This is a genomic window from Hyphomicrobium sp. (genome assembly GCF_035548195.1).
Classification (GTDB): domain Bacteria; phylum Pseudomonadota; class Alphaproteobacteria; order Rhizobiales; family Hyphomicrobiaceae; genus Hyphomicrobium_B.
On the sequence record NZ_DASZTY010000024.1, the window covers coordinates 57672 to 114952 of the forward strand.

59 protein-coding genes (2 of these 59 cut by a window edge) are annotated in these 57281 nt (G+C 57.2%); 31 read left to right on the forward strand and 28 right to left on the reverse strand.

Annotation, left to right across the window (positions count from 1 at the left end; genetic code table 11):
* The 9 genes from VHB22_RS08730 to VHB22_RS08770 form a co-directional block, all read left to right on the forward strand.
* Positions 1-53: the 3' portion of a site-specific tyrosine recombinase XerD gene (locus VHB22_RS08730; RefSeq protein ID WP_325456582.1), read on the forward strand. It extends 880 nt beyond the left edge of the window; the window shows 53 of its 933 coding nt (coding positions 881-933); its start codon lies beyond the left edge, outside the window; it ends in the stop codon at positions 51-53.
* A gap of 55 nt (positions 54-108) precedes the next feature.
* Positions 109-768, forward strand: coding sequence for a pyridoxamine 5'-phosphate oxidase family protein (locus tag VHB22_RS08735; protein WP_325456583.1), 660 nt, complete (start codon positions 109-111; stop codon positions 766-768).
* Between the two features lie 39 nt (positions 769-807).
* Positions 808-2301, forward strand: coding sequence for a peptide MFS transporter (locus VHB22_RS08740; protein WP_325456584.1), 1494 nt, complete (start codon positions 808-810; stop codon positions 2299-2301).
* A gap of 145 nt (positions 2302-2446) precedes the next feature.
* Positions 2447-3412: an acetyl-CoA carboxylase carboxyltransferase subunit alpha gene (locus tag VHB22_RS08745; RefSeq protein ID WP_325456585.1), complete on the forward strand. Its 966-nt coding sequence runs from the start codon at positions 2447-2449 to the stop codon at positions 3410-3412.
* 157 nt (positions 3413-3569) lie between these two features.
* On the forward strand, positions 3570-4526 hold the full coding sequence (locus VHB22_RS08750; protein ID WP_325456586.1) for a murein L,D-transpeptidase family protein: 957 nt from the start codon (positions 3570-3572) through the stop codon (positions 4524-4526).
* A gap of 90 nt (positions 4527-4616) precedes the next feature.
* Positions 4617-5435 carry a murein L,D-transpeptidase family protein gene (locus VHB22_RS08755; RefSeq protein ID WP_325456587.1) on the forward strand — a complete coding sequence of 273 codons (819 nt, stop codon included), beginning with the start codon at positions 4617-4619 and terminating at the stop codon, positions 5433-5435.
* A gap of 239 nt (positions 5436-5674) precedes the next feature.
* Positions 5675-6025, forward strand: a complete 351-nt coding sequence (locus VHB22_RS08760) for a hypothetical protein (RefSeq protein ID WP_325456588.1) — start codon at positions 5675-5677, stop codon at positions 6023-6025.
* A 192-nt stretch (positions 6026-6217) separates the two neighbouring features.
* Entirely contained in the window at positions 6218-7213 is a 996-nt protein-coding gene (locus VHB22_RS08765) for a murein L,D-transpeptidase family protein (RefSeq protein WP_325456589.1), read from the forward strand.
* Between the two features lie 106 nt (positions 7214-7319).
* Positions 7320-7913: a TIGR00645 family protein gene (locus VHB22_RS08770; RefSeq protein WP_325456590.1), complete on the forward strand. Its 594-nt coding sequence runs from the start codon at positions 7320-7322 to the stop codon at positions 7911-7913.
* A gap of 130 nt (positions 7914-8043) precedes the next feature.
* Here the strand turns inward: VHB22_RS08770 and VHB22_RS08775 are convergent, their stop codons facing one another.
* Together VHB22_RS08775 and secA are read right to left on the reverse strand one after the other, a co-directional pair.
* Entirely contained in the window at positions 8044-9177 is a 1134-nt protein-coding gene (locus VHB22_RS08775; RefSeq protein WP_325456591.1) for an acyltransferase, read from the reverse strand.
* Between the two features lie 500 nt (positions 9178-9677).
* Positions 9678-12635, reverse strand: a complete 2958-nt coding sequence (gene secA, locus VHB22_RS08780) for a preprotein translocase subunit SecA (RefSeq protein ID WP_325456592.1) — start codon at positions 12633-12635, stop codon at positions 9678-9680.
* A 394-nt stretch (positions 12636-13029) separates the two neighbouring features.
* Here secA and VHB22_RS08785 point away from each other — a divergent pair, with 394 nt between their 5' ends.
* From VHB22_RS08785 to mutT, 4 genes are all read left to right on the forward strand, one after another.
* Positions 13030-13986 carry a peptidylprolyl isomerase gene (locus VHB22_RS08785; RefSeq protein WP_325456593.1) on the forward strand — a complete coding sequence of 319 codons (957 nt, stop codon included), beginning with the start codon at positions 13030-13032 and terminating at the stop codon, positions 13984-13986.
* Positions 13987-14085: 99 nt separating this feature from the next.
* Positions 14086-15333 carry a bifunctional glutamate N-acetyltransferase/amino-acid acetyltransferase ArgJ gene (gene argJ / locus VHB22_RS08790; RefSeq protein WP_325456594.1) on the forward strand — a complete coding sequence of 416 codons (1248 nt, stop codon included), beginning with the start codon at positions 14086-14088 and terminating at the stop codon, positions 15331-15333.
* A gap of 12 nt (positions 15334-15345) precedes the next feature.
* Positions 15346-16005, forward strand: coding sequence for a thiopurine S-methyltransferase (locus VHB22_RS08795; protein ID WP_325456595.1), 660 nt, complete (start codon positions 15346-15348; stop codon positions 16003-16005).
* Positions 16002-16406, forward strand: a complete 405-nt coding sequence (mutT, locus tag VHB22_RS08800; RefSeq protein WP_325456596.1) for an 8-oxo-dGTP diphosphatase MutT — start codon at positions 16002-16004, stop codon at positions 16404-16406. The genes VHB22_RS08795 and mutT overlap by 4 nt, the downstream gene beginning before the upstream one ends.
* Here the strand turns inward: mutT and VHB22_RS08805 are convergent.
* Positions 16387-17280: a methyltransferase domain-containing protein gene (locus VHB22_RS08805; RefSeq protein WP_325456597.1), complete on the reverse strand. Its 894-nt coding sequence runs from the start codon at positions 17278-17280 to the stop codon at positions 16387-16389. The two genes, mutT and VHB22_RS08805, sit on opposite strands and share 20 nt — an antisense overlap.
* An 83-nt stretch (positions 17281-17363) precedes the next feature.
* Between VHB22_RS08805 and VHB22_RS08810 the strand changes: the two genes are divergently transcribed.
* The 12 genes from VHB22_RS08810 (at position 17364) to hemP (ending at position 26327) form a co-directional block, all read left to right on the forward strand.
* Positions 17364-18152: a ComF family protein gene (locus VHB22_RS08810; RefSeq protein ID WP_414652726.1), complete on the forward strand. Its 789-nt coding sequence runs from the start codon at positions 17364-17366 to the stop codon at positions 18150-18152.
* Positions 18153-18280: 128 nt separating this feature from the next.
* Positions 18281-18550, forward strand: coding sequence for a glutaredoxin 3 (grxC, locus tag VHB22_RS08815; protein ID WP_325456599.1), 270 nt, complete (start codon positions 18281-18283; stop codon positions 18548-18550).
* 2 nt (positions 18551-18552) lie between these two features.
* The gene (locus VHB22_RS08820) at positions 18553-19428 is read left to right on the forward strand and encodes a carbon-nitrogen hydrolase family protein (protein ID WP_325456600.1); all 876 of its coding nucleotides are present in this window, start codon (positions 18553-18555) and stop codon (positions 19426-19428) included.
* The gene (locus VHB22_RS08825) at positions 19425-19859 is read left to right on the forward strand and encodes a DUF1178 family protein (protein ID WP_325456601.1); all 435 of its coding nucleotides are present in this window, start codon (positions 19425-19427) and stop codon (positions 19857-19859) included. Before VHB22_RS08820 ends, VHB22_RS08825 begins: the two co-directional genes overlap by 4 nt.
* A gap of 158 nt (positions 19860-20017) precedes the next feature.
* Positions 20018-21085 carry a biotin synthase BioB gene (gene bioB / locus VHB22_RS08830; RefSeq protein ID WP_325456602.1) on the forward strand — a complete coding sequence of 356 codons (1068 nt, stop codon included), beginning with the start codon at positions 20018-20020 and terminating at the stop codon, positions 21083-21085.
* Complete coding sequence (locus tag VHB22_RS08835) at positions 21069-22202, forward strand: 8-amino-7-oxononanoate synthase (protein ID WP_325456603.1); 1134 nt, start codon at positions 21069-21071, stop codon at positions 22200-22202. Before bioB ends, VHB22_RS08835 begins: the two co-directional genes overlap by 17 nt.
* Entirely contained in the window at positions 22199-22846 is a 648-nt protein-coding gene (gene bioD, locus VHB22_RS08840) for a dethiobiotin synthase (protein WP_325456604.1), read from the forward strand. Before VHB22_RS08835 ends, bioD begins: the two co-directional genes overlap by 4 nt.
* Complete coding sequence (locus VHB22_RS08845; RefSeq protein WP_325456605.1) at positions 22843-24102, forward strand: adenosylmethionine--8-amino-7-oxononanoate transaminase; 1260 nt, start codon at positions 22843-22845, stop codon at positions 24100-24102. Before bioD ends, VHB22_RS08845 begins: the two co-directional genes overlap by 4 nt.
* Positions 24099-25079, forward strand: coding sequence for a beta-ketoacyl-ACP synthase III (locus tag VHB22_RS08850; protein ID WP_325456606.1), 981 nt, complete (start codon positions 24099-24101; stop codon positions 25077-25079). The genes VHB22_RS08845 and VHB22_RS08850 overlap by 4 nt, the downstream gene beginning before the upstream one ends.
* Positions 25080-25239: 160 nt before the next feature.
* Positions 25240-25521, forward strand: coding sequence for a hypothetical protein (locus VHB22_RS08855; protein ID WP_325456607.1), 282 nt, complete (start codon positions 25240-25242; stop codon positions 25519-25521).
* Positions 25514-26083 carry a hypothetical protein gene (locus VHB22_RS08860; protein ID WP_325456608.1) on the forward strand — a complete coding sequence of 190 codons (570 nt, stop codon included), beginning with the start codon at positions 25514-25516 and terminating at the stop codon, positions 26081-26083. The genes VHB22_RS08855 and VHB22_RS08860 overlap by 8 nt, the downstream gene beginning before the upstream one ends.
* Before the next feature lie 151 nt (positions 26084-26234).
* Entirely contained in the window at positions 26235-26327 is a 93-nt protein-coding gene (gene hemP / locus VHB22_RS08865; RefSeq protein ID WP_325456734.1) for a hemin uptake protein HemP, read from the forward strand.
* Between the two features lie 181 nt (positions 26328-26508).
* On the opposite strand, the gene VHB22_RS08870 is transcribed toward hemP, so the two are convergent.
* The 3 genes from VHB22_RS08870 to VHB22_RS08880 all read right to left on the reverse strand — a co-directional run bounded on the left by VHB22_RS08870 (position 26509) and on the right by VHB22_RS08880 (position 29957).
* The gene (locus tag VHB22_RS08870) at positions 26509-27894 is read right to left on the reverse strand and encodes a HAMP domain-containing sensor histidine kinase (protein WP_325456609.1); all 1386 of its coding nucleotides are present in this window, start codon (positions 27892-27894) and stop codon (positions 26509-26511) included.
* 2 nt (positions 27895-27896) lie between these two features.
* Positions 27897-28574: a response regulator transcription factor gene (locus VHB22_RS08875; protein ID WP_325456610.1), complete on the reverse strand. Its 678-nt coding sequence runs from the start codon at positions 28572-28574 to the stop codon at positions 27897-27899.
* Between the two features lie 117 nt (positions 28575-28691).
* Positions 28692-29957 carry a multidrug effflux MFS transporter gene (locus tag VHB22_RS08880; RefSeq protein ID WP_325456611.1) on the reverse strand — a complete coding sequence of 422 codons (1266 nt, stop codon included), beginning with the start codon at positions 29955-29957 and terminating at the stop codon, positions 28692-28694.
* A gap of 323 nt (positions 29958-30280) precedes the next feature.
* On the opposite strand from VHB22_RS08880, the gene VHB22_RS08885 reads away from it, so the two are divergent.
* Positions 30281-32155: a tetratricopeptide repeat protein gene (locus VHB22_RS08885; protein ID WP_325456612.1), complete on the forward strand. Its 1875-nt coding sequence runs from the start codon at positions 30281-30283 to the stop codon at positions 32153-32155.
* On the opposite strand, the gene VHB22_RS08890 is transcribed toward VHB22_RS08885, so the two are convergent.
* Positions 32129-33598, reverse strand: coding sequence for a pyridoxal phosphate-dependent decarboxylase family protein (locus VHB22_RS08890; RefSeq protein ID WP_325456613.1), 1470 nt, complete (start codon positions 33596-33598; stop codon positions 32129-32131). The two genes, VHB22_RS08885 and VHB22_RS08890, sit on opposite strands and share 27 nt — an antisense overlap.
* The gene (locus tag VHB22_RS08895; RefSeq protein WP_325456614.1) at positions 33595-35130 is read right to left on the reverse strand and encodes a hypothetical protein; all 1536 of its coding nucleotides are present in this window, start codon (positions 35128-35130) and stop codon (positions 33595-33597) included. The genes VHB22_RS08890 and VHB22_RS08895 overlap by 4 nt, the downstream gene beginning before the upstream one ends.
* A gap of 249 nt (positions 35131-35379) precedes the next feature.
* Here VHB22_RS08895 and VHB22_RS08900 point away from each other — a divergent pair, with 249 nt between their 5' ends.
* Positions 35380-35631 (forward strand): hypothetical protein, encoded by a 252-nt coding sequence (locus tag VHB22_RS08900; RefSeq protein ID WP_325456615.1) that lies wholly within the window; start codon positions 35380-35382, stop codon positions 35629-35631.
* A 56-nt stretch (positions 35632-35687) separates the two neighbouring features.
* Here VHB22_RS08900 and VHB22_RS08905 read toward each other — a convergent pair whose 3' ends face one another.
* Positions 35688-36935 carry a DUF763 domain-containing protein gene (locus VHB22_RS08905; RefSeq protein ID WP_325456616.1) on the reverse strand — a complete coding sequence of 416 codons (1248 nt, stop codon included), beginning with the start codon at positions 36933-36935 and terminating at the stop codon, positions 35688-35690.
* Between the two features lie 676 nt (positions 36936-37611).
* Between VHB22_RS08905 and VHB22_RS08910 the strand changes: the two genes are divergently transcribed.
* Positions 37612-38457: a ribonuclease HII gene (locus VHB22_RS08910; RefSeq protein WP_325456617.1), complete on the forward strand. Its 846-nt coding sequence runs from the start codon at positions 37612-37614 to the stop codon at positions 38455-38457.
* Here the strand turns inward: VHB22_RS08910 and VHB22_RS08915 are convergent.
* Positions 38454-39041 carry a glutathione binding-like protein gene (locus tag VHB22_RS08915; RefSeq protein WP_325456735.1) on the reverse strand — a complete coding sequence of 196 codons (588 nt, stop codon included), beginning with the start codon at positions 39039-39041 and terminating at the stop codon, positions 38454-38456. The genes VHB22_RS08910 and VHB22_RS08915 overlap by 4 nt on opposite strands.
* Before the next feature lie 220 nt (positions 39042-39261).
* On the opposite strand from VHB22_RS08915, the gene VHB22_RS08920 reads away from it, so the two are divergent.
* Positions 39262-40377 (forward strand): class I SAM-dependent RNA methyltransferase, encoded by a 1116-nt coding sequence (locus tag VHB22_RS08920; RefSeq protein ID WP_325456618.1) that lies wholly within the window; start codon positions 39262-39264, stop codon positions 40375-40377.
* Between the two features lie 285 nt (positions 40378-40662).
* On the forward strand, positions 40663-41256 hold the full coding sequence (locus VHB22_RS08925) for a cytochrome c oxidase assembly protein (protein ID WP_325456619.1): 594 nt from the start codon (positions 40663-40665) through the stop codon (positions 41254-41256).
* On the opposite strand, the gene VHB22_RS08930 is transcribed toward VHB22_RS08925, so the two are convergent.
* The 11 genes from VHB22_RS08930 to VHB22_RS08980 form a co-directional block, all read right to left on the reverse strand.
* The gene (locus tag VHB22_RS08930) at positions 41253-41918 is read right to left on the reverse strand and encodes an SCO family protein (protein ID WP_325456620.1); all 666 of its coding nucleotides are present in this window, start codon (positions 41916-41918) and stop codon (positions 41253-41255) included. The two genes, VHB22_RS08925 and VHB22_RS08930, sit on opposite strands and share 4 nt — an antisense overlap.
* 23 nt (positions 41919-41941) lie before the next feature.
* Positions 41942-42757: a substrate-binding domain-containing protein gene (locus VHB22_RS08935; protein WP_325456621.1), complete on the reverse strand. Its 816-nt coding sequence runs from the start codon at positions 42755-42757 to the stop codon at positions 41942-41944.
* 15 nt (positions 42758-42772) lie between these two features.
* Positions 42773-43150, reverse strand: a complete 378-nt coding sequence (locus VHB22_RS08940; protein WP_325456622.1) for a c-type cytochrome — start codon at positions 43148-43150, stop codon at positions 42773-42775.
* Entirely contained in the window at positions 43138-43560 is a 423-nt protein-coding gene (locus tag VHB22_RS08945) for a hypothetical protein (RefSeq protein ID WP_325456623.1), read from the reverse strand. The genes VHB22_RS08940 and VHB22_RS08945 overlap by 13 nt, the downstream gene beginning before the upstream one ends.
* Positions 43557-44168 (reverse strand): cytochrome c oxidase subunit 3, encoded by a 612-nt coding sequence (locus VHB22_RS08950; protein WP_325456624.1) that lies wholly within the window; start codon positions 44166-44168, stop codon positions 43557-43559. Before VHB22_RS08950 ends, VHB22_RS08945 begins: the two co-directional genes overlap by 4 nt.
* A complete protein-coding gene (ctaD, locus tag VHB22_RS08955) occupies positions 44165-46111 on the reverse strand; it encodes a cytochrome c oxidase subunit I (protein ID WP_325456625.1) in 1947 nt (648 codons plus the stop codon). The genes VHB22_RS08950 and ctaD overlap by 4 nt, the downstream gene beginning before the upstream one ends.
* A gap of 9 nt (positions 46112-46120) precedes the next feature.
* On the reverse strand, positions 46121-47026 hold the full coding sequence (coxB, locus tag VHB22_RS08960; protein WP_325456626.1) for a cytochrome c oxidase subunit II: 906 nt from the start codon (positions 47024-47026) through the stop codon (positions 46121-46123).
* Between the two features lie 179 nt (positions 47027-47205).
* Positions 47206-47838 carry a c-type cytochrome gene (locus VHB22_RS08965; protein ID WP_325456627.1) on the reverse strand — a complete coding sequence of 211 codons (633 nt, stop codon included), beginning with the start codon at positions 47836-47838 and terminating at the stop codon, positions 47206-47208.
* 32 nt (positions 47839-47870) lie between these two features.
* On the reverse strand, positions 47871-49832 hold the full coding sequence (locus tag VHB22_RS08970; protein ID WP_325456628.1) for a PQQ-dependent dehydrogenase, methanol/ethanol family: 1962 nt from the start codon (positions 49830-49832) through the stop codon (positions 47871-47873).
* Positions 49833-49843: 11 nt separating this feature from the next.
* Complete coding sequence (locus tag VHB22_RS08975; RefSeq protein ID WP_325456629.1) at positions 49844-50248, reverse strand: cytochrome c; 405 nt, start codon at positions 50246-50248, stop codon at positions 49844-49846.
* A gap of 410 nt (positions 50249-50658) precedes the next feature.
* Positions 50659-51381, reverse strand: a complete 723-nt coding sequence (locus VHB22_RS08980; protein ID WP_325456630.1) for an EF-hand domain-containing protein — start codon at positions 51379-51381, stop codon at positions 50659-50661.
* A 25-nt stretch (positions 51382-51406) separates the two neighbouring features.
* On the opposite strand from VHB22_RS08980, the gene VHB22_RS16350 reads away from it, so the two are divergent.
* Complete coding sequence (locus tag VHB22_RS16350) at positions 51407-51967, forward strand: vWA domain-containing protein (RefSeq protein ID WP_414652727.1); 561 nt, start codon at positions 51407-51409, stop codon at positions 51965-51967.
* Positions 51968-52043: 76 nt separating this feature from the next.
* On the opposite strand, the gene VHB22_RS08985 is transcribed toward VHB22_RS16350, so the two are convergent.
* From VHB22_RS08985 to VHB22_RS09015, 7 genes are all read right to left on the reverse strand, one after another.
* Entirely contained in the window at positions 52044-52991 is a 948-nt protein-coding gene (locus tag VHB22_RS08985) for a TraB/GumN family protein (RefSeq protein ID WP_325456631.1), read from the reverse strand.
* A 61-nt stretch (positions 52992-53052) separates the two neighbouring features.
* Entirely contained in the window at positions 53053-54024 is a 972-nt protein-coding gene (locus VHB22_RS08990) for a cytochrome D1 domain-containing protein (RefSeq protein ID WP_325456632.1), read from the reverse strand.
* Positions 54021-54563 (reverse strand): SRPBCC family protein, encoded by a 543-nt coding sequence (locus VHB22_RS08995; RefSeq protein WP_325456633.1) that lies wholly within the window; start codon positions 54561-54563, stop codon positions 54021-54023. The genes VHB22_RS08990 and VHB22_RS08995 overlap by 4 nt, the downstream gene beginning before the upstream one ends.
* Positions 54560-55576: a vWA domain-containing protein gene (locus tag VHB22_RS09000; RefSeq protein ID WP_325456634.1), complete on the reverse strand. Its 1017-nt coding sequence runs from the start codon at positions 55574-55576 to the stop codon at positions 54560-54562. Before VHB22_RS09000 ends, VHB22_RS08995 begins: the two co-directional genes overlap by 4 nt.
* On the reverse strand, positions 55573-56148 hold the full coding sequence (locus VHB22_RS09005; RefSeq protein ID WP_325456635.1) for a hypothetical protein: 576 nt from the start codon (positions 56146-56148) through the stop codon (positions 55573-55575). Before VHB22_RS09005 ends, VHB22_RS09000 begins: the two co-directional genes overlap by 4 nt.
* A complete protein-coding gene (locus VHB22_RS09010) occupies positions 56141-57142 on the reverse strand; it encodes a vWA domain-containing protein (RefSeq protein WP_325456636.1) in 1002 nt (333 codons plus the stop codon). The genes VHB22_RS09005 and VHB22_RS09010 overlap by 8 nt, the downstream gene beginning before the upstream one ends.
* Positions 57139-57281 carry the end of a nonribosomal peptide synthetase MxaA gene (locus VHB22_RS09015; protein ID WP_325456637.1) on the reverse strand. It continues 784 nt past the right edge of the window, so 143 of the gene's 927 nt are visible here — the last part of the coding sequence; its start codon lies off the right edge, out of view; its stop codon occupies positions 57139-57141. The genes VHB22_RS09010 and VHB22_RS09015 overlap by 4 nt, the downstream gene beginning before the upstream one ends.

A 57281-nucleotide genomic window follows, 5' to 3' on the forward strand; every position in this document is an offset into this window, starting at 1 on the left:
GTCTGAAGGCACTTGTCAACACGCACCACCCCCTGGCCAAACCGAAGGCCTAGGGAGGAAAGCGGAACATACAAAAAAGTAAGAAATGTGGACCAAGGAGATCCTAGTATGAGCCGTCTATTCGGGGACATTCATCGTGCTATGCAGATGGCGTTCGACACGCGTGCGATGGCCGATCGAATCGAGATGATCGCCGTGAAGCCTGAGATCGACAACGATGCAAAGGCCTTCATAGAAAGCCGCGAAATGTTTTTTCTTTCGACCATCGATCACATGGGGCGGCCGACGGTTTCCTACAAAGGCGGTGTTGCCGGTTTCATCCGGGTGCTCGATGCGAATACGCTTCTCTTTCCGAGCTACGATGGAAACGGCATGTATCTTTCAATGGGCAATATTTCCGGCAACGCGGAAATCGGCATGCTCTTCATCGATTTCGAGAAGCCGTTCCGCCTTCGCGCGCAGGGCCGGGCCGAGGTGATTGTCGGCGGAGAAGAAGTTGCTGGGTTCAAAGATGCCGAGATGGCGGTCAAAGTTTCGATCCATGAAGTCTGGATGAACTGCCCCCGCTATATCCATCGCTACAAGAAAGTCGAGACCTCCCGTTATGCGCCTGGTGTCGAAGAAAATACGCCGTTCTGCGAATGGAAACGTATCGACGCGATGCAGGACGTCGTCCGGCCAGCCGAGCGTGAAAAGGTCGAGCAACTCGGTACAACGACGATCGAGGACTGGATGAACAAGGTCGTGACCGGCGACCGACGTGCATGAAGCTCCTGCCGGCAGACCATCATTATGCGTCTTAGGTTTATGAGCCCAGCAGTTGCCGAACTCCGCGATCACGGATTGGGATTTGGTGCCCATCCCGATGGGCTTTCGACTCTCTATTTCACGGAAATGTGGGAGCGTTTCTCGTACTATGGGATGAGGGCGCTTCTGATCCTATTCATGGTCGCGCCGATCGAAGCGGGCGGCTTGGGGTTCAAGACCCCGAACGCCGGAAGCATCTACGGCCTTTATACCATGGCCGTATACTTGCTAGCCGTGCCGGGGGGATTTATCGCCGACCGGATGCTCGGCGCAAAGCGAAGTGTCCTCTTTGGCGGAATTACAATTGCGGCTGGCCATTATGCCTTAGCTATTTCCTCGGTCACGAGTTTCTACGCCGGGCTCATTCTCATTGCGCTCGGAACGGGGCTTTTCAAGCCAAACATCTCGGCATTGGTCGGCGCGCTTTACCCTCGCGACGATGTCCGTCGCGATTCGGGTTTTTCCCTTTTCTACATGGGCATCAACGTCGGCGCGTTCATTGCCCCGCTCGTTACGGGGTTCCTGGCGCAAAGTTCGACATTCAAAGACTGGTTGTCGGCGCTCGGCTTCGATCCGATGCACAGCTGGCATTGGGGTTTTGCCGCAGCCGGCGTCGGCATGACGCTCTCAATGGTTCTCTTCGCACGGAAAATGCGGGATTTGAAAAATCCGGATCCGCTGCCGAACGCAATCGAACCAGCGTTCGCGCGTGAAGGTCTCTATATCGCCATCGCGACACTCGGGCTTCTGGCGGTGGCGCTTCTCTCCGATGTTTCGGGCTTCAAATGGCTGCGATGGCTTTTTGTCATCGTGCCACTCATGGCCGCTCTCTACGGCGCTGCGCGGCCTAATCCCGATGCGCGGCGTCTGGCGGCTGTCGGGATCTACTTTATCGCCGCAATGATTTTCTGGGCGATTTTCGAGCAGGCGGGCACGACGCTTTCGCTGTTTGCCGACAAGCTGACGCGAAACGAAGTTTTCGGTCTCTCGTTTCCGTCGGCGTGGTATCAGTCCGCCAATCCGATTTTCGTCATCCTTCTGACTCCGCTTGCCGCTGCCCTATGGCTCAAGCTCGGCGCGAGTCAGCCCTCGGCTCCGGCAAAGTTCGGCTTGGCTCTTGTGTTCATCGCCGCCGCATTTCTGCTGATGGTTCCGGCCGCCAGTTACGCTGCGGACAGCCGGGTTTCGCCGCTGTGGCTCCTTGGCGTCTACCTGCTGTTCACGATCGGCGAGCTGCTATTGAGCCCGGTCGGCCTTTCGACGATGACGCGCATCGCGCCGGCGCGAATGACCGGCATCGTGCTTGGCGTGTGGTTCCTGGCCGCGGCATTGGGGAACAAACTTGCAGGAGACATCGGCGGAGCCTTCAAGACCAATGATCCGGATGCGCTCGTCCTTTCATTTTTGGCGCAGGCAGCACTGGTCGCGGTCGCAGCCGCGCTCATGTTCGGCCTTGTGCCGATCGTGAAACGGCTGTCGGAAGGCGATAGTTAAACGCTTAAGGCCGGTTCGAGCGACGGGTTAGCGCAACGCGCCGCTTTACCTTGACACCCAGCGGGCCAGGGGGTGAATGTCGCGCCGCGGATGCGTGATATTCCCCTCGCACGCTTCAGTTGCATAAACCGAGAGACCTCAGCCCGTGAACGCTTCAACCGCCCTTCGGACCTATCTCGATTTCGAAAAGCCCATCTTGGAGCTTGAGAGCAAGGTTGCCGAACTCAAAGCACTGGAGACGGAGGGTAAGGGTCCTCAGATTGCGGATGAGATCGCGAAGCTCGAACAGAAGGCCAAGGCGGCTCTCGTCGATACGTACGCGCGGTTGACGCCATGGCAGAAGACGCTCGTGGCGCGCCATCCGGAGCGTCCGCACGCCCTCGACTTCATCGGTACGCTTATAGAAGACTTCACGCCGCTGGCGGGGGACCGCTATTTCGCAGAGGACGAAGCAATCGTCGGCGGCATCGGAAAATTTCGCAACAAATCCGTCGTCGTTCTCGGCCATGAGAAGGGCGCCGACACCGAAAAACGCATAAAGCACAATTTCGGCATGGCGCGTCCGGAAGGCTACCGCAAAGCCGTGCGGCTGATGGAACTCGCCGATCGCTTCGGCTTGCCTATCATTACATTCGTCGACACGCCGGGCGCTTATCCGGGCATCGGTGCGGAAGAACGCGGCCAGGCGGAAGCCATCGCGCGTTCGACGGAATGCTGCTTGCGGCTCGGCGTGCCGATCGTCGCCGTAATCGTCGGGGAAGGCGGCTCTGGAGGCGCCATTGCTATAGCGACGGCCAACCGCATTCTTATGCTCGAACATGCGATTTATTCGGTCATCTCCCCCGAGGGCGCGGCTTCGATCATCTGGCGCGACAGCAATAAAAAGGAAGAAGCCGCGACCAACATGAAAATTACGGCGCAGGATCTGGATCAGCTCGGGGTTATCGATGCGATCATCAAGGAGCCGACGGGGGGAGCGCATCGGGACCGCGAATCGGTGATTATCTCGACGGGCAACGCGATTGCACGCATGCTATCGGAGTTTGAAGGGAAGTCGGCTGACGATATTCGGGCACAACGCCACGAGCGCTTCTTATCTATCGGTCGATAAGCAGCTGGTGTGTCGCCATGTGTCCAGACGGTGCCGCATTCGGATACGAAACTTGAGTTGACACGGCATCTTGCTACTCCGGTAAACACTTGAGTTCGTCGCGTTCATAGTCCGCCGGCCCGCGGTATGGGGAAACAGTTCGGGGAAAAGCGCATTGGTGCTGACGCGCGTCTCGCTGACGTTGAAGGTCGCTGTCCAATCGGCTGTCCTGGCCATTGTGCTCATGCTAGCGGCGTGCTCAGCCACGCCCACCATTCCGCCGCCGTCGGAGGTTCCGCTTTCCAAAGAAACGCTGGCATTGCTCGCGAAGAAAGGCATGCAGCCAGGATCACCGGTATTCGTGCGTATCTTCAAGGAAGAATCGGAGCTTGAAATCTGGAAGCAGCGCGATGACGGCCGTTTCTATCATTTCAAGACGTACCCAATATGCAATTGGTCGGGCACGATCGGCCCGAAGTTGAGCTATGGCGACCGGCAGGCTCCGGAAGGATTCTATACCGTTACGCCGGCGCTCATGAATCCCAATTCAAAATACTATCTTTCCTTCAATGTCGGATATCCGAACGCCTACGATAAATCGTGGGGACGAACGGGAGACTCGGTCATGGTTCACGGCAGCTGCCGATCCGCCGGGTGTTACGCAATGACTGATGCGCTGATGGAAGAGATTTACGGGTTGACGCGCGAAGCGCTGAAAGCGGGTCAACCGAGCTTTCAACTGCAGGCTTTTCCGTTTCGCATGACGGATGCGCGCATGGCACGCGAGAAGCACAACAAGTGGTATGGCTATTGGAAGACCCTAAAGCAGGGGTACGATTATTTCGAGAAGTATCGTGTGCCGCCGAGTGTCGTCGTCTGCGAGCGAAGATATGTCGTCAACGCCGTTGCGCAAAGCCGGCCTGATCCTTCCGGCCCTTGCCCGCCGCTTTCACGGCCGGTCGTCGCGGCGTTCAAGCCATTGCCCGAACCGGCGGAAATCGACATTGCCAAGGGCAACAAGCTCAAAGGTATCACCAATCCGGATGTCGAGCCGACGATTGCAGACATTAACGCGGCGAAGCGGCGGCAGAGTGCGCAGTCCTATTCCAGCATGCCGATCGCCAACGCCAACTGAGCCTGTGGCGCTTTTTCCATGTCTGATCCCAGCCAGATCTCAAAGGCCCCTCGCTCCCGGCGGCGTTGGCGCGGTGTGGGGTTGTTTCTCTTGACCGCCTTGGGGGCGGGTTTTGCTGCTTACACATTCGCTCCGATTTGGATTCCGCGATTTTTCGGTGACGATGCGCTTATTGATTACGAGCGCAGTCAGCGCTTTTTCAGGGCTGAATCCGGATTGCCACTGCCGGGTCAGCCCGATCTCGCACGCTTCTCGGAGCGTCTCGCCGCGCGCCAACTGAAAAAGGGCGCGCCCATTTTGATCCGGATTTTCAAGCGCGAATTCGAGCTCGAAGTCTGGATGCAGCGCGACGGCGCGTTTCATCTTTTCACGGCGTATCCGATCTGTCTTTGGTCCGGCACACTTGGACCAAAGCTTCGGGAAGGCGATGGCCAGTCGCCTGAGGGCTTCTATACGGTCGATGCCTCGGCGCTCAATCCGAACAGCCGTTTCTATCGCTCGTTCAATCTCGGCTATCCTAATGCATTCGACCGGGCAAAAGGGCGAACCGGATCGCTCATCATGGTGCACGGCAATTGCCGCTCCATCGGATGCTTTGCCATGACGGACGCTCAGATTGCCGAGATTTGGCAGCTGGTCACAGCGGCACTGGCCAGCGGACAGAAGCGCTTCCAGGTACAGGTCTATCCTTTCCGCATGACAGACGCCGCGCTAGCAGAGCACGGGAACGATCCCAACGCCGATTTCTGGCGCAATCTCAAGACAGGCAACGATCTCTTTGAAAAGAACGGGCTTCCGCCAAGAGTCTCGGTGTGCGGCGGCCGCTACCGTTTCGAGACGGATCGGCCCGGCTTCGACGGCAGTCTGCCAATCGATAGCCGCTGCAATGGCCTGACAGGTGAAGGATAGACATCATCAGCGTGCGGATGATATAATTCGCGCGATCGAGCGCAGGTCAGATATTGGTGCTCTTCCTTTTTTATTCGCTCAATTGGAAATTTATTAATTCGCTTTTATTGCACCCCTATTTACCAAATTTGGCGCAATAAGCTGAATGGAAATTTACCTTATACTGCGCTTCAATTTAATCGCCTCCGACTGCGGAATACGCTAAACAAGCTTTATCGAGCGAACATGGGAGATCGGTAATGCGTAAAGCGTGGCTCGCTTCGGTCGTTTCGGCCGCCGGTTTAGCCGCACTCGGAGTCAGTTCGGCACCGGCTGCGGCGGGTGTCGTAGGTTTATCGCCATCGCCTGCGATCGCGACCAATCATTCTAACGAAATTACCAAGGTCAATCATCGCTATTGGTATTACGGGCCGGCCTATTATCCGCGTTATTATTACGCTCCTCCGTATGCATACGTTTATCCGCCTGCCGCGTACTATCCGCCTCCGGTCACGTACTACGCCGTACCGGCACCGCGATATGTGCCCTATGATCCCTACGGCGGGTATTATGTCCGGCGTTACCGGAGCCGCTATTATTACGGCTGGTGAGACGTGATAGCCGAGCGATCGGCGCTTCGCGTGGCCGCTTCGGCTGATCCGCCGGGTCTGACCCTCGGATGTGTTCGACTGAGCGTATGATTCTATCCCCAAGTGTTGGCAAAAAGACACTTCGGATCGTCGATCGTGCGCGATACTATCCTGCCCATGTGATTGGGCGGGTGACTCGGTCGCAAACCATCCATGACACTGCGTCGTTTTATTCAGCTGGCACTATTCGCGGCGGTGGGCATCGCTTTCACCGGCGTCGGGATGGCGTGCGCGTTGACGATAGAGTTGAAAGACGTCGCGGCGGATCGCATAGAACGTCAGCGCGCAGCTGCAGTCGGTGCGTTGCCGCTCCCGGGTACGCCGGATGTTGCCGTCTTGCAGGAGCGGTTGCGAGATAAAGGCGTTACGCTTGCCGATCCGATCTTGATCCGAATCTTCAAGGCGGAGTCGGAGCTTGAGATCTGGAAGGAGAAGGGCGACAGCTACGTCCTTTTTGCAACCTATCCGATTTGCCATTGGTCCGGCTCGCTCGGCCCGAAGCTGCGTGACGGCGACCGCCAAGCACCTGAAGGCTATTATACTCTGGCCAAGTCGCAGACCCACCATGTCGGTCGTTGGCCAAAATCGCTCGATATCGGATATCCGAACATTCTCGATCAGTCGCAAGCGCGGACCGGATCGATGATCCTGATCCACGGGGGATGCTCATCTATCGGCTGCTTCGCGATGACAAATCCCGTTTCGGATGAAATTCATCAGCTGACGGTTGCGGCGATGGATGCCGGCGAGCGGATCGTGCCGGTACACATCTATCCGTTCCGGATGACGGACAAGGCCATGGCCGCCCAGAGTTCGTCTCCGTGGATTGCCTATTGGAACAATCTCAAGGAAGGCTACGATATGTTCGAGCGGACGAAGCGTCCGCCGATCATCAGCGTGTGCAGCGGCCGCTATATTTTCCGGGAGGCACAGGCCAAAGAGTCCGCCGGCCCGCTCGAAGCGTGTGGACCGACATTGACAGCAATCCGCGAGCAGGACCAATGGCTGAGCGATGTACCGTACCCGACGCAAGAGCTTCCCAAATTGACGGCGCACGCCGCAAACGTCACGCGGCCTATTCCGCAAATCCAATCGAGCCTTGAGGCAGATCCGCCCGTTCCCACATTCTCCTGGCCACTTGTGCGCTAATTCCGGGTTTGCTCACATTTCCGGCGCTTGCCTTGCGCAGTCGTGTCCTGCGATACATGCAAAGTCTGGCAGCGAAGTCAGACAGCAATGAAGGAATAGCTAAGACATGGCCGATAAGACCATTGCCAAGCGCGTCGAGATTGCACTTGAAAATCTTCTTTTCAGTTCGCGCTGGATTCTTGCGCCGTTCTATTTCGGGCTGGCAATTTCTCTCATCATTCTGCTGATCAAATTTGCAGCCGAACTCCTGCATCTTGGAACGACCGCATTTTCATCTACGGAATCGGACGTCATTCTTGGATTATTGACGCTTGTCGATCTGACGCTGACGGGATCGCTTCTGATCATTGTGATCTTCTCTGGGTACGAGAACTTCGTCTCGAAAATGGATCATTCGGATCATGGAGACAGGCCCGAGTGGATGGGGACCATCGACTTCGGCGCGCTGAAATTGAAGATGCTGTCGTCGATCGTTGCAATCTCCGCGGTGCAGCTTTTACGGCAGTTCATGTCTCTCGGCCCCGTGACGCCCGAGCGCGAAAAGCAGCTGCTCTGGCTCGTCGTCATTCACGTCGTGTTCGTCGTCTCAAGCGTGCTTCTTGCACTGTCCGACCGGATCGCGGCGGGTGGGCATGGCCACGGCAACAGCGACGACGTGGCCGCTTCCAGCGATTCATCATCCAATACCAGCTCGCATTGAGCTTTCGACGCGGGAAGGCGCGACTGCGATGGAGGCTTTCAGCCGCAGCATACAAATCTGCCTTGATGCAGCTTTCGCGCTCAAACATAGCGATGGCGCGCGATTAGGGACATCTCGTATAGGTTACCGTTTAAGACCGGGCAGGCATCGTGCGACCTCTCTGAGCGACACGTCTTTTGCCGAACTCAATAAATGGGAGTTCAATGAACGTGTGCAGAAAATACGACGCGAATAATGTAATCGGGATAGTGAAAGCGATAACAGCAAGGATATTTGCATAAAAATTCAAGCGTAATTCCGCGAAGACGACCATCAGCAGCTGAATTATGGGCACGTGAACTAGATAGGTTGAGTAAGACCACTTTCCTAAGGTCTGCATAATTCGCGAGGAAAAAATCAAATCCCCTGCGCTTCCCGGAGTTTCGTTGTGCCGTTTTTTTGAGTATTGACTCCGTAAGTAGAAAACAAAGATCGCCCAAAATATGATAGGCACAAATTGATCTGTCAGCGCGATTGCCAAGCAGACCGCGAAAACCGAGATCACGTAGTCGCGACGAACGACTGGGAAAGTTGGCAGCATCAGACGCGTGAGTATACCGAGCAAGAAATATGCGCCGCCGAATGCAAGCGTGCTCGGAAGCTCGAAATGTCCAATAGCCCCATACTTAAAAGCGACCAATCCGACTATCGCCGTAGCGGCCATCATCACTGGCGCAACCGGCGTTAGCATCAGAGGGATAATTAAAGGCGCGAGAAGATAGAACTGCCATTCGAGCGATAGACTCCAGGCAGGGGCCAGGAACATTCTCGCGGAGCCATAGAGTCGATCATCCGAGAATAGGCCGTGCAAGAGCGTGAGATGAGCCAAATAGTGTTTTGCGAAGCCATAGCCATGCAAGGACAATTGCTCATGCTCAACAATATCGACATTGGGGGTCATCGCACCCCACGGCCGAGTGAGGATCAAATGGTCGTATGCGTGCGTGCTGACTACCGCGAGAACGAGACAGAAGGCGTAGACGGGATAAATTCTAAAAAAGCGCTTCGTGATAAAATCTTGATATGGCTCGCGCGTTTCGAGAACCAAATGCGCAATAACGAACCCGCTTATCATTATAAAAATTAAGACAGCGTAGTAACCAAAATCTCCCGCCCTATGCAGCCTGTGAAAAACTTCCGCTGCGCCGGTATACCAAACGATGTGTGCGGCAACCACAGTCCATGCAAGATAAGCTCTCAGTCCATCAATGGCGGGGAAGCGCATACAGGCCAGCCGGAACAACACGTTGAATTGAAATCAGGAATAGCCCACTATCACATCTCCGTTGTAATCGGCGTATCGAATAACGACGTTGATCATAAATAGTTAAGCTTACTTTCCCCGAATAGATCCATCCAATGCGAGGGCTGATCGTGGCGATTGCCTGGCCACGAACTTTCCGCTCAAAATTTCAATCCGCTGTATTTTCTGGCGGCAGCTATAGTTAATCCCAACGGGGTCACGAGTGGATGGACGGCGATTTCAAAATAGATATTGCCCATTTTTCAGACACACTAGCTACGGCTTGATGATCGTTCGATCACAATGCCTGAATTGGTTTGGGGTTGACGTAGCTACGGGCCGACACCGCAAAAGTGACGAACCCTTGGAGAAGGGCCTGTAGGCAATGTCGAAGGGCTGCATCTCGCCCCGGCGTACGAGCCACGCCAAGAGCGAGATGATTAAGTTCTGCACGTACGACGATAGGCGCTTCTACTGCCTAACTAAGCGACGTCCGTCTTGCCGTGGCAGTGCTTGTATTTCTTGCCTGAGCCGCATGGGCAGGGTGCGTTGCGCGAAACGCGGCCCCAGGTTGTGGGATCGTCGGGATTTATGGCGCCTTCGCTGCGGCGGCTTTGAATGGGCGCACGCTTCTCGACCTCGGGCGCTGTATTGCGGCGCGCGCGGGCACCGGCGATCGCTGCATCGGCCATCGCCAGTTCGGGGTCCTGCTCGAACTCATCGAAGCCCGTTGTTGCATCGACGTGGTGCGCCACCATCGGCGGTAAATCGACGGGTTGTAGTGCAGGCTGCTCCTCGGGCGGCGCAAGCTCGACGTGCATCAGCTGGCCGGTGACGTTCTCGCGCAACCTGCCGAGCATGTTCTCGAACAGGATGAAGGCTTCCGACTTATATTCGTTCAAAGGATCTAGCTGACCGTAGGCGCGGAAACCGATGACCTGGCGCAAATGCTCCAGCGTGACGAGGTGTTCGCGCCATAGGTGATCGAGGGTTTGCAAAAGAACCATCTTCTCGATCTGGCGATAGAGTTCGGTGCCAAGTTCATTGGTCTTCGCTTCGACCTTGGCCTCCACCGCCGCTTTGATGCGATCCCGGATTTCCTCGTCGGCGATCCCTTCCTCGGCAGCCCATGCCTCGATGGGGAGATCAAGACCGAAAATTTCGCTCACTTGCTCTTTCAAGCCAGCGATGTCCCACTGCTCGGCGTAGGCCGCCGGTGGGATATAGCGCGGGACGAGTTGCTCAACCAGCTCGTTGCGAAGCTCGGAGATCGTTTCGGAAACGTCGTCCTCGCCCATGATGTCGAGACGCTGATCGAAGATGACCTTGCGCTGGTCATTCATCACGTCGTCATATTTCAGGATCTGCTTACGGATATCGAAGTTGCGCTGCTCGACCTTTTTCTGAGCGGTTTCGAGCGACTTGTTCATCCACGGATGCGTGATCGCTTCGCCTTCCTTCAAGCCCAGCGTCTGGAGCACCTTGTCCATCCGCTCCGAGCCGAAGATGCGCATCAGATCATCGTCGAGCGCGAGGTAGAACTTGGAGCGGCCCGGGTCGCCCTGGCGGCCCGAACGGCCGCGAAGCTGGTTATCGATGCGGCGGCTTTCGTGGCGCTCGGTTGCGAGCACGTAAAGGCCGCCGGCTTCCAATGCCTTTTGTTTCTTTTCGGCGACGTCAGCGATCAGTTCTTCTCGCTTCTTCGCAATGGCGTCGTCACTTGGCGGCGCGCCTTTCTCAGTCTCTTCGGCAATCCAATCGCGCAGACGGAATTCTGCGTTGCCACCAAGCTGAATGTCGGTGCCACGGCCCGCCATATTCGTTGCAATCGTTACGGCACCGGGAACACCGGCCTGGGCCACGATATTCGCTTCCTGCTCGTGATAGCGCGCGTTCAAAACACTGTGCTCTATCGGCGGCCGACCGCCTTTCGCTTCGGAAGCGTACCTGGTCAAGAGAGCCGCCATATCGGTCAGATGTTTGCGGAGCTCTTCCTCTTTGCCAGGCTTTAGCGCTGCAGCTTGCTGTTCGAGGGAGCGCGCGAGATCGCGAAAATACTTGGCGTCCTTCAAAAGCTCAGAAAGCTGCTCCGATTTCTCGATCGACGCCGTACCGACGAGGATGGGCTGGCCGCGATCCTTGGCTTCCGCAATTGACTGGACGATAGCTCCAAGCTTTTCCTTCTGCGTCCGATAGATTTCATCGTCCTCGTCGATGCGACGCACCGGAACGTTGGTCGGAATGTCAATGACCTCCAACCCATAAATGTCCATAAATTCGTCGGCTTCCGTCAAAGCCGTGCCCGTCATGCCGGCGAGCTTTTTGTAAAGGCGGAAATAGTTCTGGAACGTGATCGAGGCGAGCGTCTGGTTCTCGGGCTGGATTTCGACGTGCTCTTTGGCTTCGAGTGCCTGATGCAGCCCTTCCGAATAGCGGCGTCCAGGCATCATGCGGCCGGTAAATTCATCGATGATGACCACCTCGCCGCCTTTGACGATGTAATCTTTGTCCCGCTGGAAGAGCTTGTGCGCCTTCAGCGCCTGATTGAGGTGATGGACGATCGTAACGTTGTCGATATCGTACAGCGTGCCCTTCAGGAGCCCGGCTTCCTGAAGCGCTTGCTCCATCTTTTCATTGCCAGCTTCGGTGAACGAAACTTGGCGCTGTTTTTCGTCCAGCTCGAAATCTTCCGGCGTGACGTGCTTCATCATTTCGTCGATCGATTGATAAAGCTCGGCGCGGTCTTCGAGGGGACCGGAAATGATCAAAGGCGTGCGTGCTTCATCGATCAGGATCGAATCGACCTCGTCGACGATCGCGTAGACGTGGGGACGCTGGACCATCTCGTCCCGGTTCATCTTCATATTGTCGCGAAGATAATCGAAGCCGAGTTCGTTATTCGTGCCGTAAGTTACGTCGCAAGCGTACGCGATCTTGCGCTGCTCATCGGTCATGTCGTGCACGATGCAACCGACGGTGAGGCCGAGGAACCTATAAACGCGACCCATCCATTCGGCGTCGCGACTGGCAAGGTAGTCGTTGACGGTGACGACGTGGACGCCTTTGCCCGTCAAGGCGTTGAGATAGACAGGGAGGGTCGCGACCAGTGTCTTGCCCTCGCCGGTGCGCATTTCGGCTATGTCGCCCTGGTGCAAAACCATGCCGCCAATCAGCTGAACGTCGAAGTGGCGCTGGCCGAGGGTCCGCTTTGCCGCCTCGCGTACTGTCGCGAATGCCGGGACCAGCAGATCGTCGAGCGTCTTTCCCTCTTCAAGCTGCTTGCGAAAAAGTTCGGTGCGCGCACGGAGTTCGTCGTCGGACAGCGCGCTGACCTCACTCTCGAGATCATTGATCGCCGCGACGCGGCTTCTGAAGCCTTTTACTTTTCGCTCGTTCGACGAACCGAAAATTTTCGAAGCAAAGCCACCGAACGAGAGCATCTTAAAACCGTCCTAAAAAACATAGTCGCCCTGGACGCTTGAGGCGCCTGGACTTGCGGTTGCGTTCACCTGGGGTTCCATTCAGCAGAAAATGCGCGGCAAGGGCCTCCCCGCCACGCCTGCATCAGGTTCCCTCGGCACTTCTACGTGGTTCGAGCCGGGCCGGAAAACCCAACCCGGTCTGGGGCAGACATAAGAACTCGCCCCCCTAACTGTCAATGTTCTGAACCTGGGCAAAGAAGATCAAAGTTTTACTGCATCGACCAAATATTAACTTGGTTTTCCGGCCCCGGACCGGTATCGAGGCCAACTTACCCCGGATTTGCGACGTCTGTTGCAGTTCATATTGCTTTCTTCGCAGCTCGTCTGCGAACCCAGCTTGGAGCTTATACCCATGAAGCGCACCGCCCCAACCGCCCTTACGGTCGCATTTGCGGTCGCGCTTTTAGGCGCCGCAATACCAACGGCTTATGCCGATGATGCAAAGGACAATCAAAAGGTCGATAGCGCGAAAGTCGTCGCCACGATCAATGGCCAACCTATCACCGAAGGCGACCTTGCCGTCGCAGAGGGCGAAATCGGCAGCGATATGGGAACGATGCCCGCGGCACAAAAGCGGACGTCACTTCTCGAATTCCTGATCGATAACCAGCTTTTCGCGGAAGCTGCGCAGGCACAAAAACTCGAAGACGGTGCGGATTACAAGACGCGCCTTGCATACCTAAAGCGCCGGGCGCTACGCGAAGTCTATTTCGACAAGGTCATCAAGGCGTCGGTTACCGATGCCGATGCACGCAAGGTTTACGACGATCAGGTCAAGCTTTTGAAGCCGCAAGAGGAAGTTTCGGCGCGGCATATTCTGGTCGAAACCGAAGATGAAGCGAAAGCTTTGAAAGCAAAACTCGACAAAGGTGCCGATTTTGCTCAACTTGCCAAAGAGAACTCAAAAGATCCGGGCTCAAAGGACAACGGCGGCGACCTCGGCTACTTCGGCCATGGGCAGATGGTGCCACAATTCGAAGATGTCGTCTTCAAGCTGAAGAAGGGCGAGGTTTCGGATCCCGTAAAGACGCAGTTCGGCTGGCACCTGATCAAGCTTGAGGATCGCAGAACAAAGCAACCGCCGGCGTTCGAAATCGTAAAGGACCGGATTGTCCAGTCGCTCCTCTTGCAGAAAGCGCAAAAGTCGGCGGTCGATCTACGAGCCAAGGCGAAGATCGAAGTGGTCGATCCGGTAATCAAAAAGGCGGTCGACGATCGCAATGCCATGATCGCGAAGCAGTCCGAACCTGCCAAGGCGCCAGCTGCAGAAGCCCCGAAAGAGGCTCCCAAGGATGCGCCGAAGCCCTAGGCTCATAACCGTCATCTTTATCTGAATTGCCGATCGGGCTGCTTGATTATGGCAGCCCGATCTGTTTCAGGGAGCCTCGCGCCTGATCGGAGGTCTCTCATGGGCAAAGTTTCGAGCGTTTCTCCCTTTTCGCCGACATCTCTTGCGAAGCTTCCGCCGATCGACGGCGTGACGTTCGCCACGGCCGAAGCCGGTATCCGGTATAAAAAGCGGACCGATCTCCTACTCGCGGTGCTCGCCGAGGGGACCACAGTCGCTGGCGTGCTGACACAATCGAAGACTGCGTCGGCGCCTGTTCTTCTTTGCCGCAAACATCTGAGGAAAGGCTTTGCGCGCGCTCTTGTGGTCAATTCAGGCAATGCCAACGCATTCACGGGAAAAAAGGGGCGTGAAGCTGTCGATCTTACCGTTGAGCATGCGGCGGAGGCCGTAGGCTGCAAGCCGTACGAAGTATTCGTCGCTTCGACCGGCGTGATCGGCGAGCCGCTTGATGCGGGAAAGTTTGCCCATCTTCTTGCCGGACTTGCCGAGCGCGCGGAGCCAGATGCGTTCGAAAAGGCTGCGCGAGCGATCATGACGACGGATACCTATCCGAAGCTCGCGACGCGGAAAGCCATAATCGGAGAAACGGAAGTCACGATTAACGGCTTCTGTAAGGGTGCGGGGATGATCGCTCCTGATATGGCGACAATGCTCTCCTTTATCTTCACCGATGCCGCACTGCCGGCCGATGTTTTGCAGGATTTGGTCTCCGAGCATGTCCAGACGACTTTCAATTGCATGACGGTGGATGGAGATACATCCACCAGTGATACGTGCCTTCTCTTCGCGACCGGCGCCGCGGCTGCGCGCGGCCAAAAGGCGATTACGAAAGTCGGGTCCAAGAAACTGCGAGATTTCTCGAATGCTCTGCATGACTTGATGCGCGATCTCGCGATCCAGGTTGCAAAAGACGGCGAGGGCCTATCGAAGTTCGTCACATTCAACGTGGAGGGCGCGAAGACGTGGCACGCCGCACGAAAAATTGCTCTTTCCTGCGCCAATTCGCCCATCCTCAAGACTGCTATCGCTGGAGAGGATCCGAACTGGGGCCGCGTTGTCATGGCCGTCGGGAAATCCGGCGAGGCTGCCGATCGCGATAAGCTCACCATTTGGTTCGGGCCATACTGCGTGGCGCGCAATGGCGAACGCGCTGACGACTACGATGAAAAGACTGTCGCCGCATACATGAAGAACCGCGAAATCGAGATCCGAATTGCTGTTGGTGTCGGCAAAGAGTCCGCGACGGTATGGACTTGCGACCTGACACACGCGTATGTGTCGATCAACGCAGATTATCGAAGTTGATGCATAGACCTCATGGACAAGGCTTTCTGGACCGAACGTTGGCAACGGCGCGACATTGGATTTCATCAGCCGCATATTCATGAGCAACTGGAAAAGTTTTGGCCGACGCTCGGGTTGCCGTTCGCGAGCACCGTTTTTGTGCCGCTTTCGGGCAAGAGCCGCGACATGGTGTGGCTCGCAACGCAGGGTCATCGTGTCATTGGCGTCGAACTTTCCGAAGTCGCTGTAGGGGAATTTTTCAAGGATGGCGGTCAGGTTCCCGACGTAAGTACGGAAGGACCGTTCGATGTTTTTGCCGCCGGGCCATTCAGCCTTTACCGCGGCGACTTTTTCGAAGTCACGGCCAATACGATCAAGGATGCCGTTGCCGTTTACGATCGCGCCGCTTTGATTGCGCTTCCTCCGGACCTTAGGGTGCGCTATGCGCGGAAGCTCACGGAGATCGCGCCGGAAAATGCCGTTATTTTCTTGATTGCGATCGAATATCCGGATGGCGAGATTTCGGGGCCGCCGTTCTCTGTATCGCGCAGCGAAGTCGAACGCCTCTATGGCGATGCCTTCACGATCGAAGTTCTTGAAGCGCGCGATGGTCTTGGCGCAAGTGGCAATCTCAAGCGGCGTGGCGTTACCAAGCTCACCGAGACGGCATATCTTTTGAGGCGGCGGTCATGAAGCCGCTCGTTCTCGTCGCAGCAGTGGCACTGATCGACGATGACAAGCGCGTCCTGATCGCCCAGCGCCCCGAAGGCAAGCCGATGGCGGGTTTCTGGGAATTTCCAGGCGGCAAAATCGAAGCTGGCGAAACGCCCGAAGACGCGCTCTGCCGCGAAATCAAGGAAGAACTCGACGTTGAGCTTTGCCGAACATGCTTGGCGCCCTTTAATTTCGCCAGCTACACTTACGAGACTTTTCATCTCGTGATGCCGCTTTATGTCTGCCGGACTTGGGACGGAGAGATTACGCCGCGCGAGGGACAGAAAATCGAGTGGGTCCGCGCGATCCATCTTTCGCGCTATCGCATGCCACCGGCTGACGAGCCTCTTATTCCGTGGCTTAGGGATTTTTTGGCTTAGGTTTTAGCACCTCTGTCAGCGAAACCTGCGCCGAACCTGGTTTCAACGGCTTCTGCTGGCTTTCATGCGGCGCCCATCCGGTCAACGTGACGATTTCGAAAGTCGCCGGCACGCGTCCGTCCGGGAGTGCGGAGCGCTGTTGATAAATTTCGCAGGCGCGGAAAAGCAGCCCCCGTGAAACTGGAATACGGCTCCGATCCGTCAGCATATTACTGGCCGCCATCGCCTTGAGGTCCTGCATCAACGCCAGTGGAGACGCGTATGTCGCGCGGAAACTGTCGGTGTCGGCTACAGGCAATGCGAAGCTCGCGCGCTGCAGCAACCCTCCGAGCTCTCGGACGTCGGCAAACGGCGCCACTCTTGGCGAAGCTCCGCCGAATAGCTCAGATTCGGCAAACAGCCAGGATTCCCGGAGCTCCTTTAATGTGTCACCGGCGAGCAGAGCGGCAAGCAGCAGGCCGTCAGGCTTCAGAGCGCGATTGATCTGGGCCAGAGCACCGGGAAGGTCATTGACGAGGTGCAGCGACAGACCCGAAACGACCAAATCTAGGCTTTGAGGTGCGAACGGCAATGCATCGTCATCGGCGGCGATCTTCTCGCCATGCGCGAGAGCGAGGCTTCCAGATGAGGCTTCTACGTCGATGATCTTGCCGATATTCGGCAAATTCCGCAGGCGATCGCTCAATAGGCCGTGATACGCGCCGATATTAGCCGCGAGCGGAAAATCCCGGCGCACTATGCCGAGACGATCAGCGAAATCGTCAGCGACACGTGCGATAAGGAAGTCTACGCCGGAGATCGCGCCGTGCGCTGCTATCCGGTCTTTCCGCACCCTGAGCAGGCGCTGATCAAAAATCTGTGGGGCGCCGGGCATGTTGCGGTGGGCTCCAGGAAGCTCTCGCTGGCGATAGCGCGTTGCGCTAGGGTTCGGCAATGGCGATGCACTCAGCGGACGAGATGGCGGGGTTGGTGGAGGAGAACGCGAGTTCTCCACGGGTTCATGCTGGGCACCTGTTTCGCGCCATTCGCGACACGGGACAAGCGGCGCTCGACGTGCTGTTGCCGCCACTGTGCCTCGGTTGCCGGGCGCGGATCATGACCCATGACGCGCTTTGTCCCAGCTGCTGGCGGCGCATCAGCTTCGTGCGCGCACCTCTTTGCGACCGTCTCGGACTGCCGATGCCCTACGACGCGGGAGGTCCCATGCTTTCGGCGGCTGCGGTCGCAAATCCGCCGGATTTCGACCGGGCGCGTGCTGTCGCAAGCTTCGACGGCCTGATGCGGGAACTCATCCACGCATTCAAGTTTCACGATACACATAATGCGCGACGGCTCTTCGGACGCTGGCTGGTGGAAGCCGGGCACGAACTTCTCGCCGATGCCGATGTTCTGGTTCCGATCCCGCTGGCGCGCTGGCGACTTCTCACACGGCGCTTTAACCAAGCGCAAATTCTCGCGGCCGAAATTGGCAGGATCGCCCAGAAACCGGTGAAACCTTTTGCGCTTGCCCGATCCTACTCGACGCCGCGGCAGGTCGGCCTTACGCGACAACAGCGGAAAAGGAACGTGGCGGGTGCATTTCACGTTCCTGCGCGCGAGATCGGGACAATAGCCGGAAAAGCCATAGTTTTGATCGACGACGTTATCACGACGGGCGCAACGGCTTCAGCAGCTGCAAAGGCGCTGAAAAGGGCGGGCGCGCGTCGCGTCGATGTCTTGGCGCTTGCCATCGTTTCGAACATGTAATTCTGTTGGCCGATTGCGTTGCAAAGGCGCGGCACAGAGGCGCAAAATACCGGATCAAGGTTGCATGACCTCACGAACAGCGTAGTTTGGATTCGGGCAAACATTGGGCGTATGGAGAAGCGCCGAGGATGCATAAGGTAACGGTCTATACGGCGGGCAATTGTTGCTACTGCCACATGGCCAAAGACCTGTTGAGGCGCAAAGGCGCGGCCTTTGAGGAAATCGATCTGACGGGCCGGAGCGATTTGCGCGCCGATTTGAGAGCGAGATCTGGCGGACGGCACACCGTTCCGCAAATTTGGATCGGCAATGTCCATGTCGGCGGCTGTGACGATCTCTTCGACCTGGAGCGTTCCGGCAAGCTCGATGCGCTGCTCACTCAGACGGCATCGGCCTAGGCATGTCCTCTTCGTCTAATTCGGCTTTTCGCGCCGCGCTGGTCCAGATGTGCGCCGGACGCGATATCGCTCGCAATGTTTCGGATGCAATTGCGCTGATTGAAGAGGCTGTCGCCGAGAGGGCCGACTACATCCAGACGCCCGAGTGCACGACGCTGATGGAAATTGATCCGGACCGTCTGATGGCAGAGACGAAACCGGAACAGGGGAATGAAGCGCTCGCTGCGTTTGTTGCGGCGGCGCGCAAGCATCGCATTTGGCTGCATATTGGCTCGATGGCTGTAAAAGTCGGAGAGCGGCGGCTCGCTAATCGGTCGTACCTTTTTGCGCCCGATGGTGAGATCGCGGCGCGCTACGACAAAATTCATATGTTCGATGTCGATCTTGGAAATGGCGAGGTCTACAGCGAAAGCGTCAATTATCAAGCGGGCTCAAAGGCCGTTCTCGCCGAGTTGCCATTTGGCAAACTAGGGCTGACGATCTGCTATGATTTGCGTTTCCCGGCCTTACATCGGGCGCTCGCAAAAAATGGCGCGCGTTTTATTGCAAGCCCGGCTGCCTTTACGCGGATCACCGGCGAAGCTCATTGGCATACGCTGCTCCGAGCGCGTGCCATCGAAACGGAAACGTTTGTCCTCGCGGCAGCCCAAGGCGGCAAGCACGAGAACGGACGTGAAACGTTCGGCCATAGCCTCATTATTTCGCCTTGGGGCGAGATCCTGGCCGAAGGCGGCGTGGAGCCCGGCGTCATCGTCGCCGACGTCGATACGCGCCGCATCGACGAGGTTCGCGGCAAAATCCCATCGCTGACGCATGATCGCGCATTCGACATTACCGAGGCGCAGCCACTTCAATTCGAAACGATACGCAAGTCATGATCAAATACCACCTCGGGTGCCAGGACGGCCACGAATTCGAAAGCTGGTTTCGATCGATCGCCGATTACGATGCGCAATTGCGCTCCGCTGCCGTTCAGTGCCCGCTTTGCGGCTCGACGGACGTCGCGAAACAGCCCATGGCGCCCGCCGTCGTTTCAAAGCGGGGAAATGCTTCCGTTTCGAAGCAGGTAACGCCCGAAAATCTTTCGGACACCCCGACCCTCGGTGTTCTTCGTGCACTCAAGAAAGTCATCATCGAGAATTCGGAAGACGTCGGCACGAAGTTTGCCGATGAGGCTCGCAAGATTCATTTCGGCGAGGCCCAAGAGCGCAATATTCGGGGTAGTTCGACCCGAGACGAAGCGCAAGCTCTGTTGGAGGACGGGGTTTCGTTCGGCATTCTGCCGCCGCTCCCCGAGGACCTGAATTGAGCCAATTGCGCCGACACTTCTGTTAACGAAGTGCGCGCGACCTCGGCCTTGATCCGGATTCCGGCTGAGAGAGGCATTTTGATGGTTGCGGCACAGGGCGGAAGCGGTGCAAACATCAGGTGATAGGACGCACCGTCCGCTCGGAGACTGCCCAGCACATGCCATCCAGCGTTACTCAATTTGACTTAGCACGGACACCGGCTCGGGCGGCTTCTGCCGTCCGGCATGATTGGACGCGCGAGGAGGCGCTGGCGCTTTACGAACTGCCGCTCATGGACCTGCTCTATCGAGCGCAAACGATCCACCGCGCAACCTTCGATCCCAACAAAGTGCAGATGAGCCGTTTGCTGTCGATCAAGACTGGTGGCTGTGCGGAGGATTGCGGTTATTGCAGCCAATCGGCCCATCACAAGACGGGGCTTAAGGCCTCGAAGCTTATGGAGGTCGAACGCGTTATCTCGGAAGCGAAGAAAGCCAAGGATGCCGGCGCGACCCGCTACTGCATGGGTGCGGCCTGGCGCAGCCCCAAGGCGCGCGACATGGATACAGTCGTCGCGATGGTCGAAGGCGTGAAGGCGCTTGGCATGGAAACGTGCATGACACTTGGCATGCTGACGGACGACGATATCGTTCGCCTGCGCGATGCCGGTCTCGACTACTACAATCACAACGTCGATACGTCGGAAGCCTATTACAGCAAGGTCATCACGACACGGACTTATGCCGACCGCCTCGACACGCTGGCGCGGGTTCGCGACGCAGGCATGAAAGTTTGTTCGGGCGGCATCGTCGGCATGGGTGAAGAGCGCGAAGATCGCGTCGATATGCTGGTGACGCTCGCCAATCTCGACGAGCATCCGGAGAGCGTGCCGATCAATATGCTGATCGCAATTCCCGGTACGCCTCTCGAAGATGCAAAGCGCATCGATCCAATCGACTTCGTGCGGACAATCGCAGTCGCGCGCATCATGATGCCTCGGTCTTTCGTGAGGCTTTCGGCCGGGCGCACGGACATGAGCGACGAGATGCAGGCACTGTGCTTCTTTGCCGGCGCGAACTCGATCTTCGTCGGCGATACGCTGCTGACCGCCGACAACCCCGGCGAGGACAAGGACAGCGTTCTGTTCGCGAAGCTTGGACTTGAGCCGCTTGAACTCAATATCGAACAATCTTCCGACCATGAGCCCGCGGTATGCGCGGGTGGACAGGATGCCCTCCAATCTTGAGCGCGCGCTCGATGCCTTGCAGCGGCGGGGCCGTTTGAGATCGCTCGACGTGCTGCAGGGCATCGATTTTACGTCGAATGATTATCTTGGACTCGCGCAATCGCAAGAGATGGCCAATGCCGTCATGGCCGCCGTCGCGCGTGGCGTTCCTGTCGGCGCAGGCGGTTCACGTCTGCTGCGCGGCAATCATCCCGAGCACGAAGCGCTCGAAGCTGAAGCTGCAAAATTTTTCGGAGCCGAGACGGCGCTTTTTTTCGGCGGCGGTTTCATTGCCAATATGGCCTTGATGGCGACGTTGCCGTCCCGTGGGGATCTCATCGTCTATGATGAATTGATCCACGCCAGCGTACACGATGGAATGCGGCTTTCTAAGGCGGAGGCGGCCGCTGCTCGTCATAATGAACCGCAGAACATCGAAGATGTCATCAAAGCATGGCGCGCGAAAGGCGGGACCGGACAAGTCTGGATTGTCGTCGAGAGTCTCTACAGCATGGACGGCGACTGCGCGCCGCTTGATGAGCTTGCCGCCCTTACGCAGCGTCACGGTGCGATGCTTATGATCGATGAAGCACATGCGACCGGCGTTTTCGGACCCGACGGGCGCGGGCTTGCGGCGCATCTCGAAGGTCAGCCGAACATCATCACGCTACACACATGTGGAAAGGCGCTCGGCGCGATGGGGGCGCTTGTGCTGGCACCGAAAACGATACGCGATTTTCTCGTCAATCGCGCGCGTGCCTTCATCTATGCTACCGCGCCGTCGCCGCTTGCTGCCGCGACTGTTCGTGCGGCTCTCGAACTTTGCAGGACACAGCCCGAACGGCGCGAAAAGCTGCACCAGCTCATAGCCTTCACCGGCCGTGAATTGGCGGAGAGGACGCATTTTGCGCCGTCGAGATCGCAAATCCAACCGATCATTATTGGAGCAGACGCTGCGGCGGTTGCACTCGCCTCGGCTATGAAAGCGCGAGGCTACGATATTCGTGCCATTCGGCCTCCGACCGTTCCGGAAGGTACGTCCCGGCTGCGGCTCACGATTACGCTCAATGCCGATGAGGCCATGCTTTCGCGGCTGCTTACCGATCTCGTTGCCGCTGAGGCCGAGGTTGTGGCATGAGCGTGCGAGTCGTCGTCGCCGGAACGGATACCGATATCGGAAAAACTGTTTTCGCCGCAGCGCTCACGCGAGCGCTCGACGGATATTATTGGAAGCCCGTGCAGGCCGGTCTTTCGGGCGATACCGATGCGCAAACTGTTGAGCGCCTGAGCGGGGTCGCATCATCGCGCATTCTGCCGGAAGTTTACAAACTCAATACACCGGCATCGCCGCACTTCGCTGCCGAGCGCGACGGCATCGAAATTGACGCAGGACGCTTGCGTCCGCAAGCTTTGCCGGCGCCCCTGGTCATCGAGCTTGCGGGCGGTCTCCAGGTTCCGTTGACGAGACGCCTGCTGCAAATCGATTTGCTCGCTGCCTGGAAACTGCCCGTCATTCTTTGTGCTTCGACGCGGCTCGGCACGATCAATCATTCTCTACTGTCGATCGAAGCGCTAAAGCGGCGCGCTATTCCCATACTCGGCATTGCCTTCATTGGAGAGGAAAATGCGGATAGCGAACGCACAATATCGTCATTCGGAGGCGTGCGGCGCCTCGGGCGTCTGCCGAAGCTTGCGAACCTCAATAGCGAGGCGCTGCGGGAAGCGTTCGAAGCAAATTTTTCAGTGCCCGATCTCCTGGGCGTCGGAGTATCGGGACCATGAGCACGTCGGCCCTCTGGCATCCGTTTACGCAGCACGGGCTCGAATCCCGCATGCTGCCGATTGCACGCGCCGAAGGTGCCTGGCTCGAATCGCCCGACGGCCAGCGCATCTTCGACGGTATCTCGTCGTGGTGGGTTATTACGCACGGACATCGGCATCCAAAGATCGTGCGTGCCATCCAAGTACAGGCGGACAAACTCGATCAAGTGATTTTCGCGGGCTTTACGCACGAGCCGGCCGAATCGGTCGCGCGCGATCTCGTGACAATCGTGCCGCGCGGTCTGACGCACGTCTTCTTTTCCGACAGCGGCTCGACCTCCGTCGAAGTCGCACTCAAAATGGCGCTCGGCTATTGGAAAAATACCGGCAAGCCGCGAACGCGTATTCTCGCGCTCGAACATGCATATCATGGCGATACGATCGGAACGATGTCGGCAGGTGCCCGAGGCGTGTTCAACGCTTCTTATGAACCGCTGCTGTTCGAAGTTGGCCGCATTCCGCTACCAGACCACCATCATGCGCAACCGACTTTTGATGCATTGGAGATCGCCTGCCGGAAGGGAGACGTCGCAGCCTTCATTTGCGAACCGCTTATACTCGGCGCGGGCGGCATGCTTATTTACGATTCGGCCGCGCTCCGGGAAATGCATCGCATCTGCAAAGCCCATGACGTTCTTTTTATCGCTGACGAAGTGATGACCGGTTTCGGCCGGACGGGAACCGTTTTTGCCTGCGAGCAAGCGAGCATATCGCCCGATATTCTCTGCCTGGCTAAAGGATTGACGGGCGGCTCTATCCCGCTCGCCGTTACGCTCTGCACTGACGCTATATTCGATGCGCATGTTTCTCAGGATCGCGCACGGACATTTTTTCATTCGAGTTCTTATACGGCCAATCCGATTGCGTGCGCAGCAGCAGCGGCCAACTTCGAGATATGGAAAACGGAGCCGGTTCTCGAACGCATCCTGGCGCTCGAACAAGCGCAGGCTTTTTGCCTCAACGATCTGCGGACCGATCCGAGATTTTCGAATGTCCGCCAAATCGGGACAATTACGGCCTTCGAGCTTAACGGGATTCAGCCGGGCTACCTCGCGGTTGTGGCATTGACGCTCCGCGCGCGGTTGCTGGGACGCGGCGTGCTTCTTCGCCCACTCGGATCGACGATTTACGTCATGCCGCCGTACTGCGCGACAAAGGCCGAACTTCAAGACGTGTACAACGCCGTTCGCGAAGCCGTCGACGAGGTGATGGCATGAGCGGCGTCGAGATCATCGGACTTGGCCATTATGCGCCGGAACGCGTCGTTCCAAACAGCGAGATCGAAGCGCGCCTTGGGCTTGAGCCGGGCTGGATCAAACGACGCACGGGAATCGACGCCCGCCGTTATGCGGCCGACGATCAGGCGCTCTCGGATCTCGCAATCAAGGCTGGCGATGTGGCGATCGCAGCTGCCGGCATTTCGCGTGACGATATCGGGCTTCTTCTGCTTGCGACATCGACCCCCGACCATTTGCTACCGCCGAGCGCGCCGCTTGTGGCGCATCGCCTCGGTCTTATGAATGCTGGCGGTATCGATACGGCGGGCGCGTGCGCCGGGTTCATCTATGCGTTGACGCTGGCAGATGGTTTTGTGCGCAGTCACGACATACCGGTGCTCGTCATTGCTGCGAACATTCTTTCGCGACGGATCAATCCGGACGAACGAGCGAGCAGCGTTCTGTTCGCGGACGGAGCGGGAGCCGTTCTTCTCGCGCCGGGATCGCGCGAGAAAAGCGGCGTTGCCGGTGCGCATCTCGCGGCTCATGGCGCGCATTATGATCTCATCAAGATCCCGGCCGGTGGAAGCCGAAGGCCGTTTGCCGATGATCTTACCCCCGGCGAAACGTTGATGGTCATGGAGGACGGACAGGCGGTTTATGCGAAAGCCGTCGCGATGATGACGAAAAGCGCCGAAATCGCCCTTCAGAAAGCTGGCCTCGCAACGACGGGCGTCGCGCATTTCATCCCGCATCAGGCGAATGCCAGGATGATGACGACCGTTGCGAGTCAACTTGGAATTGCGACCGATCGTATGCGTTCGAGCGTCGAGCAATATGGAAACAGCTCCGCTGCGACGATTCCATTGACACTTTCAATGTCGTCAGCCGAGCAAGCCTATAAAACGGGAGACGTCCTCCTGATGACGGCAGCCGGAGCGGGCCTCACCGGTGGTGCCGTCGTCTTCAGATGGTGACATCTGCTTTCGTCTTAGACGAATTCTAATTGAGAATGGGACGCGCAATCATCGGCTCGTGTCGTTGGAAATTAAAACTTGACTCCAGGAGTATAGATTAGCTTAAATATCTCGTCTGCCATTTGCGGGGCCTTGAACCTCGATATTTTGGAGAGAGACGATGAAGCGTTCGCACCTTGAAGGTGAGCGGTTCGATGCGCGCGAAATTTCCAGCGCTGCCTTTACCGCATCCATATTTGCCGCGTCCGTCGGGATGATTTGGGACCTTGCTACGGGTCACGTCTCCGCATTCGATCGACTGCTTTCCAATATCTCGGACGATGATCGCGAAGTTCGCGTCAACTCAACGGCTGGTGCTGCACGGCCGATCGCCGCTGCTTCCGATTCGATCGCATATCAAGCAATTCATTCAACTGTGCGGGGAAATTCGTCGAATGCGTGAAAGCAAGATCAGATCGCCTAAGCCTGCGCCCGATGGAAAGGGGGCAGATGGAGATGTTTGCGCTGGCCAGGCCCTCGGCTTTCCGCTGCAAAGCGCGCTCGGCTTCCTGCCGATCGAAACGCTCACGCTTAATGTTTTTCGATGCGTTTGCGATGTCTACGCGACCGCGTCAGCGACCCCGTGGGACGTCGCGCTACGGTTCTCCGAGGAACAGCTTGGACCTGCCGAAGGGCCGTTGCTTGTTGCGCGCATCACCGCGCTTTTGCGTGCATTAAGAAAAGAGCGAGCCATTGGCTTTTCCTATCTGAGTGCTGGCTGCCAGCATGTGTCGCCGGATGAGCTGACTATGACGGGGCTCCTCAAAGCGGCGCGGAGCAATGACAAGAATGCTTTCGAGCGCGGTATCGCTTTGGCACTCGACAATGCCGAGATAACGGATGCAACGCGGCTTGCAGTGCGCTGCCTTGCGGAAGCGCAATCCCATCATGTTCCGCGGACTGAGAAAGACACCGAAACATCAGATTTCGATCGGCAAACCGTACAAGCGGTTTATCTGCACTAGCGAAGTATAAACGTGGGAGGCGCACGGCGAATTCAGCAGTGCGCATGGGGAAATGACGGGAAAGACGGAACCGCCGGAGGCGTTACAGAACAGCGGTCGCGAACCGGCTATCAAACGCAGTGGGCCGACAAGATATCTGGTGAGCGAGCTGATGCGAGGAGAGCGCGAAGTTATCTTGGAGCACCGTGGACAAGATTATCGGTTGCGCATCACTGAGGCGGGTAAGCTCATCCTCAGCAAATGAGGCTATCGACGCTGCACGAAATATCGCCTCACTACATAATCGGCCCGAGCCCTACATCGCTTGGGTTCATGAAACGTCTTAGAGCTTATGACATCCCGTCTCGCCGCTCTAAGCACGTCAGCAGCGGGCCGGGTCCGCATGAAACCCCAGCCGTCCGGTCCGCTGCTTCCTTAATTTCGAATCATCCCCGGGCTGAAATTTCCGCGGCCGGAAAGCTGACCTCGACGCGGAGGCCGGGGGCATTGTCCGCCAGTGTAATCTTCGCGCCGTGCAAATCCGCGATTGCAGCCGCGAGACTCAATCCGAGACCACTACCGTCCGTCGAGCGAGCGCGCTCCAGCCTATAGAGACGGCGAAAAACATTCTCTCGTTCCGATTCTGGGATGCCTGGACCGGTATCGGAGACATACACCCGGTAAGCTCCGGCAGAGCCCGATAGTTGCAGGCGTATTTGCGTGCCCGACGGGCAATGGCGAATGGCATTCTCGACAAGATTGGCGAAAAGCTGGACGAGAAGTTCCGGATCGCCGCGAACCGCCGCCGCCCCGTCGACTTCGGCCGCGAAGCTCAATTTATCTCCGGCGTCCTCGGCAACGATGTCATAGACGTCGTGCACGTCGGCGAGAAGCACGCGCAGATCGACGACAACGAAACGATCCTTCCGCGCGCCGGCTTCAATTTGCGTAATGCGCAGCAAGGCATCGAATGTCTCGGTGATCGAGTCGATATCGAGAAGCGCATCGCCGAGAGCCGCTTGGAACTCGGCTTTCGTTCCTGCTTTGCGGAACGCATTATCGAGACGCTGACGCAAGCGTCCGAGAGGTTTTTTCAAATCGTGTGCAATATCGGAGGACGATTGATTGACGTTCTCGATCAGTCTTTGCAGGTTGCCGAGCATCCCGTTTACCTGCAATGCGACCTGATCGATATCATCCTCAAGGCCGGAGATCGGTACGCGCGCAGAGATATGGCCCTGCGAAACGCGCGCGAGCGGGTTCGCGAAAGCATCGATGCGATGCTGCGTCTGGCGGGCGAAATAGATCGCACAGAGGACAACTGGGACCGACATGGCCAATAAGCCGTAGGCGAGCAGCCTCAGCAGAAACGACTTCATCTGCTTGACTTCACTGTTGTCACTTCCGACCAGCAGCCGGCCTTTTGCAAGAGGTTTCCAAAGTGCCAGGAATTCGTCGTTTGGCTCGCCCCGGTCCATCGTGAAATTGAGGTCAGAGCGTTTCAGCGTCATCCATTGCTCGGACTGAGGGACGCCTTTGACATTGCCCGCGAGGAATTTGCCGTCTTTATCGACGAGTTCCACAATGAAGTCCGGATCGCGCACAGATTCGCTTTCCTCGGCTACCACGGTGACGAGGTCGTCAAAGGTTCTGTCGCCATCAAGGACGGCAAGCGAGTCCATGTTGGTCCGAACGCGATCGCGAATATCGCCGACGAGGCGTGCGCTGGCGACCAGATAGATAACCGTAAATAGAGCAAGGACAGTCGTGATGAAAAACAGCGAGAATGTCGCCGCGAGGCGAAAGGGCGTGCGCTTCAAAAGGTTACGCACGGCTAAACACCATCGTTGACCGTATAGCCACTGCCGCGAATGGTATGGATGAGCTCCTTGCCGTAAGGCTTGTCGATTTTTGCGCGCAATCGCGAGATGTGCGTCTCGACCACGCTGGTTTTCGGATCGAAATGAAAACTCCAGACGCGTTCGAGCAACATCGTCCGGGTCACGACACGGCCGCGATTTCGCATCAAAACTTCGAGTAGACGAAATTCACGTGGTTGAAGATCGATCACGTCCCCCCCACGCGTGACTTTTCGGCTAACGAGATCGATTTCCAGATCGCCGACCTTCAGCCGCGTCTCTTCGCCCTTCGTATGGGGACGGCGGGCCAGTGCGTTCACGCGGGCCAGGAGTTCCGAAAACGCGAAGGGCTTGACGAGATAATCGTCGCCGCCGGCATCGAGACCTTCGACGCGATCGTCGACTCCGCCCAGCGCTGTTAGGAAAAGGACCGGGACGCGGCGCCCAGCACTACGAATCGTTTTAATGATCGCCAATCCGTCGAGCCCCGGCAGCATGCGATCGAGAATGATAACGTCGTAGTCTTCGCCAATCGCTTGCGCGACGGCGTCCCGGCCGTCGGCTAAGTGATCGACGGTATGGCCTTCTTCCTCGAGGCCCTTCGAAACGTAGGCCGCGGTATTGGCGTCGTCTTCAAGAAGCAGGATTCTCATGCGTGCACCGATACGTTAGTTCGCATCGTTTTCGGCCCAGGCGGCGAAGGTTCGCCGTCTACCATATAAGATAACCGGCCAGAACAGGCGATTGAACGGCACGTTAACAACCTGCTTTTAAGCCGGACGATTGTGGCCAAAGAGGCCTTTCCGGCCCTCGACCGCGAACACCACAATGCACGTGATCAGGCTGCAGGCGGCGAAGCCGGATGCAATCGGAGAGACGGTGCCGTCAAACGCATGCGCGACGAAGCCGCCCGCCAGTGCGCCAATAGCGGTACTGAGCGAACCGATCACCGACGAGGCCATACCGGCGTTATGGCCTTGGGGTTCCATGGCGATGGCATTGAAGTTCGGAGCAATCAGGCCGAATAGGAAAAAAGCTATCGCGACGAGCGGCGCGAAGACGGGCAGGGGTGCCATGCCCATTGCCGCGGTCGCCGCAAGTATCAGCGATATACCTAAGAATCCAGCGAGTGCGGTGTGCGACAAGCGCCGCATGCCGAGCCTGCCGACGAGCCGGGCATTAACGAAAGACGCGATCGCCATCACCGAGGCGATGGCACCGAACACCACCGGGAAGGCTTGGCCGATCCCGAATACTTCGACGAATATCTGTTGCGCGCTGGCGACGTAGGCGAGCAAGCAGCCGAACATGAAGCCGCCCGCTGCGCCATAGGCCATGGTCTGCCGATTGAAAAGCACCATCTTTAAGGACTCACGCAAGCCCATGGGTTGTTCGACGCCAAGCGCCTGACGCGCCGTTTCCGGCAAACGCAAGCTGGACCAGCAGACGATGAGGAGCGCCATGGCGAGGAGCGCGTAGAAGGTCCAGTGCCAATTTCCAACCTGGATCAAGGCTTGACCAACGGAGGGAGCAAGGACCGGAATGGTGATGAAGACCATCATCGCAAACGACATGACTCGTGCCATCTGACGCCCGCCATAAAGATCACGTACGACAGCGATCGCAATCACGCGCGGGGAAGCCGCGCCTATGCCTTGCACGAACCGCGCTGTGAGCAGCGCCGGGAACGCCCCGGCTAGAAGGGCCGCTACAGTCCCGGCGATGTAGATTGCGAGGCCGGCGAGAAGCATCGGTTTGCGGCCGAAATGGTCGGAGAGCGGTCCAAAGACGATCTGTCCGGCGGCGAAGCCCGCCATGTAGAGAATGACCACGAGCTGCCGGTCGTTCTCGCTTGTTACACCGAGCGCCGATCCAATCTGCGGCAAGGCCGGAAGCATGATATCGATCGATATCGCCGTCAGTGCCATCATCGCCGCGGTGAGCGTGACGAATTCCACAAAGGACAAGTTATGTCGCCTGTCCGGCACGTCGGGATGCGAGGACAGTATGCGCTCTTCGCGCTCTAGCAGGTTCATGCTATGTCTCTGAAACGCGTGTGTCGAATGGGCCTTTGGCGTGCGGTCTAACCCTCCGACAAAAGCGGAAATATGGCTCGGGTGTTCGGGCGCCTCGACTTGGCTTAACGGGATTGCGGCTCTTTCGTCAAATTCCGGTTTCTGACCGGACAAGCGATTGCAGCAAACGCGTCGCAAGATCCGCAGTACTGGCCATTTGGCCTATCCCTTTTTACTTCTGATCTCATGGCGACTCAGCCAGGAATCGCTTCCATCGTGTTCCAAGTGCGGCGGGCTATCCGCCAGCGAATGCAAGATTTTCTCCAGCATCGAGAGGGATAGACGTGGCCCCTTCTCCCCTGAAACGCCAGTCTCCGGAAACGACCGGCCCCGACGCGATCCCGCTCCCAAGGCTTATTCAGCAGGCTTTGAATTGCCTGCAAGCTGGTGATACCGCAGGCGCGCTTGCTCTTCTTGCGACGGCTCCGGCGGCGGCACGCGATGACGCTCTGGCTTGCCGCGCCTTTTCCCTCATATATCTGAGCGCAAACGACTACGATCATGCGATCGTTTGGTTCGATCATGCGCTCCGCCTGAACGTAAAAAATCCCGACGCGCTCGCGGGGAAAGGCACCGCACTTCAGGGTCTCGCCCGGTCTGGCGAAGCTATTTCTTGCTTCGATGAGGCTTTGGCGCTCCGCGCCGACGATCCCGAGACCTGGTATAACCGAGGCGTCTCACTCGATACGATTGGCGATATCGAAGCTGCGTTACAGTCCTACGACATGGCGCTGGCGCAGCGACCGAGCTACGCGCGTGCGCTCGCGCGACGTTCGGCGTCGCTTGCAAAGCTCGGCCGCTTCGAAGACGCGCTGAGTACTGCCAATGCCCTGATAGCCATCGCGACCGACGATCGCGCCGACGCGTGGTGCTTGCGAGGCAATATGCTGCAAGAGCTTGGGCGCCACGGAGACGCCATCGCTGCCTATAACCAGACGCTCAGCTTTCAACCGTCTTATGCGGCAGCTCTGATCAATCGGGCTACGGCACACAAAGAACTCGGGCGCATGGACGACGCGCTTAGCGATCTCGATGCGGTGCTTCGAGTTGCGCCGGATCACGCTGAAGCACTCGTTGCGCGGGGTAATGTTCTGCATAGCCTTGGGCGCAATAGCGAAGCTCTTGAGGACTACAAGTGCGCGCTTGCGCTTCGGCCGTTAGTCACGCACGCCGCAATGAAGACACCGCCGGAATTTCGCGCATTTTTTATTTTCGCGCCCTTTTCGGGGAACACGCCGATCCACGATATGGTCAGCTTTTCGAATTTCGAGAGCCATACGTTGATGCTGCTTCCCGGCGCTTCGTACGACATCGATTTTCTCCGCTCCAAAGCCGACGTTGTGGTCAACCTCGTTTCCGATGTCGATCGGAGTGCTGACGCACTTTGCGCCGCCTCGAAGCTTGTGGAGCGATTGGAAAGACCAGTTATTAATCCACCGGCCAAGATCCTTTTAACGCGGCGGGATCGCGTCTCCGAGCTCCTGGCGGACATCGCCGGATGCATCGTGCCGTGCACACTTCGCTATACGAAGGAGACGTTGCTAGCATCGGCGCGCCAGCAGTCTCTCGGCGTTTCCTTTCCGCTGATCGTGCGCGTTGCGGGGACGCACGGCGGCGACGAAATGGAATGCTTCGCCGCTCCGACAGAAATGGAACAATTCGCCGAGCGCCGCCAAGTTTCCGAATTCTATGTTTCAGATTTCGTCGACTATCGGTCGGCGGACGGGTATTTTCGCAAATACAGATTCATCTTCGTGGGTGACGAAATCCTTCCCTATCACCTCGCCATTGGCGGAAAGTGGAAGGTACATCACGCATCGACCGATATGAGCAATCATCCTTGGATGCAGCACGAAGAAAAAGTCTTTCTCGATTGTCCGGAAATGGTTTTTTCGCCACGCGCCTTCGAAGCGCTCCGCGCCATTCGCGAAAAAATCGATCTCGACTACTTCGGCATTGATTGCGCTCTCGACGACAACGGAAACGTCGTCGTCTTCGAGGTCAACGCCTCCATGCTCGTTCACCTGCACAACAAGGTCTTTCCCTACAAAGATCCGGCGGTGCGAAGAATTAAGGCGGCCTTCGCTGCGATGTTGAGGCACACAGCCGAGAATGGGCGCGCAATCCGTGCATCAGCAGACGGACGACGCCTCGCGTAACGTTTTCCGCTTCGCCGCAAATTCACAAAGCGCGTCAAACACGATATCGATATCGCCGCGAGTCGTTCGATGGTTGACGATGGCGCAGCGAATGACCGTCTCACCACCGAGGGTCGTCCACGATGGCGCCGCTATGCCACTCTCTTGCAGATCAAGCACAAGCTCGCGGTTATCGTTTGAATCGTTGCACTCGCGGAGCCCGAAACAGACAATATTGAGCGTTACTTTTGCCTTAAGCACAAACACCTGACTTCGCTCGATTTTTTCTGCGAAATAGCGTGCCAACTCACAGTTATGAAGAATCGCATCGCCGATTTTTTCAGTGCCAAAGGTCTCAATCGTCATCCAGGTTTTGAGCGCTCGGAAGCCACGCGACAGGTCCGGGCCTAAATCGCAAGGCCACGTTTCTCCCGCCGCCAGACCGCGACCGGCGCGCTGCAAGTATGCAGCTGGCGAGGCGAACGCCGATTTATGTTTATTTCCGTCTCGAACGAGCAAAAACCCTGCGTCGTAGGGAACGTGGCCCCATTTGTGGAAATCGAGCGCTACGGAATCGGATCGTTCGATCCCGTTCAGCAGTGGGCGCAACGCAGGCGAAAACGACAGTAACGCACCAATGGCTCCGTCGACGTGAAACCAAACCTGCTCGCGTTTTGCTATGTCGGCAATTTCATTCAGCGGATCCATTGCGCCGGTATTGACCGTTCCGGCGCTCGCTGCGACGAGGAACGGCAAAAAGCCGCTCGCCCGATCGATCGCGATGGCAGCTTGCAGGCGCTCAACATTCATGCGGCCATCGGAATCGACCGGCACACAGCGGAGATTTTTTGATCCGATGCCGGATAGTTCCAGAGCTTGGGCGATACATACGTGCGCTTCGGATGATGTGTAGGCAACGAGTGTGGACGTCGATGCTTTGATGCCGATCTGGCGTGTTTCGGCTCCGAGTACCGCCACTTTGGCAACGATCACGGCGAGGAAATTGGCCATTGACGAGCCGGTTAAAAACAGGCCCGATGCCGTATCCGGGTATCCTAAGGCTTCTTGCATCCAGTGTGCGATCTGGCGTTCGACATCGAGGCCGATATGATTTCGGCCGCCGCAATTCATATCAAGCGCGGCGGCAAGCATATCGGCGACGATACCAACCGGCGTTCCGGCGCCATGGACCCATCCCATAAATCTCGGATGAACATTGCCGGTCGCATAATCGACAACGTGATTGCGCACATCGTCCAGGACATCATCAAGCTTTGACGGCGCGACGGGAAGCGGCTTTGCGAACCGCTCACGCGAGGCGATTGGCGCCTTGCGCCACACCGCTCGATTACGAATATGCTCGACGTACGAAATCGCGTCGTCCAGAATCGCGTGCGCTGTGCGGCGGAAGTCCGCCCAATCCTCTGGGTCGAGAGCGGCATTGTTGCGCTTGTGAGACGTCACGCCGCCTGACCTGACAGCGTGAGCTTTTCCCATTTAGCAAAAAGCACGTCGAGATTCGACGCGATGGGTGCGAAGGCTTTTTCGAGCGACTGACCCGCTTGCATCCGTGTCGCGATTTCCGCTACGTCGCGGACCGATGCGCTTAGGCGCAATATGGTGCGCGGGCCGATGCGGACCGGCTGGCCGACATGACAGATCGGACCGAGCGCAGGATCAAGCAACATCAGGCGAATACGGTCTGCTTCGCTGGCGGGCGCGAAATCGTTGACAGCGGTGAGCGGCGTTACAGAGACGATCGAACGAGACGGGGCATGCTCCTCATCGTCGGGATGGAGCGCGAGGCGGGGAATCGCCGATACGCGCAGCCGGACCTCATCGGCGAAATGGTCGATGATCCGCTTTTGCTGCGCGCCGTCGACCGCCGCGTAACGCTTCAGATTTTCAAGGGCCGCGATCCATCTAAGGCCGAGTCCAATGTTGCCTTCAGATTTAAACGACAGCTTCAAAGCGTCGCGAAAGTGCGGCGGCCAATCGAGTGCCGCGGTATAGTCGGATAATCCGGCCGGCAGAGCCATGTCAGACGTGATCTCATCCCTCATCGTGGGAGGGAGCAGCAATGCGCCGGCGAACGCCGGGCCACCCGCAAACTTCGAGCCCGTGACTGTTATCATGAAACCGTCCGCAAGGTCGCGTTTCAATTGAGACAACGGACATCTCAGTTGGCAGGCATCGACCACGATCCGTACGCGTCCCGGCGCAGCGCTCAGCAACGCGCGCGCCAGGTCTCGCGATGGCGCCGTCAGGCCCGTCTTCGAGGCATCGAGGACATGAAGAAGAATGTCGCGACCGCGGCGAAGCTCTTGTTCGATCACCGACGCAACGTTGCGGTCGATCTCTGCCGGCTCTTTCGGGCGGCCGGATTCGTCACGGACGTCTATCGTGCGCGCGTCGATCCGCCCTGGCGCAAAGCCTTCGATCGGTTGGCCTTCGGCGACCGCTTGAGCCAGCGCTGTCGTTCCGGAGAAATGCCGCCCGGCTGCAGCGAGCGGAATGCCTTTGCCGGTCTCGTCCGGCGCGATGAAAACGTTCGTCAGCGGTCGCGGTGATAATGCCGCTACGATACCAAGAGTCAGAAGCTCCGCATCTGTCCCCGATGCCGCCAACACGGCTTCCGATCCCGGAGCCAGCAGCTCCGAAATTCCGGTTCGAACGCCATCGAACCACCGATCGAGCGAGATGCTCCGAGCGCCGTCAGTTCCGAAAAGTTGCTGTAGAGCTTCGCTTGCCGCGGCAAACCCTTCCGCAGAAATATTACTCGCGGTCGTGGACGAAAAACTGATCTCGTCCGGAGCCGGCGATGTTTTCGTGCCGTAGCGGTTGCGGCCGCTTATCGGCTCCGGCCAAATGCGCGCATCACCGCCGGAGGCAAGAATCAGCGCGACCGTTGCGCGAAGATTGCCTTTGTTCGCCGATTGCCCGGATGGATCGGCTTCAATTGAGTTTAAGTGTGCGTGCGTTTGCGCCGACGACATTGTCGCTCCCGATAGCGAAATCGGTCGTATAGTCGGATTCGCCACTTACGCGAAGCTGTCACGCTCATAATTGTGAGTTGTTTTCGCGGCTTAGCAATGAGCCTCAAATGGGGCGGTTACGCCGTTACCACACGTTACGGCGCTCGTTCATGAAAAGATCCCCGGATCGTGCCTGAGAGCCAGTGTCGCTTTTCGGAAACCCGGAATTCGATCACGCGTTTGCATGCCGTCAGAACAAATGGAGGATCCATGAATACGATCACGAAGTCACTTTTGGCGGCGGCCGGTGCATTAGCGCTCGCTGCGACGAGCGCTTCCGCTGCTATCGTCTGCAACGACGACGGCGATTGCTGGCACGTCCATGGCAGGCCGACGTTCGGGCCAAGCGTGAAGGTGCACATTCATCCGGACAACTGGAAATGGCACGGCGGTCACCATCGTTGGCGCGAGCATGCTGGTCGCGGATATTGGCACAAGGGCGTTTGGGTCGATATCAAATAGGATAATCAAGGAGCCGGCCACATAAGCCGGCTTCTTTCTTGAATAGCGGGTTCCGTTCAGCTGGCCCGTTGCTTTCGCGCCAACGACAACTGCCGCTCCCAGCCGAACACGGATCGTCCACCAAATTCAGCTGCGTGTTTCAATTCGCTTGCGACGTATTCGGGGAGCGAGGAGCCGGTAGCGGTGCGTTCAAGCACCCGTGCTTGCGCGTCCAGCCTTCTCAACGCGTGCAATGTTTCCTCATTTCCCAGCCTTGCACGGGTAATCGCGCTCTTCATCACGTTGATTGTTTCGTCATAGACGCGGATCGGCACGGGAAACGGGTGCCGGTCCTTGCCGCCGTGCGCGAGTGAAAAGCGCGCGGGATCGCGGAAGCGATACGGCGCGCCGTGCACGACCTCCGCGACCATCGCGAGAGATTGCACCGTCCTTGCGCCAACGCCGGGGGTCAAAAGCAGCTCCGGAAAATCGGCGGGGCCACGTTCGGCCACCGCGGCCAACGTTCCGCGCAGGCGTCGAATAAACACGTCGCTGGACCGCACGTCATGATGCGCGGGCATGACGAGGTGCGGCAAAGAGAGCTGGTCGTTTGCTTTGCCCGTGACCGCTGCCAATTCTTCGACGATACGGTCCGGCCCGAGCTCGCGAAATAAATCGAGCTGCGATTTACGAGATGTTTCCGCGCGTCTATCCGTGAGATTGATGATGCACCCCTGATTGGGCCCATCAATGGCCGCGTGCGGTTCGTCAACAAAACTCGTGAGCGCTTCGGAATGCCAGTGATAACGGCGTGCCTGACGCTCGCCGCCGTTCATGCCTTGCTGGACGACTGCCCATTTGCCGTCGGCGGTGACGAAAAAACCGTGGAGGTAAAGATCGAAGCCGTCCTGAATGGCGGCGCTGTCGACTTTAGCGACCAATCGGCTGCTCCTTGTGAGCCCGGCGGCATCGAGACCCGTTCTCATACCTAGGGCATCGAGTTCTTGCGGCGTTTGTCGAGAATGCCTTCCGCGGCCGCCGCAGACGTAAATGCCGAGTTCGTTTCCGCTGGTTTGGAGACCGCGTTTCAGGGCACCGATGACGCTGGTCGTGATTCCGGACGAATGCCAATCCATGCCCATGACGGCGCCGAATGACTGAAACCAAAACGGGTGCGCGAGGCGCTTTAAAAACTCGTCTCTGCCGTAATGATGGACGACCGCTTCGCAGATGACGGCGCCCAAAATAGCCATGCGGCTCGCAAGCCAAGCCGGGACCCGGCCATTGTGGAGAGGAAGGTCGGCGCTACCGGATCGTCGTGCCATTGTTGTTCAAATAGATGCTTCGCATCGTAAAAGCGAGGCCATTTGTGGCGGGAACGGCAACGGTACGAGGGCGTTAAACAGACAGGCTGAAGCAAAGGACGCGTCCCAATGAAATTTATTTCCGCAGTTGTTGCTGCCGCCGCTTTGTTTTCATTTTCGAGCGCGTTCGCGCAGTCACCCAACCCTGACGCTAACGAGAACTCCGCTCCGGGCGTTACCGCTAAACCTGGAAAAACCGGTCCAGGGAGCGAAAATAACGCCAGGGTATCTCCAACATCTCCGTCGATGACGACTCCGCCGCCGCCCGATATTCCAGCCGGCAGCACGGCAGGTGCCAGTTCGGGCAGCAGCGGCTCTGCTGGATCGAAGCCGACGCAAAACGGCAGTTCGAATGGATCGGCATTGCCAGCGACAAGCAACCCTTCACACTGAATCATTTTGGCTCGAAGCGGAACAGGATGAACCGACGCGATCCGGCATGAAATTCTCGAGCGCAAGGCGTAGTCTCGCTTTCAACGGGATTGGGCGGAAATCATCGCGTATTTTAAAAGCCCTGCGGCGTTAGCGAGCGGGACTTTTTTTGTTTGAGAGGCGTCGCTGATTGAGCCGATGATGACATCGTGCAGTCACGGTGTATTTTTATGTGACCGGCCCGATCAAATGCAAAGACGCTACAGTGACTCGACTTATTCTCGCTCAGGTGCGGCAGCGGTACGTGATTGAAGCGCGCGCGCTCGATGCCGCGACGGAGGCCGCCCTCCTTGCCGATCCGCGGCCAGGCGCCCGAGCGATCCTGGACGCCATCGCGCGCCGTCGTGCGGACAATCGCGCTGAAGGACAGCGTCTGCGAAAATTGCTCCGCTACGAAACCGCGTTATGGACCAGCGGCATCGACGCCGTCGCTGGCGTGGATGAAGCAGGAATGAGTCCACTCGCCGGGCCGGTGGCCGCAGCGGCCGTTATACTTGCTCCGGGTACGAGGCTGCCGGGCGTCGACGATTCCAAAAAACTGGACGCCAAGGCGCGCGAACGGCTTGCCGACGAGATCAAGAATGCGGCGGTTGCGTGGTCTGTCGGCTTTGCCGAGGTTGCCGAGATCGATACCATCAATATCTATTGGGCCGGTTTGCTCGCGATGCGCCGCGCGGTCGAAGGGCTAGCTTTATCTCCTCAGCATATCTTGACGGATGCGCGCCGGATCAGAGAGTTGCAGATTCCACAACAAGCGATCGTCAAAGGCGACGCCAAGAGCCTTACGATCGCGGCAGCATCCATTCTTGCGAAGACGGCGCGCGATGCGCTCATGCATCAGCTCGACGCGGTTCATCCTGGTTACGGCTTCTCGCGGCACAAGGGCTACCCCGTTCGAGAGCATTTCGCGGCGCTAAAAAAACTTGGCGCGTCGCCCGTCCATCGCCGATCGTTTGCACCCGTGCGTGAGATTTTGGGATTGCCTCCGCTCCCTCCGTGGCCGAACGCAGCTATTTCACGTGTCGGCGCAACGTCCGGCGCGGATGCCTAGATCAGCCCCTCATGTTTCAGAGCGACCTGTACCGTTGGCCGTGCCCTCACGTGTTCGGAAAATGCTTTCAGATTCACGGGCAACGCTATGCCATTTTTGTCCGACCAAAGGAGCATCACGAATAGATAGGCGTCGGCAACGGTCATCTCCTCGCCGAAGATATACGGCCCCGTGAGTTGCGACGAGATGAAGTCCAGTCGCTTCGAAATGGTTTCTTTCGCCCTATTCTTATCCTGCTCCGTTGCAGTTGGCGCGAACAGCGGTTGGAACGATTTATGTATCTCGGTCGATATGTACGCGAGTATTTCCAGAAGCCGGTAGCGGCCGAGATGTCCCGGCGCCATCAATGCGGGATGGCGATCCGCGATCATTGTCAGAATGGCTATATTCTCGGTTAGAACCTCGCCGTCGTCGAACTGCAGCGCCGGGACGTAACCTTTAGGACTGATTTCCAAGAATGAGCGACCATCCTCAAGCGTATGCGACTTGAGGTTGACCTTTACGAGGTCGAATTTGGCGCCTGCTTCATGAAGTGCAATGTGATCCGCGAGGCTGCATGCGCCAGGTGAATAGTACAGGGTTATCATTAGGTACCTTTCCTACGACTTTGAACTAGAACGCCTATCATCCGGCGCGGTTTCCGAATCTAATACCACTCAGATGCGACCGAAGCGATAAAGGACCAGAAGTCATTCTCGCGGCACGCCAGGAGCGTGGCCACTATCTCTGGCGGTTGAGGGCATAGGGAGACAATGCGGCGAGAAATCCGTCGAAGTCGGCGCAGCTTCCCGGTATGCACGCGGAATGGCAGCACCTGATCAATTCGAGATTTTCCTCGTCGTCGCTCCCGGGTTTGAGTCCGCGCTTTGCGCTGAGGCGAAAGAATGTGGGTTTAGGGACCCCATCGCCGGTGAAGGGGGGGTTACGATCACAGGCGGCTGGCGCGATGTCTGGCGGGCCAATCTCGAACTTCGTGGAGCAAGCCGCGTTCTCGCGCGTGTCGATGTTTTCCGTGTCCTGCATCTCGCACAGCTCGATAAGCGCGCCCGCCGCGTCCCCTGGAATGAAATTCTGCGCGCAGACATTCCTTTTCGCGTCGAAGCGTCTTGCAAGCGTTCACGCATTTATCATTCGGGTGCCGCTGTTGAGAGGATTGAGCGCGCGATCCGCGAGGAACTCGGTGCGCCGCTATCGGCTGACGCGGAGGTTTGCATCAAAGCGCGGATCGAGAACGATCTTTGTACGATCGCCATCGATACCTCGGGCGAACCATTGCACAAGCGCGGTCATAAGGAAGCCGTCGCCAAAGCGCCGATGCGTGAAACGATGGCCGCGCTCTTCCTACGTCAGTGCGGATTTGACGGCAGCGAAGCGGTCGTCGATCCGATGTGCGGTTCTGGGACCTTTGTCATCGAGGCTGCCGAAATTGCATCGCGATTGAAGCCCGGACGATCACGGCATTTCGCCTTCGAGCGGCTTGCAACTTTCGATGAGGCTTCTTGGCAAGACATGCGACGGCAAGAGGCCGCAAAGAATCCCGCCGTCAAATTTCACGGCAGCGATCGGGACGCGGGGGCGATCCGCATGAGCCTTGCCAATGCTGCGCGTGCCGGTGTCACCGATATAACCGAATTCCAGCAGCTCACCGTCTCAGACCTTACTTCGCCCAGCGGCTCGCTGGGTCTCGTGATCATCAATCCGCCCTACGGCGCGCGAATCGGGGAGACGAAATCCCTGCAACCCCTATACCGCTCTTTGGGAAACGTTCTGCGTGAGCGGTTCCAAGGATGGCGCATTGGCTTGGTCACGAGCGAGGCATCGCTTGCCAAGGCGACCGGACTGCCGTTTGCAACTCCATTCGCGCCTGTCATCCATGGCGGACTGCGCGTGACGCTCTATCTGACTCGGGCTTTGATATAACCGGCAATACTAAAGACTCTGACTAACATTATATAGACTCCAGGACCGTGCCGACGCCGATGCCAATAGGCTTAATTGCGGGATCTGGGGAACGGGCTGTCGTCGCCGCAGTTCTTCACGGGATACAAGTCTGGCTCCGACCTTCCGCGTGTCGGAATTTGAAAAATCAACACCCTGTTTACTGACACAAGCCAGGCAGCGGAACGACACATCGACGGAGCGCCGATCCTGTCCAATACTGCAACCAACGTAAGCCTTCACTCAAGGTCCGGCTTAAACTGTCCGGTGCTCCTCGGGTTAGCATTTCTCTGTGCCGCATGGCTCGGTCCGCTTCCCTCTCTCACACGGACCGCCTTCTCTCCGGGGATGATCACACATCTGTCCGTCGTCGCATTAGCCGGACCGCTGATCGGCTATGGGATTGCCGCTTCCGGGTCTTCATTCCGACAGGGTCGCGGAGCGTCCTCTATCCTGCTCGTCGCGATGCTTTGCGACATGGCGGTTGTTCTGGGTTGGCATTTGCCAACGCTGCACGATCTGGCTGCCAGGTCATGGGCGATATTCACCATTGAGCAAATAACGTTTCTCGGCGTGTCCCTTGCCGTCTGGTATTTCGCATTTCAACGACGCGAAAACGCTGCCCTGGGTGCCTTTGTGCTTTTCATGATTTTCATGCACATGACGATATTGGGTTGCATTTTGGCGATTGCGCCACGGCTCCTTTACGATCCCGACGTCTGTCTTGGAGCGTTTGGCTTCAGCCCGCTGGAAGATCAAAGGGTCGGCGGCATTCTCATGGCAAGTTGGGGCGCCGGCACTTACCTGATCGGCGCAGCGGTTCTCCTTTTGCGGATGCTGGAGCGATATGATGCACGTTAGCTTGAGATCAAATGCCTGATCTTCATCAACGCTTCCCTTGTTCCAAGCTTGTCTTCCTTGATGGTGCCCTGCAGGTGGCCGTCTGCGGAAATAAGGAACACCGATGACGTGTGATCAATCGAATAGCTTCCATCTGCGCGCGCTCGGCGATCCCGAAAGACGTGGTACTTATCGAGCGCTGTCGAGACGATACTTGGCTTCCCGGTGAGACCGATAAAGCGCGGTGAGAATGCGGCGAGGTAGCTTTTGAGATGCGCGGGTGTGTCGTGCTCGGGATCGACCGTGATGAAGACCCACGTGAGCTTCCCGGCATCCGCACCCAGTTCAGTTGCATTTTCCGCGAGCGCCGACAGGATCGTCGGACAGATATCCGGACACGAAGTGTATCCGAAGACCAGCAGACGCGGCTTGCCCTCGAAGGCCGCGTTGGTAATTGGATTTCCGTTCTGATCGATCAGCGAAAAATTGGGATTTAATAGCGATCCGATCCTTGGTGGTGTTTCGAGAGTCGGATCCAATGCGACGCGCAGTATCATTGCCGCCGTAATCAGCATCAATGCGACCGCAACGACTAAAGTGGGCGATGAAAATACGTGCGCCGGCTTCTGCGACTTCAACGTTTCGCTTGTCGATGTAGATAGGATTTCGCGCAGTGATACCATTTTTGCCGTGCCGCGATCCGATATTATTCGTTCTTCACCCGGGGCACGCCATAGGCATCGAGAACCGAATTGATCTGTGTCCGACGCTTTGAAATGGCACGATTAAGTTCGTCCAACAAAGCGAGGTCATCCTTTCGCACGCCCATGGATATATCGTACGTTAGTGCGAGATCCAGCGCCGACGGGTCGAGCAATATCGGCGTGACTTTGAGCGCGACCGGCTGCTTTTTCGCGAAATATCCCGCTGTGGGTCCCCATACGATCGCGACATCAATATCGCCGTCGGCAACCGCGTTGATAATGGGTGCCAACGGTGCCTTCGTTGAATAATCGTTTTGAACCAAAAAGCCGTGGACGTTATTCACAATTCCGCGTCTTGTCAGATCATGAACGGGCGGCGTATTTACGCCGTCATTACCGATGAGCTGTACACCGACCTTTAATTTTTTCAACAGGGGATCGTTGAACGACGTGATCTGTTGAGCGTCGGCGCGACGTACGAAGGCATAGCTCGAACGATAATACGGTCTTGTCGTTTTCAGCATATGGAGCGACGATGGAACGCCCATGATGACGTCGCATAGCCCGGCGTTGAGCGTGGTTCGGATAAATCCGCGCCGCTGCGCATGCCAAGTGTATTGAACCCTCGCGCCCATTTCGTCAGCTACGATCGACGCAATACGATTTTCAAATCCAGAACCGTCGCTCTTGGAGAACGGCAAATTATTTTGATCCGCGCAGATGCGGAGTTCACGTGCTGCTGCCGGTAAGATTTGAATGCTCAGCAGCGAAGCGAGCACTACCAAATTGCGGACGCGGCACGGTTTACTGTTCGGCAATGGACCCTCCCAGAATTACTCTTTGAGCGTGTACAAATAGGCGGCGATATCGCGGGCTTGCTCTTGGGTGAGTCCCATGTTGGGCATTACGTTCTCAGGCACGACGGCTTGTGGATTTCGTAGCCACCTGACCATGTTGGCCGGCGTATTCCGGAGCTTGCCGGCAATATAGATGCGCCGTCCCATTGCGGTGAGAGGCGGCCCGACCTCACCATCGGCATCAGCAATGCCTGGAATGGTATGACACGTGCCGCATCCAAACTTTTGGATGACAGACGCACCTTTTTCGGGATCGCCGCCGTTCCTGCTCGCGTGCACGGACGCCTCTCCGCAGCCTCCGACTGCAAGAGCGATAATCGTCAAGCTTCGCATGATCTTGTTCATGATGTGCATGGCTGCACCATCAGGATCACGATGAAGCTGAACACAATCGCACTGAGAAACATGGCTCCTATCATCATTCCCCAGAACGCGAGGAAATGCTGTCGGCCCTCCCCAACTTCTGTCACGGCATGAAAGTTACCAACATGCTGCGGAGCGGTCGCATTCCAGCTCTCGTAGGCGGCCCACGTTGCCACCGCCGTGATGGCGAATGCCACTATATCTATGACGATGAAAGTGGTCGGCGCGAACAGCCATTCGTGAGAAGGATTTGTGCTCAAGCACGCATTGCTTGCCAACACAAACTTCACAAGCAAATCCAGCGACCACGCGAGCGGTCCGACGATCAAGATAAACGCGAGGAACACCATATTGTTGAGATTTAGCAAGCGTCGAGCTTTGTCTGGCGCGGGTTCTTTCATGATCGACCCGTCAGGTAGGGCGTTATGTAGAAGGTGAAGAAGACGGCGAGCCAGACCACATCGATGAAATGCCAGTAGATCGTTCCGATCGAAACGTACGAATGACGATGAGGACCGAAATACCCACGCCAGCTCCAAATGAAAATCGACAGCAATATCAGGATGCCGATGATAACGTGAGCCATGTGGAAGCCCGTTACAGTGAAGTAGAGGGAGCCATAGGCGCTGGATTGAATCGAGAAGGCCTTGTTGTGCCATTCGAAGAATTGAACTGTGACGAATATTATTCCCAAGACGATCGCGGCTGCGATCCCGAAGAGCTCTTCGGTGATATTGCCGCGCCGAGCACCGCGTTCGCCGAACCAGATCGCACCGCTACTTACGAGAAGCACGATCGTGTTGGGCAGTGCCAAATAAAGGCTCGGAAGCTCCGGCGGCCAAGATCCCGTATGTTGCTGAACGGCGACGTAGTAGTAGCTAAACAGCAAGTAGCCAAATAGCGCCGCCTCGGTGACTATTCCACTGAGCATTGCCCACCAGCCGGTGGCGTGGTGGCCGATGCTTCCTACCGGGAGCCGGCGATCGGCAACGTCCGCGATCAGGCTCATGTCGTTGATCCTTCGATTTCGCCGAGACTTCGTCTTGGCCAAAGCCACGCCATGGTGATGACGAGAATGGCGACGACAGAAGCAATGAGCCAGAACCACGCCTCGACCATCATCGTCGTAAAAAGAGCCGCAAGTGCCAACGACAGCAGGAGCGGTGCGAGACTGTCCTCGGGCATTTTCACGATGACGTCCGGGACTGCGTCCAGCATCGTGGTCCCGAGAGTCTCTTTCCCGTGATCAAGCGCGAAGCCGCGTTCCGGCGTTGAACTTCGCGCTTCGCCCAGGCGGGCTTCCCATAACGGACTGCGGCTCGCGACCGTCGGGATGACCGCGAAATTATAGGGCGGCGGCGGAGAGGACGTGGCCCATTCGAGGGTATCGGCATCCCACGGATTTGGCCCCGCGAGGACGCCCACTCGCAGGCTTCTGATGACATTCACGAGCGTGATGAGAAGTCCGATCGCCAGGACGAACGCTCCAATGGACGAGATTAGGTTCAGCGTGCCCCAGCCCATATCGGCTGAGTAGGTGTAGACGCGCCGCGGCATGCCAAGAAGTCCCGTGATGTGCATCGGAAAGAATCCGACGTTGAATCCGACAAACACAAACCAAAAGCTGATTTTTCCGAGCGTCTCGTTCAGCATGCGGCCGCTCATTTTTGGGAACCAGTGATACAGCGCGCCCAGGACGGCGAAGAGGTTCCACCCAATGAGCACGTAATGGATGTGCGCCACCACGAAGTACGTGTCGGTGAGTTGCCAATCGACCGGGACTGAGGCCGTCATGAACCCGGAAACGCCGCCAATGACGAAAACGATGATAAAGCCCGCGAAGAAATCAAACGACGTCGAGAAATCCGGTCTGCCTGTCCAAATGGTGGCTAACCAAGCGAATAGCGAGACGGCGCTCGGGATGGCGATGATGATCGAGACGGCGCTAAAGAACGCGAGCGCCATGGTCGGCAATCCGGTCGCAAACATGTGGTGCAACCAAACACCGAAGCCGAGGACCATCGTCAGAACGGTCGCCAGAGCGACGAGCGAATAGCCGACGAGCGGTCGGCGGCAGCAGACCGGAAGCGCCTGCGAAACCATGCTCAGAGCCGGCAACACAATGATGTAAACCCAAGGATGTCCCCACAGCCAGAAAAGATGCTGCCAAAGTAGAGGCTGGCCTCCGGTCGCGGGATCGAAAAAGTGCGTTCCGAAATGCCGATCCATCCAGAGCAGAAAAAACGCGACGCTGACCGCCGGAATCGAAAGAACGCTGGCGACGGAAATCGTCAAGGTTCCCCAACTCATGATCGGCAGACGATTGATCGACATTCCTGGCGCCCGGAAGCGCAAGATGGTCACGATGAAATTGATGCCGCCGAGCGTCGTCGATATGCCGAGGAAGATGTTCGCCAGTGCATAGAAATCAATATTTGGCCCCGAGTCGTGCTCTATTGATGCCAAGGGCACGTAATTAAACCAGCCGGCATCCGGTGCGGCACCTATCAGGAAGCTCGCGTAAAGGAATATCCCGGAAAAAAGAAATACCCAGTAGGTGAACGCGTTGAGCCGGGGCAGCGCCATATCCCGGCAGCCCAGCAGCAGCGGCTGCAGATAGACGCTGAAACCGGTCAATATCGGAAGCGCGTACCACAAGATCATCGTGATGCCGTGCATCGTGAACAGCTGATTGTATTGCTCCGGCGAGAGCACGTGTTCGTTGGGCTGTGCGAGTTGAATGCGCATGATGAGCGCTTCGATGCCGCCGAGCGCAAGAAATGCGAACGCGGTTACGATGTAGCGAATGCCTAGCGTCTTGTGATCGACGGTCGCAAGCCAACCATAAAGACCTGGCCTGCCTTCCCAGAAGCGCCGAAGACGGGTCGCCAGCTCCGAACCGGGGCCACCCTCGGCTACGTCCGGCACCCGATCATATTCGATCTCTGTCACGAGCTGTCCTCAGTTGAGCGTTTCGAGATAGCTTCTGACTTGCGCAAGATCCTGCCCATTGATGTCCAGGCGCGGCATCTTACTGCCGGGCTTGACGTGTTGCGGGTCAGCGATCCAGCCCGACAAATATCCAATACGGTTCGGAAGCGTTCCGGCGGCGATCGTACTGCGGGTCATGAGGTGCGTAAGGTCGGGACCGACGCGTCCACCGGCGCGCGTCCCGCGCACAGTGTGGCAGACCGCGCATTTCTGCATGAAAGCGCGTTGGCCTGGGCTTGCGAGCGATTTTTCAGAAGCACTCCGAAGCTGATCCTTTCGCCAGCTTTCGAATTTCTCCTTTGGCATCGCGACGAGTTCGAATCCCATATGCGCGTGCTGCAGACCGCAATATTCAGTGCACTGGCCTCGGTATGTTCCGGCGCGGTCGGCGAGAATCCACGTCGTGTTGGTTTGACCCGGAATGGTGTCGGTCTTGCCCGACAAGGCAGGTACCCAAAAGGAGTGGATGACGTCCGCACTTCGCAGCTTAATCGCGACCGGCTCGCCGACCGGAATGTGAATTTCATTCGCCGTCGTGAAAATTTGTGAAGGGTCGTCGCTGAGATACCTAACTTCCCACCACCATTGATGCCCCGTTACTTCGACGGTGATGCTTGGCTTCGACGGAGGGGCGGCGATATCGGCCAACGTCATCATGGTCCAGATCGTCACGCCGAAAAGGACGACGGTCGACAGGATCAAACCCGCGTAGATGACCGAAACAGGGTTGCCCGCACGAGAAACCAGTTGCCTCTCTTTCGACGTTGACGAAGGCGGACGCTCTCGCCGGGCGAAAGTCGCGAAAAGCAGAATTGCAGTGGTAATAATAACGACGAGAACCGAAATTATCAGAACGCCCCAAGTGAGGGTCGACACGTTTCTTGGGCCTGCGCCGGAAAGAAAACTCAATGGCGCTTTTGCCGATGCCGGAGCAGCATAAAACTGCAGCAGGAGGGCACCGAGGGCCTGCGAGCTACGCAGAATCCTGGGTTGTCTACCCCAATCCGCTCCTATTGCAGACCACATGAGCTTTGCATCTCCTTTTGGCGGATTGGCTACTCTTGTGGTTTTTGACCCTTGCTGAACTTTTGCGTGTACTGCCAGGGGTTGGCTCCGGCTTTGATTTCAACCGGCACCTGTTCGATAGCGGGCGAGGTGCTGGAAACCGTCGATCCCCATTGAGAGACGGGCGCGTTACTCAGGTTTTTGATGTATGCCACCAGATCCCAAATCGCATCTTCGGGCAAAACGGTTCCCCAAGCCGGCATGCCATTCGGACGTCCCTGATAAATCGACAGGAAAATGTTTTCCGGTGACGAACCGTAGATGAAAGCATGGTTGCTCAGCGCCGGTCCCATGCCACCACCGCCATTTCCCATATGACAGCCAACGCAGTTGAAGCTCGCAAAGTTTTCCATTCCACGCTGAGCAGCTTTTTCATCGATTGGCGGCAGATTGAGCTTCGGGCGGGCATCGACGGCGCCGGGCGTCAGTCCGCTAACCGGCACTTTCAGCAATTGCTCGGGTGATATCGTCGACATCCCGGCATCCGAACTGCTCGTGGGCGGAGGCGCCTCAGGATTGTTCGTCTCCGCATTGGGTTTGTCCTCGGCGAAGATTTGGGCGGAGAACGTCAGCATCAATAAGCCAGCGGCGAGCGTTACGATTGTGGGCTTTCCGAAGCGCATTCATTTATCTCCTTCGTGGAGCAGGCAAACCGTTACTCGGCGGAAGCAGCTTTTTGCTGGTTTTTAGGAAGCGCGAATACGTTAAGAGTGGCGCCGCCGACCGTTACCGCTGGGAGGTCCTGCATCGCGCCGGTGAATCCCAATGCGCCGTTTCGGACGCGCGCATCCAATTCTGCGACTGCAATGGCGCCCGACCACCCGCCAACGCCGGAGATAATTGCGACGTACTGAGTGCCATCCGACCCGGAGAACGTTACGGGTTGACCGATAATCCCTGAGCCGGTCCGGAACTTCCAAAGCTCTTTGCCCGACTTCGCATCGACTGCCTTGAACCACCTATCCATAGTTCCGTAGAACGCGACGTCTCCGGCCGTGACAAGCGCTCCGCTCCAGACTGGGTATTTCTCTTTTATGGACCAGACCTTTTTTCGTTGTACCGGATCCCAGGCCATAAATTCTCCGCGATAGCCGCCAGGACCAGCAAACATATCGACGTCCGCGCCGACATATGGGGTTCCCTCGATATAGCCAACGTTCGACGTCTTGAAATTCATGCAAAGATGTTGGTGCGGAACGTAAAGGAGCTTGGTTTCTGGAGACCATGCCGACGGCTGCCAGTCCTTCGCACCAGGAGACGCTGGACAGACATTTCGCACCGTTTTGCCCAAGGATGGCGTGAGTGCTTCATCAAGCACCGGGCGTCCGGTATTCAGGTCGACACTCTTGATGGAATTCACGTAGTCATAAGCATCCGCGGAAATCACCTTTCCCGTCGCGCGATCGATCACATACATGAAGCCGTCGCGGCCGGGGTGGATCAGAACCTTGCGGACCTGATTGTCGATCGTGAGATCAGCCACTATGGCTTCGTTGATTTCGTCATAGTCCCAGAGGTCGTGCGGATCGGGCTGGTAGGCCCACTTCGCCATTCCCGTGTCCGGGTTGCGTGCAAAAATTGTCGAAGAAAAGAGATTGTCGCCTGGTCGTTGCTCGTGATTCCAGGTCCCGGGATTGGATGTCCCGTAGTAGATGAGATTGAGATCCGGATCATATGAGATCCAGCCCCATACGGTGCCGCCGCCGATTTTCCACTTATCCGGTGGCCAGGTTTTTACACCGAGATCTTTGCCATTCAACCAATCGTAGGGCCCGTGATAATCTTTACCTATGAGGACCTCGGCATCAGGTCCCGTAGAATAGGCGCGCCAAACAATTTTTCCGGTTTCTTCATCGACCGCGGCAAGCCAACCCCTGACGCCCATTTCTCCGCCGGAGCATCCGACGAGCACCTTCCCTTTCACGACGACGGGCGCCATCGTAATGGTCTCGCCCTTATTGATATCGCCAAGCTTCGTGTGCCAGAGTTCTTTTCCGGTGTTCGCATCAATCGCAACGGAGAAATCGTCGAGCGTGTTTAGAAAGATCTTGCCCTTGTCATAGGCGAGACCGCGCGTAACGACATCGCAGCACGCCACGCCTTGGGCAGCCGGGTCGGGCTTAGGCGCATAGCTCCACTTCAAATCGCCGGTCGCGATATCCAACGCGAATACCTGGTTGGGATGCACTCCCGCGTAGGGGCCGACGACATAGAGGGTACCGTTCACCGCGAGAGGAGCGGCCTCTTGCCCACGCGGCGTTCCCAGCGAGAAGCTCCACGCCATCCGCAGCTGGCCGACGTTGTCCTTGTTGATCTGGTTCAGGTGGCTAAATCGCGTGTTCGCGTAATTCTTGGCTGCCATCGGCCATTGATTGTCGTCCTTGATCAGGCTCGAAATGTCGGTGCTTTGTTTCTCCGTGTCGTTTTGAGTCTTTGGCGATGCGGCGTTGGTTGGAGGCGTCGAAGGCGCGGTGTTGTTTGGGGCTGTGGGTGGTGTATTTGCTTCGGGAACAGGTTTTTGCGATTGGTCTTGTGCCCTCACGGGACTCGCAAACGCCAATGGAGCAGCGATCAAGATACCGCTCGCGAGTCCGGCCAGCCGCTGCGTTACGCCCATAGTGGCCTCCTTCACTGTTTTTCTGGCGATTCCGCCTTCACGGCCTCGTCGGATGCTTTTTTCATAAGCTTGCGAACCGACGCCACGTCGCCGGCTGTGACAGGCCCATAGTTATTTCCCCAATTGTTCCGTACGTATTGGGCGACTGCCGCGATGTCATCATTCGAAAGACGATCGCCAAAAGCCGGCATTTTTCCACGACCAATCAAAATTTGTGCGATGACAAACTTCTGAATGGCCAAGATCCGGTCGCCGGAAAGTTTGGGGCCAAATCCACCACTTCCGAGTTGCCCATGGCAGGCAAAGCAACGGCTTTTCATATAGATCTTGGACCCCCGGTCTCCCTGGTCCTCTGCTTTTGAAGTCGATGGCGAGGCAAGCCCGACAAGTACCATCAGGAGCGAGAGATATTTCATGGCGGGTCTCGCGTAAGCATATTTGCGACCAGTAATATTCACGACGCGCAAATTGGTTCCCGGGAATTATTTTGTATCGTACTACGATGTTTTAGAGGTTTTGGCCGCTCGTTGCGCAAAGTGGCGCTTAGCTCTTGTTGACTTGCGGGGCTCACACTGGCCTGCGCAAATATCATCAAGGCTTCGTCGCCGCCGCCATCGGGCGTCAGACGTTCCGTGCCGCTAACGAAACTTGATGGCGGAGACATGCTAATATCCGAATGCAGCCGATCATCTCGTGATGTTACGTGCCGCTATCGGAAGGTGCGCTTAACGCACTATCTGGCGCCTTCTTTCAAAAATAACAAAGGCGATTGGCTCATCGCCAATCGCCTTTGAAGCTACATCGATGCATCGAGAATTAGGCAGTGCTAGTGGCACTCCGGCTTTTCAGGATGATTCTGGCACGGGCACCAGGAACCTTCCGCTTTTTTACACGACGTGGATGCGGCCTTCCAAATTTTTTGCGCTTCAGCCCATTCGTCCGAGTCGATGCTATTGCTGTTGTCTTTGTCCATGACCGCAAAGGTCGGCGCAAACGTTCCGAGTTTTAATTTACCAGCGTTGTCGTTCCACTCGTTTTGGCTGACCGAGCCGTTTCCATTACTGTCGAGGACTTTGAAATTGGAATTCCAGTCATCGGCAAATGCGGCCGTTCCTGAAAGCAGCAGAATCGTAACGAGAGCGCCCCATTTTTTGATCATCGCGTCTTCTCCCAAATATGTCGTTCTATAGTTATGACGTCGTCGGCCATTGCGGCAGACGGTCCTGCCGCCATTTATCGGCGACCTTGCAATGGGCGCCTCCTCGGGAAGTTTTAACAATGGCAAAGCTTCCAAATCTGGCCGGGACATACTGGCAGACGAGGCGGGGAAATGCGTATTTCTTTGGCGGCGCGCTCGACGATAACCATCGAAACTGAGATTGCTTTCGCCTCGCGAAGGTGGTGAGAGTTTGTCGATGAAGATACGGGAAGCACGCCTTCGTACCGTCAAATACGGTATTGCCGAGACCATTTTTTTCGGGGCGGTATTCGGTTTTTCTCTTACATGCCCCGCCGCCGAGGCGTCGCTTACATGCGCTGCGAACGCCATGATCGTATTTGATGCATCGGGTTCAATGGCCGCGACGGATGTCCCCTCGCCCTTCGCGACTCGAATTGATCTCGTGCAGCAAGCTCTCAGACGAATGCTCCCCATTGTTGCCCGCACGAGGAAACTGGGTCTCGTCGTCTACGGTCCAGGCAAGCACCGCAACGTGTGCCAGAATGCCGATCTTCGATTTTTACCCAGGCCGAATGCCGCGAGAGAAATATTATCGCAAGTCGCACGATTAGCGCCCGCAGGGCAGACCCCGCTTACAAATGGCGTGCGGATTGCTGCATCTGCGCTTAGCGTCTCAGCAAATTCGGGCGCTATTGTGCTCTTGACCGATGGGGAAGAAACCTGCGGCGGAGATCCGTGCTTCTTGGGTCATATGCTGCACAAAATAGCTCCTGGTATTACCGTCCATATTATCGGCTATAAACTGCAAACTTCGAATGCTGAGCCGCCTGCTTTGGCGGCGAAATGTCTGGCTGACGAAACGGGCGGTTATACTGTTAATGCCAACACTTTGGACGAACTCATAAAGGCCCTGGAGAAAACGCTTGGATGTCCCGCCGTCGCGTCAATCCCGTGACGTGGATGCGGAAGAAAATTTCGGACCACCCTTCGCGATAATCCCGTGCTTATCCAGCATTTTCCGGGCACAGGACTTATTCAAGCGCGGTTAGGCGAAAGCCTTTCTTCTCCAGGAGGGCGACGAGGCCATCTGGGCCAGATTGATGTAGCGCGCCGACGGCGATAAACGCTCCGCCTTTTTCGAGCATCGGCATAGCGCGATCGAGCATCCGCCAATTGCGTTTCGAAACCAGTTCATTGCGCAACGCCTGGAGGACGGGCTCGTCAAGTCCTGCATCAGGTGCCAATTCCTGGGTAATCGGCCAAATGGCGTTGAGACGACGGAACCGATAAAGCTCGGACAATGTTTCCGATACGTCATCGACACGATCGTGTAATTCGATGGTCGCTTTCAACCATGCAATCTGTGCGATGTCGGATATGGATGCGAGAGAGCGATACTGCTCGGCAAGCGTTTCGAGTCCGATGACGGACTTGCCTTTCGCGTGCGCCCGCTCGGCAACGAGCGCGTCGATCGGCTTTAGGCCGCGTGCCAGGAGCGCCTGCTGGCACTTGGAATCGGCAAGGAACATAGTGACCGCCCAAGGCTTGAGAGCGGTGGCCAATTCGCCGGGGTACCCGGCATCGCTAAACGCCTTTTCGACGACCGTCATCTCGTCCTCATCGAGGATCCGCTGCAACTCCTTATCGTGAGATATCATCAGCGAGGCGGTGGTTGCCATCGTCGCAACCATAGCGGTGTGGGTGCTTTCGACCGATTCCACTGCCACGATCTTAGATCGGTCGATGGCTGACCGAACGGCCGGCGACAGCTTTTGCAACGACGGGTCGAGCACGTGAACCGTGCCGAATAGATAGGATGGGCTGACGCCGTCCTTATCTACGCGCCAAAGAACGGCCTCGTTATTGAGCGCTTTGCTAGCATCATCCAAGATTTGCTGCAGTTTTTGACGATCAGAGTGATCGATATCGTAGAGCACGCTTTGGGACGTGCAGTTCTCGGTGCCAAGATGCTTTGACATGATCGGCATGGCATGCGCGGCCGCTGCTAAAGTGACGGCAAATGCGCACGCGAGCATCCGTCTAACCTGATGCGGGGCCAACCAGTACCATGCGTGGACCGTCGGGACATTTAATGTGTTTGATCTCAGTATCCGTCGTGAGATCAATGACTGAAACAGTCGAGGAAAACCAATTCGCGACATAGGCTTTTCTCCCATTTCTCGTAACCGCAACCCCTTCCGGGTAGCGTCCCACCTTGATTTCGGCATGCGCCACATGTGTCGAAGCATCGAAAACGGAGATGCTACCCGACGCCTGGTTCGATACGAGGATGCGCGACTGATCGCGTGTGAAGGTGACGCCGTACGGCATTTGCCGTGTCGCCGAGGCTGAAAGAACCTGTAGCGTCGAGGTATCGATAATGGAAAGGGTCGCGGCCTGCACGTTGGCGACGGCCAGCCGCCGGCCATCAGCGCTGAGCGCCAATGCAAAAGGCGCGCGGCCAACCGGAATATCGCGTATCTTTTTATCCTTGGTCGTATCGACGACAGCGACACTGTTGGACTCCCTGTCGGCGACGTAAAGCCGCGTGCCGTCGCCCGACAGGGCAAGGTGAGCCGGCGAACGACCGACCGGCAATGTCTTGAGTACGACATCCGACGACTCGTCGACAACGGAGATCCTATCGGCGGACCAGTCGCCAACATAGAAATGACCTTTCGGACCCGCAGCTATGCCGAATGGCTCGCCCCCGACTTTGATCGTACGAATGACTGTCAGCTGACGGAGGTCGACAACGTTTACGTCTCCGGTATTCGGCTGAGTGACCAGCGCATGTCCAGAGAAGGGACTAATCGAAAACGAAGCAGGTTTGCCGCCAAGTTTGACCTTGGCGGCAATTTCATCAGTCCTGCTGTCGATGACGGTCAGAATGCCATCGTCCTGGCAGAGGACATAGACTGGCTGAACCGGCGCGGCCGGCGTAGCGGACGCAGGCTGACCGCCCGCAAGAACGATCAGGCTCAAGGCCGCGAATTCGGCCAGCCACCTCATCCTTTACCCTCGGCTTTGGCCTTAATCCCCGCCAATCCCGCTTTGAGGAAATCCGTCGTCGCCTTCACGGCAGCCGCGTCGTTCTTATTTGGCGGCGGCTCATTCGTTGTGTCGGCGCGATAGAGGCGTGAAATCCATTCGACTTCGCTGCCGCTTCCGGCTGGCTGTACGCTGATGGTATCGGAATAGAAGCTTACCGGAAATACGTCGACGTTCTCAGTCGCCAGCCGATAAGTGTAGTTCATGTCCTTATCATTGTAGTCATCGAGACTTTCGAGCAGATCGCCGCCCGATTTGAGGGTTATCGTACGGGTGGTGCCCTCGGCGTGTCCCTCTGCTGAGGTCTTTGCGTTGCTTACCCCCGGATGCCATTTGGCGATGCTGCCGAAATCCTTGATGATATTCCAAACGGCAGACGGAGGCGCCGAGATTTCAATTTTCTCGTCCACCTTCTGCGGTGTCGGACCATGGGCACTCGCGCTTCCTATCGTTAGAAGAAGAAACGCGAGCGACATTGCCGTGCGAGACGTGGTTATCATGCAGAGATGCTCCTATGAGATATCCAGAGTTGGGGATTGGGAAATCGCAGCCAGGTCGCGCCTTTTGGGACTCGACTGAGAAAGGACGGCGCATAGGCCAACACGATTAGGAAAAGCGCGATAAGTGCAGGAACGAATGCGAGGTTCAGCGTGACCGGTACTTTACGTGCATGTGCGGCGGCTAGAAAAGGTTCGGCAATCGAACCGGTATGTTGCAGTTCGACGTACGTCAGCCCGGTGCGTGCCGCGAGGTCCCTGAGATGTGCCGATTTGACGGATGAGAGCTGCTCGTCACCAGACGGCATCGCTCCGAATGGCGCGTTACGTGGATTGTATCCGGGCCGGTTTTCGGCGCCTGGAGGCGGCAAACCAAATCGGTTCGCCTGCAAGACATCCTGGGGCCCATAGACGCCTACCTGGTGCCCCTCTTCATTGAACTTCGGAATAGGGGTTTTCTCTGAACCTCCTACGCCGACAATCAGGCCACCCACGGCGCCCTTCTTGCCTTCGAACGGCGGCAGCCCCGTCTCCGGTAACGGCGGCGCTTCGTGGCCGTCGGTGAGAAAGATCAGATTTGCCTTGAGGCTCGATGCCAAGTCGATGGCTGAATAAAGCCCCTTGTAGATATAGCTGTCGCCCTGCCATGCCATGCGCCAGTCAAGCCCGGAGATGGCGCCGACGAGCGCTTCGTAGTTGCTGCAGATGTCGATAGGCTCGAACAACAAAAACGACAGCCGTTCGGTGAAAATGCCTAAGCCAAGGCGGGACTGGCAGGGCAGGCTCGGTATCATGTCGATCAATGCCTGACGCGCTGCTGTTAGCCGATCCTCCGAGCCATGTGGCGAACCCATGTCGCGCGTGTTCATGCTTCCAGTGATATCGACGACGGCAACGGCATCAGCAATGCGCGCAGCGTGCACGATTTTAAAGCCGATGACGGCAGATAAGGTCAGCGCAAACGCCGCAAGCAGGAGCAATGCATTCCGGTCGAAGGACAGGCCACCGATTGTCACGGCAATCCCCTCGGCACACCTGGGATTTCGTACCAAATCTGTTTCGGAGGCTTGGGATTCTTGTTCGACGGATTGTTTGCCAATGGCAAATCGCGCACGACGCGCATGGCGACATCTATGTTGAACTTATAATCCCAATTGCCGGGTTTTATCTTTAGCGCCATCCGGTATTCGGATTTCGCAAGATTGATGAGAGCCGCGCCGCCGTCAAAGTCGCCTTTTTCAACCGCTGCCGCTCCTTGGCGCGTTCTCGCATTGGCCACATTGTAGAGAGCAGCCGCCCTTATATCGGGAGGCAGATTTGCTCCGGCGCTGTTGAGCAGGGTCTGCGCATCATCGATCCGGTCACTCTCGATATCCGCGTTAATGCGTGCCAGGATTTCCTCGGGCGGCGCCCATCGCGCGTCCACCGCCACGTCTTGATGTTTACTCAATGCGCGAATGGTTCTGTTAGCCAACGTCGTTTCGATCAGCGACGAGACCGAAGCTGCTGCGCCAGCCAACGCGACGGCAAGGACAAGCCAGAGAGCCGGTCCCTTCCAAGATCGCAAATCGATTCCGAATTCAGGCATCGGCTGACCTCGATACTGGCGAAAGCGGCCGCTCATAGAGTTTGGCGCCGAGTAATAGCAAGAGCGCGAATGCTGCAATCCCGTAGGCCCATTGGGACAGATCGTATTGCGGAATGCGCTCTGGATAGACGATTGGCCTTTGTTCGAGCTTGCCGATTTCTGCAATTGCAGATTCGACCGCCTGTGGACTTTCGGCTTCAAATGCTTTGTAGGGAATATGAAGGCTTTGAAAGAAAAGATTGAGATGGCGCTCAGGGAGAACTTGAGCCGTGTCCTCGGTTCCGGGTGGAGGTGGCTCAAAGATGCCGTTTGATCCCTTCGTCCTCAGATAGAGCCAATAGAGGTGAAGTGGCCTGCGAGCGAAATCAGCCCGAAGGCTTTCTTGTACGCGACGCGCGATGACGGCAGCGCCGTCGGAAACAAGCACTATTGCACGCGAGGCCAGGGATTTATCCTCGTCCACGATGCTGAGAGCCATCGCAAGGCCGCGGCCGACATCCGTATAGGCGAGAGCCGGCCGGTCTATCGCGTCGATGGACCCGAGCACTGCGTCCTTGCTGTCGGTTACCGGCAGAACGCGAATGGGCGCGGTGGTAAAGACGGCCACGCCAAATTGGTCGTGAGCCCGTTCTTTGACGAACTCTTTGAGCAAACGCTTTGCGGCGCTGGATTTCGATTCTTCCGCCCCGCTCGGTTCCCGTCCTGCGAACGTTTCGTCCATGCTCGACGAGCGATCGATCAGCAGCACGATATGCGCGCCTCGCCCTAAGCGTTCGACCGTCCTTTCGCGTAACGCAATGCCCGCAATCCCTGCGATAAGGGCCGTGATTGCTAAAGAGCCCGCGAGGCGGACGGCGCGGTCGACCCATAGTGACAGGCGGTCGATCTCGACACCCTCAAAGGAAGGGAAGGCTTGCTGACGGTACGCGTTAAAAAATAGCGGGATGAGCGCCAAGGGCAGAAGGTACAATGCTGCGGGATGGGTGAAGATCATGCGGCTGCCCTTTCTTGGCGCGCAAGATCGGACGCAAGACGCCGCAGATCCTCGATCGGAAAGTTTGCTTCTGCCGCGGATCGATCCTGAGAAAAAAAGTAAAGGCGTGAGCTTTCAAAGAACCTCTGCAGACTTGGCG

Coding starts and splice junctions, on each gene's coding strand:
- VHB22_RS08735 (WP_325456583.1), top strand. CDS start 109: ATGAGCCGTCTATTCGGGGACATTCATCGTGCTATGCAGATGGCGTTC.
- VHB22_RS08740 (WP_325456584.1), top strand. CDS start 808: ATGAGCCCAGCAGTTGCCGAACTCCGCGATCACGGATTGGGATTTGGT.
- VHB22_RS08760 (WP_325456588.1), top strand. CDS start 5,675: ATGCGTAAAGCGTGGCTCGCTTCGGTCGTTTCGGCCGCCGGTTTAGCC.
- VHB22_RS08765 (WP_325456589.1), top strand. CDS start 6,218: ATGACACTGCGTCGTTTTATTCAGCTGGCACTATTCGCGGCGGTGGGC.
- VHB22_RS08770 (WP_325456590.1), top strand. CDS start 7,320: ATGGCCGATAAGACCATTGCCAAGCGCGTCGAGATTGCACTTGAAAAT.
- VHB22_RS08775 (WP_325456591.1), bottom strand. CDS start 9,177: ATGCGCTTCCCCGCCATTGATGGACTGAGAGCTTATCTTGCATGGACT.
- secA (WP_325456592.1), bottom strand. CDS start 12,635: ATGCTCTCGTTCGGTGGCTTTGCTTCGAAAATTTTCGGTTCGTCGAAC.
- VHB22_RS08785 (WP_325456593.1), top strand. CDS start 13,030: ATGAAGCGCACCGCCCCAACCGCCCTTACGGTCGCATTTGCGGTCGCG.
- argJ (WP_325456594.1), top strand. CDS start 14,086: ATGGGCAAAGTTTCGAGCGTTTCTCCCTTTTCGCCGACATCTCTTGCG.
- VHB22_RS08795 (WP_325456595.1), top strand. CDS start 15,346: ATGGACAAGGCTTTCTGGACCGAACGTTGGCAACGGCGCGACATTGGA.
- mutT (WP_325456596.1), top strand. CDS start 16,002: ATGAAGCCGCTCGTTCTCGTCGCAGCAGTGGCACTGATCGACGATGAC.
- VHB22_RS08805 (WP_325456597.1), bottom strand. CDS start 17,280: ATGCCCGGCGCCCCACAGATTTTTGATCAGCGCCTGCTCAGGGTGCGG.
- VHB22_RS08810 (WP_414652726.1), top strand. CDS start 17,364: ATGGCGGGGTTGGTGGAGGAGAACGCGAGTTCTCCACGGGTTCATGCT.
- grxC (WP_325456599.1), top strand. CDS start 18,281: ATGCATAAGGTAACGGTCTATACGGCGGGCAATTGTTGCTACTGCCAC.
- VHB22_RS08820 (WP_325456600.1), top strand. CDS start 18,553: ATGTCCTCTTCGTCTAATTCGGCTTTTCGCGCCGCGCTGGTCCAGATG.
- VHB22_RS08825 (WP_325456601.1), top strand. CDS start 19,425: ATGATCAAATACCACCTCGGGTGCCAGGACGGCCACGAATTCGAAAGC.
- bioB (WP_325456602.1), top strand. CDS start 20,018: ATGCCATCCAGCGTTACTCAATTTGACTTAGCACGGACACCGGCTCGG.
- VHB22_RS08835 (WP_325456603.1), top strand. CDS start 21,069: ATGCCCTCCAATCTTGAGCGCGCGCTCGATGCCTTGCAGCGGCGGGGC.
- bioD (WP_325456604.1), top strand. CDS start 22,199: ATGAGCGTGCGAGTCGTCGTCGCCGGAACGGATACCGATATCGGAAAA.
- VHB22_RS08845 (WP_325456605.1), top strand. CDS start 22,843: ATGAGCACGTCGGCCCTCTGGCATCCGTTTACGCAGCACGGGCTCGAA.
- VHB22_RS08850 (WP_325456606.1), top strand. CDS start 24,099: ATGAGCGGCGTCGAGATCATCGGACTTGGCCATTATGCGCCGGAACGC.
- VHB22_RS08855 (WP_325456607.1), top strand. CDS start 25,240: ATGAAGCGTTCGCACCTTGAAGGTGAGCGGTTCGATGCGCGCGAAATT.
- VHB22_RS08860 (WP_325456608.1), top strand. CDS start 25,514: ATGCGTGAAAGCAAGATCAGATCGCCTAAGCCTGCGCCCGATGGAAAG.
- hemP (WP_325456734.1), top strand. CDS start 26,235: ATGCGAGGAGAGCGCGAAGTTATCTTGGAGCACCGTGGACAAGATTAT.
- VHB22_RS08875 (WP_325456610.1), bottom strand. CDS start 28,574: ATGAGAATCCTGCTTCTTGAAGACGACGCCAATACCGCGGCCTACGTT.
- VHB22_RS08880 (WP_325456611.1), bottom strand. CDS start 29,957: ATGAACCTGCTAGAGCGCGAAGAGCGCATACTGTCCTCGCATCCCGAC.
- VHB22_RS08895 (WP_325456614.1), bottom strand. CDS start 35,130: ATGTCGTCGGCGCAAACGCACGCACACTTAAACTCAATTGAAGCCGAT.
- VHB22_RS08900 (WP_325456615.1), top strand. CDS start 35,380: ATGAATACGATCACGAAGTCACTTTTGGCGGCGGCCGGTGCATTAGCG.
- VHB22_RS08905 (WP_325456616.1), bottom strand. CDS start 36,935: ATGGCACGACGATCCGGTAGCGCCGACCTTCCTCTCCACAATGGCCGG.
- VHB22_RS08920 (WP_325456618.1), top strand. CDS start 39,262: ATGGCAGCACCTGATCAATTCGAGATTTTCCTCGTCGTCGCTCCCGGG.
- VHB22_RS08930 (WP_325456620.1), bottom strand. CDS start 41,918: ATGGTATCACTGCGCGAAATCCTATCTACATCGACAAGCGAAACGTTG.
- VHB22_RS08940 (WP_325456622.1), bottom strand. CDS start 43,150: ATGCACATCATGAACAAGATCATGCGAAGCTTGACGATTATCGCTCTT.
- VHB22_RS08945 (WP_325456623.1), bottom strand. CDS start 43,560: ATGAAAGAACCCGCGCCAGACAAAGCTCGACGCTTGCTAAATCTCAAC.
- VHB22_RS08950 (WP_325456624.1), bottom strand. CDS start 44,168: ATGAGCCTGATCGCGGACGTTGCCGATCGCCGGCTCCCGGTAGGAAGC.
- VHB22_RS08965 (WP_325456627.1), bottom strand. CDS start 47,838: ATGCGCTTCGGAAAGCCCACAATCGTAACGCTCGCCGCTGGCTTATTG.
- VHB22_RS08970 (WP_325456628.1), bottom strand. CDS start 49,832: ATGGGCGTAACGCAGCGGCTGGCCGGACTCGCGAGCGGTATCTTGATC.
- VHB22_RS08975 (WP_325456629.1), bottom strand. CDS start 50,248: ATGAAATATCTCTCGCTCCTGATGGTACTTGTCGGGCTTGCCTCGCCA.
- VHB22_RS08980 (WP_325456630.1), bottom strand. CDS start 51,381: ATGGCGTTCGCAGCGCATGTAAGCGACGCCTCGGCGGCGGGGCATGTA.
- VHB22_RS16350 (WP_414652727.1), top strand. CDS start 51,407: ATGGCCGCGACGGATGTCCCCTCGCCCTTCGCGACTCGAATTGATCTC.
- VHB22_RS08985 (WP_325456631.1), bottom strand. CDS start 52,991: ATGTCAAAGCATCTTGGCACCGAGAACTGCACGTCCCAAAGCGTGCTC.
- VHB22_RS08990 (WP_325456632.1), bottom strand. CDS start 54,024: ATGAGGTGGCTGGCCGAATTCGCGGCCTTGAGCCTGATCGTTCTTGCG.
- VHB22_RS08995 (WP_325456633.1), bottom strand. CDS start 54,563: ATGATAACCACGTCTCGCACGGCAATGTCGCTCGCGTTTCTTCTTCTA.
- VHB22_RS09005 (WP_325456635.1), bottom strand. CDS start 56,148: ATGCCTGAATTCGGAATCGATTTGCGATCTTGGAAGGGACCGGCTCTC.
- VHB22_RS09010 (WP_325456636.1), bottom strand. CDS start 57,142: ATGATCTTCACCCATCCCGCAGCATTGTACCTTCTGCCCTTGGCGCTC.